This is a genomic window from Pseudoalteromonas sp. 5Ae-yellow, assembly GCF_014077565.1.
GTDB lineage: Bacteria > Pseudomonadota > Gammaproteobacteria > Enterobacterales > Alteromonadaceae > Pseudoalteromonas.
This window is the reverse complement of the sequence record NZ_JACGWD010000037.1, coordinates 1-43,064: the sequence shown is the minus strand read 5'-3', so window position 1 is coordinate 43,064 and position 43,064 is coordinate 1. Positions and strand designations below refer to the sequence as shown.

General features: G+C 40.1%; 45 protein-coding genes. 3 read left to right on the top strand and 42 right to left on the bottom strand.

Annotated elements, in window-relative coordinates; all coding sequences use genetic code 11:
• Positions 1 to 162 precede the first annotated feature (162 nt).
• From H4J63_RS11415 to ccmA, 10 genes are read right to left on the bottom strand one after another with little or no spacing between them, the layout of a single operon-like run.
• Positions 163 to 894: a VacJ family lipoprotein gene (locus H4J63_RS11415; RefSeq protein WP_007585858.1), complete on the bottom strand. Its 732-nt coding sequence runs from the start codon at positions 892 to 894 to the stop codon at positions 163 to 165.
• 9 nt (positions 895 to 903) lie between these two features.
• The gene (ccmI, locus tag H4J63_RS11410) at positions 904 to 2,154 is read right to left on the bottom strand and encodes a c-type cytochrome biogenesis protein CcmI (RefSeq protein ID WP_024606197.1); all 1,251 of its coding nucleotides are present in this window, start codon (positions 2,152 to 2,154) and stop codon (positions 904 to 906) included.
• Complete coding sequence (locus tag H4J63_RS11405; RefSeq protein ID WP_007585854.1) at positions 2,155 to 2,616, bottom strand: cytochrome c-type biogenesis protein; 462 nt, start codon at positions 2,614 to 2,616, stop codon at positions 2,155 to 2,157.
• On the bottom strand, positions 2,616 to 3,185 hold the full coding sequence (locus H4J63_RS11400) for a redoxin family protein (RefSeq protein WP_007585852.1): 570 nt from the start codon (positions 3,183 to 3,185) through the stop codon (positions 2,616 to 2,618). The genes H4J63_RS11405 and H4J63_RS11400 overlap by 1 nt, the downstream gene beginning before the upstream one ends.
• A complete protein-coding gene (locus H4J63_RS11395; protein WP_024589932.1) occupies positions 3,182 to 5,152 on the bottom strand; it encodes a heme lyase CcmF/NrfE family subunit in 1,971 nt (656 codons plus the stop codon). Before H4J63_RS11395 ends, H4J63_RS11400 begins: the two co-directional genes overlap by 4 nt.
• A 2-nt stretch (positions 5,153 to 5,154) precedes the next feature.
• Entirely contained in the window at positions 5,155 to 5,634 is a 480-nt protein-coding gene (gene ccmE / locus H4J63_RS11390; RefSeq protein ID WP_007585848.1) for a cytochrome c maturation protein CcmE, read from the bottom strand.
• Positions 5,631 to 5,834, bottom strand: coding sequence for a heme exporter protein CcmD (gene ccmD, locus H4J63_RS11385; RefSeq protein ID WP_007585846.1), 204 nt, complete (start codon positions 5,832 to 5,834; stop codon positions 5,631 to 5,633). Before ccmD ends, ccmE begins: the two co-directional genes overlap by 4 nt.
• 2 nt (positions 5,835 to 5,836) lie before the next feature.
• Positions 5,837 to 6,574, bottom strand: a complete 738-nt coding sequence (locus H4J63_RS11380) for a heme ABC transporter permease (protein ID WP_024606198.1) — start codon at positions 6,572 to 6,574, stop codon at positions 5,837 to 5,839.
• A complete protein-coding gene (gene ccmB, locus H4J63_RS11375; protein WP_002959286.1) occupies positions 6,574 to 7,260 on the bottom strand; it encodes a heme exporter protein CcmB in 687 nt (228 codons plus the stop codon). Before ccmB ends, H4J63_RS11380 begins: the two co-directional genes overlap by 1 nt.
• Positions 7,260 to 7,880, bottom strand: coding sequence for a cytochrome c biogenesis heme-transporting ATPase CcmA (ccmA, locus tag H4J63_RS11370; protein WP_096058052.1), 621 nt, complete (start codon positions 7,878 to 7,880; stop codon positions 7,260 to 7,262). The genes ccmB and ccmA overlap by 1 nt, the downstream gene beginning before the upstream one ends.
• 113 nt (positions 7,881 to 7,993) lie before the next feature.
• Here ccmA and H4J63_RS11365 point away from each other — a divergent pair, with 113 nt between their 5' ends.
• Both H4J63_RS11365 and H4J63_RS11360 read left to right on the top strand, forming a co-directional pair.
• Positions 7,994 to 10,447, top strand: coding sequence for a flagellar hook-length control protein FliK (locus H4J63_RS11365; protein ID WP_182196632.1), 2,454 nt, complete (start codon positions 7,994 to 7,996; stop codon positions 10,445 to 10,447).
• 2 nt (positions 10,448 to 10,449) lie between these two features.
• Positions 10,450 to 10,758 carry an EscU/YscU/HrcU family type III secretion system export apparatus switch protein gene (locus tag H4J63_RS11360; protein ID WP_024589934.1) on the top strand — a complete coding sequence of 103 codons (309 nt, stop codon included), beginning with the start codon at positions 10,450 to 10,452 and terminating at the stop codon, positions 10,756 to 10,758.
• Between the two features lie 31 nt (positions 10,759 to 10,789).
• Here the strand turns inward: H4J63_RS11360 and H4J63_RS11355 are convergent, their stop codons facing one another.
• The 31 genes from H4J63_RS11355 to H4J63_RS11205 form a co-directional block, all read right to left on the bottom strand.
• Positions 10,790 to 11,191, bottom strand: a complete 402-nt coding sequence (locus H4J63_RS11355; RefSeq protein WP_024589935.1) for a DUF2802 domain-containing protein — start codon at positions 11,189 to 11,191, stop codon at positions 10,790 to 10,792.
• Positions 11,192 to 11,207: 16 nt separating this feature from the next.
• A complete protein-coding gene (locus H4J63_RS11350; protein WP_002959294.1) occupies positions 11,208 to 11,705 on the bottom strand; it encodes a chemotaxis protein CheW in 498 nt (165 codons plus the stop codon).
• A gap of 24 nt (positions 11,706 to 11,729) precedes the next feature.
• Complete coding sequence (locus H4J63_RS11345) at positions 11,730 to 12,524, bottom strand: chemotaxis protein CheW (RefSeq protein ID WP_165725382.1); 795 nt, start codon at positions 12,522 to 12,524, stop codon at positions 11,730 to 11,732.
• 3 nt (positions 12,525 to 12,527) lie between these two features.
• Complete coding sequence (locus H4J63_RS11340) at positions 12,528 to 13,298, bottom strand: ParA family protein (RefSeq protein ID WP_007585827.1); 771 nt, start codon at positions 13,296 to 13,298, stop codon at positions 12,528 to 12,530.
• A gap of 12 nt (positions 13,299 to 13,310) precedes the next feature.
• Complete coding sequence (locus H4J63_RS11335) at positions 13,311 to 14,270, bottom strand: flagellar motor protein MotB (protein WP_169059705.1); 960 nt, start codon at positions 14,268 to 14,270, stop codon at positions 13,311 to 13,313.
• Position 14,271: 1 nt separating this feature from the next.
• Complete coding sequence (locus H4J63_RS11330; protein ID WP_007585825.1) at positions 14,272 to 15,036, bottom strand: flagellar motor protein; 765 nt, start codon at positions 15,034 to 15,036, stop codon at positions 14,272 to 14,274.
• Entirely contained in the window at positions 15,029 to 16,195 is a 1,167-nt protein-coding gene (locus tag H4J63_RS11325; RefSeq protein WP_182196629.1) for a chemotaxis response regulator protein-glutamate methylesterase, read from the bottom strand. The genes H4J63_RS11330 and H4J63_RS11325 overlap by 8 nt, the downstream gene beginning before the upstream one ends.
• Before the next feature lie 58 nt (positions 16,196 to 16,253).
• Positions 16,254 to 18,461 (bottom strand): chemotaxis protein CheA, encoded by a 2,208-nt coding sequence (locus H4J63_RS11320; protein ID WP_182196626.1) that lies wholly within the window; start codon positions 18,459 to 18,461, stop codon positions 16,254 to 16,256.
• Positions 18,462 to 18,476: 15 nt separating this feature from the next.
• Positions 18,477 to 19,250, bottom strand: coding sequence for a protein phosphatase CheZ (locus tag H4J63_RS11315; RefSeq protein ID WP_010553897.1), 774 nt, complete (start codon positions 19,248 to 19,250; stop codon positions 18,477 to 18,479).
• A gap of 17 nt (positions 19,251 to 19,267) precedes the next feature.
• Positions 19,268 to 19,651, bottom strand: coding sequence for a chemotaxis response regulator CheY (gene cheY, locus H4J63_RS11310; RefSeq protein WP_008132609.1), 384 nt, complete (start codon positions 19,649 to 19,651; stop codon positions 19,268 to 19,270).
• Positions 19,652 to 19,691: 40 nt separating this feature from the next.
• Positions 19,692 to 20,402: an RNA polymerase sigma factor FliA gene (locus H4J63_RS11305; RefSeq protein ID WP_033012732.1), complete on the bottom strand. Its 711-nt coding sequence runs from the start codon at positions 20,400 to 20,402 to the stop codon at positions 19,692 to 19,694.
• Between the two features lie 26 nt (positions 20,403 to 20,428).
• Positions 20,429 to 21,289: a MinD/ParA family protein gene (locus H4J63_RS11300; RefSeq protein ID WP_010553899.1), complete on the bottom strand. Its 861-nt coding sequence runs from the start codon at positions 21,287 to 21,289 to the stop codon at positions 20,429 to 20,431.
• Entirely contained in the window at positions 21,282 to 22,763 is a 1,482-nt protein-coding gene (gene flhF / locus H4J63_RS11295) for a flagellar biosynthesis protein FlhF (protein WP_010553900.1), read from the bottom strand. Before flhF ends, H4J63_RS11300 begins: the two co-directional genes overlap by 8 nt.
• 21 nt (positions 22,764 to 22,784) lie before the next feature.
• Positions 22,785 to 24,896, bottom strand: a complete 2,112-nt coding sequence (gene flhA, locus H4J63_RS11290; RefSeq protein ID WP_024606208.1) for a flagellar biosynthesis protein FlhA — start codon at positions 24,894 to 24,896, stop codon at positions 22,785 to 22,787.
• Positions 24,897 to 24,968: 72 nt separating this feature from the next.
• Positions 24,969 to 26,099 (bottom strand): flagellar biosynthesis protein FlhB, encoded by a 1,131-nt coding sequence (gene flhB, locus H4J63_RS11285; RefSeq protein WP_007585806.1) that lies wholly within the window; start codon positions 26,097 to 26,099, stop codon positions 24,969 to 24,971.
• 9 nt (positions 26,100 to 26,108) lie between these two features.
• Positions 26,109 to 26,888: a flagellar biosynthetic protein FliR gene (fliR, locus tag H4J63_RS11280; RefSeq protein WP_182196624.1), complete on the bottom strand. Its 780-nt coding sequence runs from the start codon at positions 26,886 to 26,888 to the stop codon at positions 26,109 to 26,111.
• Positions 26,889 to 26,890: 2 nt separating this feature from the next.
• Positions 26,891 to 27,160, bottom strand: a complete 270-nt coding sequence (gene fliQ / locus H4J63_RS11275; protein WP_002959325.1) for a flagellar biosynthesis protein FliQ — start codon at positions 27,158 to 27,160, stop codon at positions 26,891 to 26,893.
• A gap of 40 nt (positions 27,161 to 27,200) precedes the next feature.
• Complete coding sequence (fliP, locus tag H4J63_RS11270) at positions 27,201 to 27,941, bottom strand: flagellar type III secretion system pore protein FliP (protein ID WP_007585804.1); 741 nt, start codon at positions 27,939 to 27,941, stop codon at positions 27,201 to 27,203.
• A gap of 4 nt (positions 27,942 to 27,945) precedes the next feature.
• Positions 27,946 to 28,329 (bottom strand): flagellar biosynthetic protein FliO, encoded by a 384-nt coding sequence (gene fliO, locus H4J63_RS11265; RefSeq protein ID WP_007377952.1) that lies wholly within the window; start codon positions 28,327 to 28,329, stop codon positions 27,946 to 27,948.
• Positions 28,326 to 28,724, bottom strand: a complete 399-nt coding sequence (fliN, locus tag H4J63_RS11260) for a flagellar motor switch protein FliN (RefSeq protein ID WP_024599211.1) — start codon at positions 28,722 to 28,724, stop codon at positions 28,326 to 28,328. Before fliN ends, fliO begins: the two co-directional genes overlap by 4 nt.
• A gap of 20 nt (positions 28,725 to 28,744) precedes the next feature.
• Positions 28,745 to 29,836, bottom strand: coding sequence for a flagellar motor switch protein FliM (gene fliM / locus H4J63_RS11255; RefSeq protein ID WP_024606211.1), 1,092 nt, complete (start codon positions 29,834 to 29,836; stop codon positions 28,745 to 28,747).
• Positions 29,837 to 29,845: 9 nt separating this feature from the next.
• Positions 29,846 to 30,373, bottom strand: a complete 528-nt coding sequence (gene fliL, locus H4J63_RS11250; RefSeq protein ID WP_024606212.1) for a flagellar basal body-associated protein FliL — start codon at positions 30,371 to 30,373, stop codon at positions 29,846 to 29,848.
• Positions 30,374 to 30,430: 57 nt separating this feature from the next.
• A complete protein-coding gene (locus tag H4J63_RS11245; RefSeq protein ID WP_165742708.1) occupies positions 30,431 to 32,509 on the bottom strand; it encodes a flagellar hook-length control protein FliK in 2,079 nt (692 codons plus the stop codon).
• A gap of 89 nt (positions 32,510 to 32,598) precedes the next feature.
• Positions 32,599 to 33,045, bottom strand: coding sequence for a flagellar export protein FliJ (fliJ, locus tag H4J63_RS11240; RefSeq protein ID WP_182196621.1), 447 nt, complete (start codon positions 33,043 to 33,045; stop codon positions 32,599 to 32,601).
• Complete coding sequence (gene fliI / locus H4J63_RS11235; protein WP_182196618.1) at positions 33,045 to 34,379, bottom strand: flagellar protein export ATPase FliI; 1,335 nt, start codon at positions 34,377 to 34,379, stop codon at positions 33,045 to 33,047. The genes fliJ and fliI overlap by 1 nt, the downstream gene beginning before the upstream one ends.
• Before the next feature lie 18 nt (positions 34,380 to 34,397).
• Positions 34,398 to 35,204 carry a flagellar assembly protein FliH gene (fliH, locus tag H4J63_RS11230; RefSeq protein ID WP_165742710.1) on the bottom strand — a complete coding sequence of 269 codons (807 nt, stop codon included), beginning with the start codon at positions 35,202 to 35,204 and terminating at the stop codon, positions 34,398 to 34,400.
• Between the two features lie 3 nt (positions 35,205 to 35,207).
• A complete protein-coding gene (gene fliG / locus H4J63_RS11225) occupies positions 35,208 to 36,248 on the bottom strand; it encodes a flagellar motor switch protein FliG (protein ID WP_165742711.1) in 1,041 nt (346 codons plus the stop codon).
• Positions 36,241 to 37,956 carry a flagellar basal-body MS-ring/collar protein FliF gene (gene fliF, locus H4J63_RS11220; protein ID WP_024594884.1) on the bottom strand — a complete coding sequence of 572 codons (1,716 nt, stop codon included), beginning with the start codon at positions 37,954 to 37,956 and terminating at the stop codon, positions 36,241 to 36,243. The genes fliG and fliF overlap by 8 nt, the downstream gene beginning before the upstream one ends.
• Before the next feature lie 20 nt (positions 37,957 to 37,976).
• Positions 37,977 to 38,309, bottom strand: a complete 333-nt coding sequence (gene fliE / locus H4J63_RS11215; RefSeq protein WP_165742712.1) for a flagellar hook-basal body complex protein FliE — start codon at positions 38,307 to 38,309, stop codon at positions 37,977 to 37,979.
• A 156-nt stretch (positions 38,310 to 38,465) separates the two neighbouring features.
• On the bottom strand, positions 38,466 to 39,932 hold the full coding sequence (locus H4J63_RS11210) for a sigma-54 dependent transcriptional regulator (RefSeq protein ID WP_182196615.1): 1,467 nt from the start codon (positions 39,930 to 39,932) through the stop codon (positions 38,466 to 38,468).
• Entirely contained in the window at positions 39,929 to 41,041 is a 1,113-nt protein-coding gene (locus H4J63_RS11205) for a PAS domain-containing sensor histidine kinase (protein WP_008168789.1), read from the bottom strand. Before H4J63_RS11205 ends, H4J63_RS11210 begins: the two co-directional genes overlap by 4 nt.
• Positions 41,042 to 41,173: 132 nt before the next feature.
• Here H4J63_RS11205 and H4J63_RS11200 point away from each other — a divergent pair, with 132 nt between their 5' ends.
• Positions 41,174 to 41,767, top strand: coding sequence for a DNA-3-methyladenine glycosylase I (locus H4J63_RS11200; RefSeq protein ID WP_182196612.1), 594 nt, complete (start codon positions 41,174 to 41,176; stop codon positions 41,765 to 41,767).
• A gap of 247 nt (positions 41,768 to 42,014) precedes the next feature.
• Here the strand turns inward: H4J63_RS11200 and H4J63_RS11195 are convergent, their stop codons facing one another.
• Complete coding sequence (locus tag H4J63_RS11195; protein ID WP_182196609.1) at positions 42,015 to 42,998, bottom strand: IS110 family transposase; 984 nt, start codon at positions 42,996 to 42,998, stop codon at positions 42,015 to 42,017.
• Positions 42,999 to 43,064 lie beyond the last annotated feature (66 nt).

Genomic DNA, 43,064 nt, shown 5'->3' with positions numbered 1-43,064 from the left:
GGCAAAACTCAGTCGTAAGGTGTAATTCTTTAATAAATTCAGACATAAAAATAGGCCACAACTTCTGTTGTAGCCTATTATGAGCCCTTTGAAAGATCGTTCAATTAGCTTAAACGATCTGCATTAAGCATCTAGCTGGCGTTTTTATGAGTGGCTTTTCAATTATAAACTTTCTAAAAAGTCTTCATCAAAATCAGCTGGCTCTTCTTTTATAGGTGGGTTGCCATCGTACAGCTCGTATATTTGACGCTGAAAGTAAATATCTTTTACAAATAAGTACGGATCAAGTGAATCATTTAGTAACCCTTCTTGTGGGATTAATGATGCACGCGCCTCAACGGCTTTTAAAACAAACACTAGAATAGTTTGTGGAGTCGTTAGCGCAACTTCAGGCAATACAAAGTTGTCGACTACATCACCGGTCAGGTTACGTGCTGTTGTAGGACCCATGCCAGGTAGCATTAAATAAGCGCCATCACCCACGCCCCATACACCTAACGTTTGTCCAAAGTCTTCATCTACAATTTCAAGACCAAGTGAACTGGCAACATCAAAAATACCAAAAATACCAACCGTAGAGTTAACTAAAAAACGCGCTAAGCTCACACTTGCATTACCCGGCTTACCTTGCAAACCCGCATTAATCATATCGACAGGTGCTGTAATATTACCTGTAAAATTAACAATACCGTTTCTTACCGGTACAGGCGTTACTTCAACATAACCTACAGCAACTGGGCGCAATAAATAAGCATCCAGTACATCCATATTAAAGTCATATAATGGACGATTAATACTTTGCAGCGGATCTCTATCATCTACTTTGCTTTGTGGTACTTGAGCACACCCGGCTAGTATCAATAAACATAAAAAAGTAAAACTGTGTTTTAACATCTAACGTCCTTAAGGTATTAATGTATCAATTTGAAGTTGGTAGTCACTTACACTTTCACGCTTTAACGACTCTGAATGACCTTCTAGCTCACCAGAACTTGGCATAACCGAGTCATCTATAGAAATACGCGCCGAAATAATAATATTTTCTGCACTAGATAAGTTAAGCCCTGCAACCATTGCACTACTATCACTCAACTCAACTGTAATTGGAAATGAATATTTAGCGAGTTTAACAGCAGCTAATGGCATTGGCGAACCACTTGCTGCTTTTGCAAATATAAACAAGATACCGTCTTTTGGCTGTTTATCTATAAGCTCTTTTGCAATGTCGACTGTAACTGCAATAGCACCCGTTGTAGTAACTGGCATAACAGAGCCATCCGTTTGCATTTGCTTCTCTATATCAGCGATACGCTCAGAGATCATGCTATAACGAGAATCATTTTTTTCCATACTCGCAAGTAAAACTTCAAATGCAGCTTTGGCTTGAGGCCAATCTTTACGCTCATAAGCAATGAGTGCTAATAACGAAATTGCATCTAAATTGGTAGGCTCTACTTTTAGTACTTTTGAGAGCATACCTGCCGCACGGGTCATATTAGCTTCGCTGCCTTCTAGTAATAAAACTTGGCTGTAACTAATAAGTACCTGCATATTATCAGGATTCATACGAAGTGCTTTATCAAATGACTGCTGCGCCATGTCAAATTCATTAAGCGACATAGCAACTCGTCCAAGTAGCATCCAAGCGACTTCGTCATCACCTGAGCGGCTAAGCTTTGTACGAAGTGCTAATGCAAAAGCCTGCAGCTCATTTTGGCTAAGCGGCTCACCTTTTTGCATTACAGCACGCTCGCCGTAATCAGCTAAATTATCCATTGCATCATGCCAAGCCGAAATTTGCTGCTGGCTACCCGTTAAACCATAAAAAACACCTGTTAGAGCAAGAACAAATGCGCCACCAGTTAAAGCAAAAATACGATTATTACCTTTGCTGTTTAGTGATTTTTCTGGTGATAACTCATTCAATAAACGGCGTTTTAATTCAATAATTGATTCTGCATGATTTACGGTATCAATACGCTGATTATCTAAATCGGTTTGTAAATCAACTAAACGCTGCTCATAAATGCTAATTAGCTCAGCATTGGCGTTATGAGTAATTGTTTGAACGCGCTCTTTTTTTAAAAAAGGCAACATCACAAACCCAAGAGCAACCAGTGTGAGTAAAGCAAAACACGCCCACATTAAAATCATTTAACTTTGCTCCTGACGTTTATTTTGTTCAATTAGTTTAGCTAACAGCATTTCGTCGTCACTGCTCCACGTTTGTTTTACTGATGCTTTTCGCTGGCGAATAACAATAAAACCAAAGCCGACTATGACAATTAATACAGGTAATACCCAAAGTACTAAAGTCGCTGGTGTAACTGGTGGGTCGTAATGAACAAAATAGCCAAAGCGGTCAATCATGTAATCAATCACTTCGTCTTTGCTCTTACCTTCTTTAACCAATACGAGCACTTTATCGCGCAAGTCTTTAGCAACAACAGCGTCAGAGTCCGCAATGTTTTGATTTTGACACTTAGGACAGCGCAGCTCTTTAGTTAGCTCTTCAAACAATATCGCTTGTTTGTTGTTATCAAATTGATAGCGATCTTGCTCTGCAAACGCACTGATGCTTACAAAAAGGCTAAGCGTAAGTAGTAACCATTTCATTATTTAAGCTCCTGCATAATTGGCGCAAATTTAGCTCGCCATACTCGCGGGTTTATATCGCCCGTGTGATGCAACAAAATAGTGCCGTTTTTATCGACTAAAAATGTTTCAGGCGCACCCGAAACACCTAAATCCAACGACAAAGTACGATGTAAATCCAAGATATTAAATTGATATGGGTCACCCGCACGTTGCAGCATATCGCTCACTTCTGTTCGAAGTGATTGCATATCAAACGGGCCATCAAAGTCGGCGTCGTAACCTTGTACGTAATAAAGCCCAATAATTTTAACGCCTTGCTCACGTAACTTAGTTAAATAACCAAGTTCAACTAAACATGTTGGGCACCAAGTACCCCATACATTTAGTAAGTAAACTTCGCCTTTTAAAGACTCGTTAGTCCACGGCTTATTGTCTTGCATTAAATCAGGTAAATTAAATGCTGGCATTTCTTGACCTAACCGACCCGTTTGAATTTCACGAGGATTAGCAAAAAGGCCTTGGTATAAAAATACACATACAAAAGCAAATACTAAAAGCGGCGCAATAGCTAAAATTTTACGGTTCATAAAACATTCTCCGATGCAGCTCTACGCGCTGTTTTAGCTGATGTGCGGTAGCGTTTATCAAATAAAATCATAAATCCAGCTAGGGAAATAAGCACACCACCAATCCACATCCAACGAACAAACGGTTTATGATAAATGCGAAGTGACCATGCACCTTGGCTCAACTGCTCACCTAACGCTAAGTATAAATCACGTGTAAAGCCTGCATCTATGGCCGCCTCGGTCATAAACTGCATACCAATATCATACTTACGTTTTTCGGCATGTAAGCGTGTTACTAGCTCATTATTTTTAAGCACCGATACAACACCAGCATGACCACTGTAGTTCGGCCCGCGAATAGTTTTAACACCATCAAAGCGGTATTCATACTCGTTAAGCTGAACTGTGTCGCCTTGTTTCATCGATACGTCACGCTCAACCGAATACGCCGATGTAAGCGTTACACCTGCAATAACAAACGAAATACCAATATGCCCAAGCACCATAGCCCAGTAACTTACACCTAAGCGTTTTAAACCTTCTTTTAAGGTGCCATGCACAGCAGATTTAGTGTAAATGTCGATCCCAGTTGATATGGCAATCCAAACCGCAAGCGTAGTGGCTAGTAGCGTAAGTGGTTTTACTAAATCGTAACTTGAAAACAACCAAGCACAGGTAATCACTACACTGGCTAATACGCCCATTAATATTTTGTTTTGTAAGAAAGCCCATTTATTTTGCTTCCAGCGTAAAAATGGTCCTATACCCATCAAAATAGCAAATGGTACTAAAATTATTGCAAACATCTTATTAAAAAATGGTTCGCCAATAGAAATACTGCCCAAGCCCATTTCTTTATGAACCATAGGTAATAACGTACCCAGTAATACGATTAATGTAGCAACTACTAAAAATATATTATTGAGCCATAACGCCACTTCGCGTGATACAAACTTGTATCGGCCTTCACTATGTACTTGCGATACACGCAGTGCATATAACGCTAAGCCACCACCTACAACGATGCCTAAAAAGGCGAGTATAAATAAGCCTCTATCAGGGTCTGTTGCAAAAGCATGCACCGATACAATAATACCCGAACGTACAATAAAGGTGCCTAACAAGCTTAATGAAAATGCTGCGATAGCAAGTAGTACGGTCCACGATTTAAATACACCACGTTTTTCGGTTACGCTTAATGAGTGTAGTAATGCTGTTGCAACAAGCCATGGCATTAATGATGCGTTTTCGACTGGATCCCAGAACCACCAGCCGCCCCAGCCAAGCTCTGAATATGCCCACCAGCTACCAATTGTGATTCCTAGCGTTAAAAAGCCCCATGCAGTCATTGTCCACGGACGTGACCACTTAGCCCATGTGTTATCAAGTTTGCCGGTTAACAACGCAGCAATAGCAAAAGAGAAAGCAACTGATAGCCCTACATAACCCATGTACAGTAATGGCGGGTGAATAATCATGCCCGGATCTTGAAGTAACGGATTTAAATCACGCCCTTCAACAGGGAAATAAGGAAGTAGGCGCTCAAACGGGCTTGAAAGTAGTAAGGTGTACATCATAAAACCCACACCTAAAAAGCCAAGTACGCCCAATACGCGAGCACGTAACACCCAAGGCAATGATTTAGAACGCGCAGCGACAACGGCGGTCCAACCTGCTTGCATTACTAACCACAGTAAAATAGCGCCTTCATGGCCGCCCCATGTAGAGGTAATTTTATAATACCAAGGCAGTGTGCTACTTGAATGATATGCCACGTACGATACGGTAAAATCATCCGTTACACTGGCATAGATAAGTGCTGCAAAAGAAATTAATACAAAGGCAAACTGCCCTATTGCTAAAGAGGGAGCCGCACGCATTAAGCGAAGATTACCGGTATGCGCGCCCCAAAGAGGAAAAATACACAGTAAAACGCTTAGCACCATGGCAAGCGTTAAAGAAAAATAACCAATTTCTGGGATCATAGCTAATTACCACTATCTAAGTTGTATTTTGGTTTTTCGTGCTTAATACCTTTAACTGCCTCAGCAACTTCTGCTGGCATATATTCTTCGTCATGCTTTGCGAGCACTTCAAATGCTTCAATAACATTAGGTTCGATTAATACGCCCTGCGCTACAATGCCTTGCCCCTCACGAAACAAGTCTGGCAATATGCCTTGATAACGCACGGTCACTAATGGACCTGTATCAATTAGCTTAAAGCTTACTTGTAAGCTCTGTTCATTACGCTCAACCGTGCCTGGTACAACCATGCCACCAATACGTAGCTTTTGGCCAATGAATGGTTTTTCTTTATTAGGCCCTTTGCCATCAATAAGTTCGCTTGGCGTATAAAAAAGATTAATATTTTCTTGAAGTGCATAAAGCACTAAACCAATTGATCCACCAATACCAAACAGTACGGCAATAATTACCAATAGGCGCTTTTTACGTCTTGGATTCATGAGGCTTGTTCCTGTTTAGCTTTTTTAATTCGCGCTTCACGTATTATTTGTTGCTCAACTGAAGCCATAATACGTTTAGTATCTCTTAAAGAGTTCACTAAAATACCAAGTAAAATAAGAGCGCATGTACCAAAAGAAAGCCAGATATAAAACCCATAGCCTCCCATTGCAATAAAATCAGAAAAAGAGTCAAACTGCATAATTACCCCTTATTTAACAACAAACGCACCCACGGTCGGTGCTTTTCGCGTTGTAAAATTTCATTTTTAAGACGAATTAAAGTCACTGTTCCTACAAAAGCAGCAAAAGCTAAAATATTAACCATAAGTGGCCAAAACATACTTGGGTCTATTGCTTTGGTGTCTAGTTTTGTAATGCTTGCGCCTTGGTGTAGCGTATTCCACCACTCAACAGAGTAATGAATAATAGGTAAATTAATTACGCCCACAATCGCTAAAATAGAAGCCGCACGCCCTGCTGACTTCTTATCTTCAAATGCATGGTAAAGCGAAAGCACGCCAAGATATAAAAATAATAAAATAAGTTCAGACGTTAAACGCGCATCCCATACCCACCAAGCACCCCACATAGGTTTACCCCATGCAGCGCCAGTAATAAGCGCTATAGCAGTAATACAAGCACCAACAGGCGCTATAGCAATAACGGCAAGTTCGGCATTTCGTAGTTGCCATACAAGTGCAACAACAGCTGCAATAGCCATTGATGAGTAAGCCCCCATAGACAAAATGGCAGAAGGAACATGAATAAAGATGATACGGTAGCTGTCTTTTTGTTGGTAATCGGCAGGTGAAAAACCAAGCCCCCATACCCATCCAACAATCATACTAACTACAGTAACTACGGCAAAATAAGGCAGTAACGTATTGCATAACTGGTATGCACGCTCTGCTTTAGCATAGGGATGTAACCACTTCCACATTAACTTACACTCACTTTTAAAGCTGACGATATGGCAATTGGTGCGCTAATAATAGCAATAAGTAACATTGCACCAAGGATGGCAAGCTGCCCACTATAATCCAGCGACATGGTGCTGGTATCGATAGCCGACGTTGCAAAAATCAAAACAGGAATATACAAAGGCAGTACGAGTAAACTCATCAAAATACCCCCTTTTTGTAGCCCCACAGTAAGCCCTGCGCCTATTGCGCCAATAAAGCTCAATAGTGGTGTGCCTAATAATAATGTTAAAACAGTCGCTGTTAACGCCGTACTTTCTAGGTTTAACAACAATGCAAACAGCGGCGTCATTAATACAAGCGGTAAACCTGTTACCACCCAGTGAGCGGCTACTTTAGCAAGTACGGTTAACGATAATGGATAAGAGGACGCAATTAGCTGCTCCAATGAGCCATCGTTAAAATCATCTCTAAACAGTTTATCCAAGCCCAGCATGGTAGAAAGTAATGCGGCAACCCAAATAATTCCCGGTGCCATTCTCGCTAGTAAGCCAGGCTCAGGCCCGATTGCTAACGGAAATAATGAAATTACAATTAAGAAGAACAAAATAGGATTTACAATTTCAGCGCGCTGGCGAAACGCAAGTTTTACATCTTTGGTAAATACCGCACTAAATAGCAACCAATAAGAATGTTGACGAGTCATTAGTGACGATACTCCAGTGTAACCGTTTGCAAGTTACTAAAATGGGTCGTTAAATCTTGGTGGGTCGTTAACAAAATAGCTCCACCGTTTAGTAAGTGCTCGGTAAATCGCTGCTGTAAAAAGGCAACACCGCTTTTATCAAGCGCGGTAAATGGCTCATCAAGTACCCATAATTTAGCATCACTTAACCAAAGCCTAACCAAAGCTACACGTCTTTGTTGTCCAGCAGATAACATTCTAACCGGTACATCTTCAAGTCCAACAAGGCCAAGTTGCGCTAAAATGGGATACAAGTCAGGCTGGTTTATGTAGCCATTAATTTGTAACCAGTGACGAACATTTTCAACTGCACTAAGCTGAGTATTTACACCTGTTTTGTGGCCTATAAAGAGTAGTTCTCTGGCATACTCTTCGTAATACTTAGATATAGGCTGTTCTTGAAATAAAACAGCTCCTTCATCAGGCACAGAAAAGCCTGCGATAATACGCAATAGCGATGTTTTACCAGCCCCATTAGGACCCGCTAATTGCATGATTTGACCGCTATTAAGGCTAAAATTAAGATCCGCAAACAAACAACGATCTTGCTTGATGCAGGTGACGGACTTAATGTGTAACAAGATGACGATTCTCTCTGCCAAAAATTAGGCGTTAGTCTACCATAATGATAGGGTAATACGAATATTGCTTTAAAATCGATTCACTTAAAATAGAGAAAACTTGATTTAAAATAATGAATACGCCAACGCAAATAACATTATCTAATTCATTGGTTATCAATCAATCGACAAACCCTCAAACCAATGAGTTATCGCAATTACCTAATGAGGTGCTTGCGGCTAAAAACATTCAATTTTCGAAAGACTCGATTACGCTTGATGTATTTATTGATAAACATTGGCAAACATTAAGACTTGGCACTACAAGCGCACCTCAAAATTTACAAAAAATAGCCAGTGCTAACATACAACTTAGTCCCGATGGCAAACAGCTCAACATCACGCCAAACACTACAACCCTTACTTTAAATCAACCAGTACAATTACAGCGTTTATTAAATTATGTAAGCACGGGCACTGAGGTACAAAGCAAACCAATGGATTTACAAGTGGTTATGTCCCCTACCCCAAAATTAGTAATTGATAAACTTAACGCCAGTATTGCCATAAATAAAGACGTAGCGCAGTTACTTTTAACTGAGCAGCCTTTAAAAGTAGTTGTTAGTACGACTAACAAAGGCGCACAGCTTAATGTTATTAATCGCTTTGCAGATACAATTCATACGCAACCACTTAGCCAAACTAAACTTACTAAATTACTCGTGGCCTTATTACCTAGTGCGCAACTTCAAGCAACACCTAAACTAGCTATTTTGACTCATCCTCAAAAGTCAGGTTCGTTTACAACGCCTATTACTAATCAACAAGTTAGTGAGCTACCTAGCACGCCCATTAAGGTAAATTTAATAAATCAGGCTGATAAATTACTTATTAAAACCGATACTAATAATATAAAAGTGACGCTTAATAACTCATTTTCTAAACCGTTTAACGAGTTACTTTTAGCTCAAAAAAGCAGTGTCTCTGAAATACATTTTTCTGCGTCCACTATTAAAGCAAGCCCACTGCTTACACCTGATAGCCCAATAAAGTCGTGGCTACAAAATAGCTTTAGTGATTTAAAAACGCGAATTAATGATGCAGTTAAATATTTTGAAAGTAAGCCCTTTGCAGCAGCAAATAAATCTGAGTTAATGCCGCCGTCTGCATCATCTGCGATACAAAGGCCGGGCTTAGTTATGCAATTAACAGTATCACCGTTAAATAGAGTGAACATTACCCAAAATGTAAGTACTGCGTTAAATAGTAATACTAGCAATACTTTACCAGAGCACTTTTCAAGACTCCCACCACTTGTACAATTAACTCAGCAAATAAAAGGAAGTGTTAGTGTTTGGCAATCACCTTCAAACACAGCAACAACCTACACGCCAATAACAAATAGCATTACTCAAAATGAAGTGGCGAGCGCTAAGCCAAGTAATTTAAACGCGAGTCAATTGAGTGCTCTGAATATTAGTACTAACAGTAAAGTTGATACGTTAATTAAGCCTACAAGTGAAATTGTTACTAAAGGGCAAACAACTTCTTCAGTGCAACCAGTAATAAACGGCAACAATCAAAACAGTGTAAACCCAGCCTCGATTAAAAACATGCTCCCATTAGCAGAGCCGTTATCTAATATTGCCTCTCGTAGTCAAATGCTACAACCAATAGAAGCAAAGCTATTAAGCACATTATTAAAGCTTCCTGATACCACAATCCCTACGGATAGATTAGCTGGTAACAAACAGCTTTTAAGTAGTCAAATTACTGACATTACAAATAGAGCAACAAAAGACACGCCCGATTTAACTCGCTTAATTAACCAAGCATTTAATCGCATGGTCTCAAGTAATAATGTTAACTCTGCGACCATACAGCGTGAAGTATTAGCTACCTTACAACCATCTCAATTAACGGGTGATACACTACAAAGTAGCTTCACTAAAGGACTTGAACAAGTTGCAGTGAGTATTTTAGCTGCACCTATTATTAGCCAATCAGTAGCGCCTATCAGTTTTAATAATCAAACTGGCTTAGATGCACTTTTGCAAGTACTCATACCTACTTTTAAAACAGGTAACATCGGAGCGAAAATGCTTGAGCAACTGCAGCAAGCTCAAGTTCAAGCATTGGCTAGCGAAATCATACAAGTTAAAAACACACTTACCCAAGTAAATGTTTCAACACCAAATCAGCAACCTGACACAAATCCGCTTGCACAATTTTTATTACCAATGAAATTGCCGCCTGAGGCCGCCCAAACAGAAATAACATTGGGGCAATATAAAAAGCCAAGCGCAGATAAATTAGAAGATAAAAATGTATGGTTTGTCAGGTTAAACTTTGATTATGCACAGATTGGGCAGTTACAGATTACCGCTGAGTTAATGGATAAAGCCCTCGATTGCCAGCTATTAGCCTCGAGCCAAGAAGTAAGCGCAATTGCTCACCCTCACTTAGATAATTTAAGATCCAAACTAGCTAAGCATGGTTTACAGGTTGGAGAGCTCAACTTAAAGCGAGGCGATGCTAATAATCAGGCATTTTATAAATCTCATGCAATTATTAATATTAAGGTTTAGTAATGAGTGATACACCTATTAATAAGTCAGCCATTGGGCTTTTATACGAAGCTGGCAACACCCCCACTGTAAGCGTAAAAGGGTTTGGTGAGTTAGCTGACGAAATAATTGCAGCGGCAAAATTAAAAGGAATTATGATCCACGAAGATGCAGCGCTTGCTAAAACGTTGTCGCATTTAAGCTTAGGGGAAGAAATCCCTAAAGAGCTTTATTATGTAATTGCAGAGCTTATTGCGTTTTCGTATGTATTAAGAGGTCAATTTCCGCCAGGCTGGCAAGACTTTCAAGGTAAGTTAAATATTAAAGCGTGAGATTATTTACACGCTTATAACTAAAAAGGCGCTAAGCGCCTTTTTGTTTATGTAGTGAAAATAGTAATTCGGCTTCTGCTCGCGGTAATTCGCATTCGCGTATCACCTCATCGAGGTCCGCACCTAACTCAACCATTTTTACTGCACGAGAGTAAATTTTAGCATCAGGGTCATCGTATTTTTGCGCAGCTTGTTGCTGTATCAAATCTTGATTTTGTTGCTCAACCTCAAGCACTCGCTTACCAATACTTAAAAGCCCTGTTCTAAGCTCTGAAATTTCACTTCGCAAAATATGAGTTTGCTCTGAGCTATCTTTAAGCTGCTGTAATACAGCATTAACTTCATTCACTTGTTTGTTTTTTAATGCAATTATTAGCGCAAGCGATATAAGTCCTACCGCTAACGCTGATATAGCTATACTAAGTAACAGCATAATTTATTTGGTAAAGCTATATATCGCTTAACTCATCCCATTCATCATCGCTGAGTAACTTGTTTAAATCGACTAAAATCAGTAGCTCATTATCACGATTACAAACGCCTTGAATAAACTTAGCACTTTCTTCAGTACCAACATTTGGTGCACTATCGATCTCAGAGCTACGTAAATAAACGACTTCAGATACGCTGTCGGCTAAAATGCCGATAACTTGCTCTTCAGCTTCAATAATTAATATACGAGAATTATCGGTTGCATCAGCAGCTAACAAACCAAAACGTGCACGAGTATCAATAACAGTTACAACGTTACCGCGTAAGTTAATAATACCAATAACGTAAGAAGGTGCACCTGGTACAGGGGCTATCTCTGTATAACGAAGTATTTCTTGTACTTGCATTACATTTACGCCGTAGGTTTCTTCCTCTAGCTTAAACGTAACCCACTGTAAAATTTCATCATTATTATCTGCGTTTTTATTTGCTGACAGTAATTTATCTTGATTCATGCTATTACCCCGTAATGGTCATTACTACTGACGGCTATCTAAGCCTTTCTCTAATAATATATTTAAATTATCTACATCTATTAAAGCACACATTTTTTCTTTTATAACACCAGCAAGCCATGGGCGCTTACTTTTATTTGTACGCCATTTTACATCTTCTTTACTCAATGTAATGTTATTTATCAACTTTTCAGCTAATAAGCCCCACTGGCTATCACCTAAGGTAATTAAATACTGATAATCTAAAGACGCCTCTAATTTATCATCATACTTTTCTGGCATTACCCAACGAGCAGTATCAACAACATTAAGCTTTTCTTCTCTGTTGAGCATAACGCCTTTAAACCACTTTGGCTTACCAAATAAATGATTTACTTCACCTAATTGATGTATACCGCCTAATGCTTTTAATGGTACAGCCAATGTTAAACCAGCAACTTCAAAAAATAATGCCTGAAATTCACCATCAAAATAGTCAGATTGGCTAGTGGTTATAATCTGTGGTTCTGGTTCTTCTGTAGTCGTACTTATCGGCTCTATTACTTCATCGTCAATGGCTTTATTAACTTTTGCGGCTTCAAAAATCGGTTCAACTATTGGCTTAATTTCAGAATTAAGTAAATCTTGATCAAATATTTTTTCTGCCGCTTTTATCTGTTCTTTTGGTTTTAAATGAATATGTTCTTGCTGCGAGTCGTGTGGCATTTGCTCAAGTAATTTTGCGACTGGCTCAAGGTTATCTACAGGCTCGTCTTCACATAACAAAGCCCCTAGGTATTGTTTCATTACTTTTTCATTAGCAAATAATTGCTTACTCATTCATTAACCTTGTTCAATTAAATATTCTAGCAGTGCTTTATATGCGTATACACCACGCGAACGAGGACAATACTCTACAGGCACTTTTTGCGCAAAGCTTGCATCTCTAAATTTGGTATCTACCGGTATCACACCTGGCCAGACTTTATCACCATACGTACTTTGCAGTGTTTTATATGCTTCTAACGATGCTTTAGTACGTTTATCATACATAGTAGGGATTATAGTATATTGATAATCTTTCGCTTGAGAGGTTTGCATTAATTCCATAGTGCGCATCATTCTATCAAGCCCTTTCAGTGCTAAAAACTCCGTTTGCACTGGCACTAAAATTCGCTCACTTGCTGCAAGCGCATTAACCATCAACACCCCTAAAACTGGGGGGCAATCTAAAATGGCATAATCGTAATGTTCACTGATTTTTGCAAGCGCTTTTTTTAGTATTAATCCCATACCTGTTTTATTACCCATGCTTCTATCAAGCGTGGCTATCGCCATTGTTGCGGGTAAAATATCTAGGTTTTCAAGTGTTGATGGGCATAACGCTTGAAGTATCTCTTCACTTTGCATGCTCGTGCCACGCGCAAAAATATCATATACGCTGACTTCCAAATCTTCTGAGTCAATGCCAAAGTAATAAGTGAGTGATGCATGAGGGTCTGTATCAATAAGCAACACACGCTTACCCTGCAAAGCTAAAATACCAGCAAGGCTCACTGCTGTTGTTGTTTTACCAACACCACCTTTTTGATTTGCGACAGTCCAAATCTTCACATTACATCCTAATTACTGTTCATTGCGCGTTGTTATGCGAATACCACCATGAGGCAAACGAATTATTTTTATTGTATCGTCATCTGAAGGAAGCTCAATTTCAGGCTCTTCCGCTACTGGCTTAACGGCTTGTTCATCACCTTTAACGTCTTGTATTGGTGGTAAACCATACTTAGAAAGTGCAATAACAACTTTACGATTTTCTGCTCGCCCTTGTTCTGTATCGTTACTTAAAAAAGGTGAGTATTGACCATAACCTTCTATCGCCATTCTGGCAGAATTAATACCTAATGCTTCCAGCTCTACTAAAATAGATGTTGCTCTAGCAACCGAGAGCTCCCAATTTGAGCGAAATATTTCATTGCGAATACTTTCATCATCAGTATAGCCACGCACCCTAATATAGTTATCTACTGGAGCAATAATATCTTTAACAATTTTGACGACTTGTTTTGCCCTAGAATGTGCAACTGAGCTACCACTTGAAAATAACATACCTGAGCTTAGCTCTATAATCAGCCAATCTTGATTAAGCTCTAAACTGGCTTCTCCATCACGAATTTCATCAATAAGCGCTGACTGCAGCTTAGTAAGTAAGCTATCGAGTGGTTTTCCTAAATATTTTTGTTGTATGTTACTTGTATCACTTTGACCGTCGAGTAACTCTGGACCTTGTTCTTCTTTTAAAATACTTTCACCATAAAGAACTTCTTGTTCAGGTGTCACTCTATCAGTCAATATTCCATTACCATTGACGCCCTCACCTTGCTGGGAGTGCTGGCGGGCAGATTTATCAAAAACGTGTTCAAGGGAGTCTGACAATATTTGAAATTGTTCTTCTTTGTTGATCGCTATCGCATACAGCACCACAAAAAAAGCAAACATAATGGTCATGTAATCGGCATACGATACAAGCCAACGCTCTGTATGTTGACTTTTAGGAGCAGAGTGACGAAGTCGTCGGCGTAGCATGTTATTCGTCCACTAAATTAGGACGCTCTACACGATAGGCTTCAAGCTTTAATTCTATATTTACTGGGCTTTCACCAACGCTTATTGCAATCACACCTTCGGCAAGCATTTCATGGTAAAGCATTTTTTGCTCTACACGCTGTTTTAACTTATTTGCCATAGGTAAAAACAATAAATTAGCTAAACCAACACCATAAATGGTCGCGATAAATGCCGTTGCAACGCCTGCACCAAGCATTTGTGGATCGGTAATAAACGACATTGCCTGTATTAAACCAAGCACAGCACCTAAAATACCAATGGTAGGACTGTAGCCCCCCATCGCTTCATAAACACGTGCGGCTTCAAGCAAGCGATCGCGTTCTAGCAGTAAATCAATTTCAAGCGTGTCACGTAGTTTTTGCTCTGAGCAGCCATCTACAAGCAAGCTTAAACCTTTTGCTGCATATGCATCTGGGTGAGCTAGCGCTTCGTTTTCAAGCGCTAAGTAACCTTCTTGACGTGCCTTATGAGACCACCGCTTAACTTGCTCTATTGCATCTTCAATATCATATTGTGGCGCAACAAAAACCCAAGAGCTCATATTTAGCATTTTTTTAAAGGTACTTGCTGATGTTTGTAACATAACAGCGCCAAGCGTGCCGCCTAATACAATAATAAGGGCAGGACCATTAAATAAAGCAGAAACAACGCCGCCTTCTAAAGAGTAACCTAGACCTATTGCACCCAGTGCTACAAATAGTCCAAATATTGAGAGTTTATCCACAACCTACCTCTCTCTTTATACGTGCTGCAACATCGCTTAATGCTAAGCTTTCACTCGAAAGCCCCGCATTAGCAATGGCTTGAGGCATTCCATAAACAACACAGCTTTTCTCATCTTGTGCCCAAATAGTTGCACCCGTTTGTTTTAACATTCTTGCACCGTCACGTCCATCAGCGCCCATGCCTGTTAAAACGATAGCAAGCACATCGCCTTGATACGTTTTTGCTGCACTGGCAAAAGTTACATCTACACTCGGTTTATAACTTATTCTCTCGCTGTGATCTTCAAATACGCGCAGTGTTCTATTTGCACCACGCCCTTCTACCATCATCTGCTGTCCGCCAGGCGCTAAATAAGCCGTTCCAGGTTGTAAGCGGTCACCTTGTTGCGCTTCTTTCACTTTTATTTGGCACAGACCATTTAAGCGTGCTGCGAAAGCAGGTGTAAAAGCCGCAGGCATATGCTGAATAAGTAAAATAGGGTGAGGGAAATTAGCTGGCAATTGAGTCAGTATAGTTTGTAGTGCAACAGGGCCACCTGTAGAAGTGCCAATAGCCACAAGCTGGTATTGCTTTCCACTTGCTCGCATTGAGGCAATATTTGAACCTGACGATGTTGTAGGGGCTACTATTTGAAAGCTTCTATCGGGTTGTTTTATCGAGGGAGTTAGTGTGTTTGTTCTTTGCGAAAGTGAGCTTGTTATCGGTTTAGTTGATATTACTGGCTTAGGTGGTGTTGCAGCTTTAAACGTTCGCGGTAAACGTCTTCGCCCTATATCTTTCACTTTATTTTGTAAAAGCTTTATAGCGTCTTCATTATTGCGAGCGATGTCTTCAAATTTTTTCGGTAAAAAATCCATTGCTCCAGCATCTAGCGCATCAAACGTTGCTGTTGCGCCATCACGTGTTAGTGATGAAAACATTAAGATCGGGGTTGGATTACTCGCCATTATCTCTTTAACTGCGCTAATACCATCAAGCACAGGCATTTCGACATCCATAGTGATCATATCTGGACGTAGCTGAGCTGCTTTTTCAACAGCTTCTCTGCCATTCACAGCAAAGCCTATAACTTGTATGTCGCTATCTTGTTCAAGGATTTCGCTTACTCTGCGGCGAAAAAAGCTTGAATCATCAACAACTAAAACTTTAACGGCCATTTAGCTCTCTTATTAAATTTATGCGTAGGTATATATTAAATATATACCTACTTTATTATTAGCCTGCGTAATGTTTTAACATGTTTGGAACGTCTAAAATCAGTGCAATACCACCATCTGAAGTAATTGTTGCGCCTGCCATACCTGGAGTACCTTGTAGTAACGCATCAAGTGGTTTAATTACAACTTCTTCTTGGCCAATTAATGAGTCAACAACAAAACCAATTTGCTGCGTACCAATTTGCACAATAACTACATGGCCTTTTGCTTTACGCTGTGAACGATCCGAGCCTTTAACTAACCAGTGCTCAAGGTAGAATAACGGTATTGCCTTTTTACGCACAATAATTGTTAATTGCCCATCAACCACATTTGTTTTCGTTAAATCTAAGTTGAATATTTCACTAACACCAGCAAGTGGTAACGCAAATGTTTGTGCGCCAACAATTACCATTAAGGTCGGTAATATGGCTAAGGTAAGTGGTACTTTTATCTCTAAAATAGTACCTACGCCTAACTCAGATTGAATACTTACAGAGCCGTTTAATTGGGTGATTTTAGTTTTCACCACATCCATTCCAACACCACGACCTGAAATATCAGATATCTCTTCTTTTGTAGAAAAGCCAGGTGCAAAAATTAGGTTGTATGCTTCAGTGTCAGAAAGTCGACTCGCTTGATCGTGATCGAGCACGCCTTTACTAATTGCTATTTTTTTCAGTTTCTCAGCATCCATACCAGCGCCATCATCTTTAATGGTCAACAAAATATGGTCGCCTTCCTGAGACGCTGATAAAGTAACATTACCTGTTCTAGGCTTACCTGCAGCCTCACGAACAGCTGGCATTTCAATACCGTGGTCAACTGAGTTTCGAACTAAATGCACAAGCGGATCGGCAAGTGCTTCCACTAAATTTTTATCTAAGTCGGTTTCTTCACCTACAAGTTGTAAGTCAATATCTTTGTTTAAGCTGCGTGCTAAATCGCGTACTACGCGAGGGAAACGACCAAATACCTTTTTAATTGGTTGCATTCGCGTTTGCATAACCGCGCCTTGAATATCAGCAGTTACTACATCTAAGTTAGAGATTGCTTTCCCCATCGCTTCACTGTCTGAGTTAGTCGCTAAACTAACCAAACGATTTCGCACAAGTACTAACTCACCAACCATATTCATAATTTGGTCTAGTCGTTTTGTATCTACGCGAACGGTAGTTTCAGCTGCTGGCTGCGCTGATTTTTTAGAAGCTGCGGATGCTGCTTTAGCAACCGGTTTTTCTACCGGTTTAGAAACGGGTACTTTTGCAGGTTCTGGTTTTTTTACAGGCACACTCGCTTTTGCAGCTGGTTTAGCTGGAATATTGGGCTGTTTCACAGCAGGAGTGCTTTCTATTAATTTAGGTGCAGTACCTTTGCCATGAAGTTCATCAAGAAGTGTTTCAAACTCGTCATCACTAATTTCATCATCTGATGAATTAGCAATATTTGACGCCGCCTTAGCTGGTTCTACAGACGCTTTAACTGCATTACTTTGTTCAGGTGCTTTACTCGCAACCTCACCAAAACTGCCAACTCCATGTAACTCATCTAATAAGCTATCAAATTCATCATCAGTAATGTCACCATTAAAGTCATTGCTACTTATTACCGGCTTTTCAATTGCAGGACCTTGTCCTTTACCGTGTAGTTCATCCAGTAAGTTTTCAAATTCATCTTCAGTTATTTCATCAATTTCAGCATCGCTAACCGAAGGCGTTCCGCTAAATAGTTCATCAAACGCAAACGGATCTTCGTCATCAACTATTGGCGTATCAACTACTTCGCTTTGAGGTTGTTCAACTTCATTGTTCGAAGATACACCGTTAAGCTCATCTTCTGTTGGTGGTAGACCTAAAATATGAAGAGTATGAAGTAATTCAGGATCTGCAGGTTCTGGCTTATCCCTATTTTGAATAGTCGCGAACATTTCATTAATGGTGTCGAGCGCTTGTAAAATAACATCCATTAACTCTGAATTGACCGTTCGCACACCTTGACGTAGTAAATCAAATACGTTTTCAGCGCCATGACAAGCATCAACAAGTTCTGTCATAGCTAAAAAGCCTGCACCACCTTTTACAGTGTGAAAGCCTCTAAATATGGCATTTAGTAACTCGGTATCTTCTGGATTATTTTCCAGTTCAACTAACTGTTCAGATAAAAGCTCTAGGATTTCTCCTGCCTCTACAAGAAAGTCTTGTAAAATATCTTCATCGACTTCAAACATGCAGTTACTCTCCTCTTAGAAGCCCAAACTTGATAAAAGATCATCGACTTCATCTTGATCAGATACAACATCATTACGCGATTCTTTATCAATAATAGGGCCTTCAGGACCTGCTAAAGTTTGTGTGGCAACTGGTTCTTTTATTTTTTGTTGTTCTACTTTATTCGCTGTGTTGTCACTGTCATCTTGTTCAGCAAATGCTGTTAAAAGATGAAGTAAGCTTTCTTCTACTTCTCTAACAAGTTCTATAACACGGCGAATAACTTGACCTGTTAAGTCTTGATAGTCTTGAGCCATTAGTACATTTGTCATTAAGCTTTGAAGCTCATCGGTTTTATGATGAGAGTTATTCATAAACTTATCGATGCTGTGGCAAAGTTGTTTAAACTCACCTAACTCAATCTCGCGACTCATTAAACGATCCCATGTCGGTTTGATATGAGATATTTCATCTGCTAATTGCTGGGCTATAGGTAAACTAGCCTCAACAGCATCCATTGTTTTATTAGCCGCATTTTCTGTCATTTCTATAACATAATTAAGCCGCTTTTTAGCATCTGGAATAGCATCTGTTGTTAAATCTGTTAAACGAGTATCAAGATCAAAGCTTTTAAGTGCTTCGTGCAATTGACGGGTCAACTTTCCAACTTCAGCAAATAATTCAGACTGCTCTTGCGAGGCAGTCTCTAAAATTAACTGATTTGCTTTATCTTGCTCATCATTTTCTAAAAAAATAACGAGCTGTCGAGCTTGTTCTAACGTTATTTGAGGCGCAGCTGGTGCTGGCATAAGCCTCTCCCCCATCATTAGCCTAAGCGTTCAAATACTTTTTCTAACTTAGTTTTTAATGTTCCAGCCGTAAAAGGCTTAACAATATAACCATTAACGCCAGCTTGCGCTGCAGCTATTATTTGTTCTTTTTTAGCTTCTGCCGTTACCATTAATACAGGGATATGTTTTAACTTATCATCTGCACGAATTGCTCTTAAAAGGTCAATACCTTGCATTCCCGGCATATTCCAATCAGTAACTACAAAATCAAACACTTGATTTTGCAACATAGGCAAAGCTGTTGACCCGTCATCAGCTTCTTGAACGTTAGTGAAACCTAAATCACGTAACAGGTTTTTTATAATGCGTCTCATCGTTGAAAAATCATCGACTACAAGAATTTTCATGTTTTTATCCAAAACATCCCCCAGTGAGGTATTAACCTTTGTTTGCTTACTACTAATTTATCCAGTCATTGATTTTAGCTTTAAGCTTAATCATCGCCTGACCATGTATCTGACTTACACGCGATTCACTTACATCGAGTATATGTCCTATTTCTTTTAAATTCATTTCATCGTTATAGTATAAAGAAAGTACCATTGCATCACGCTCTGGTAATGACTTAATTGCACTTAGCAAAGACTCATTAAACCGATCATTTTTAACATTATTAAAAGGTTTATCTTGCGCTAAATCTTGGCCTACGGGAGTTATAACATCCTCATCAACACCAAGGTCTTCAATACCTAGTATTTTACTCGCATTCACATCATTTAAAATATGATGGTACTCATTGAGTGAAATTTCAAGTTTTTCAGCAACTTCTGTATCTGTTGGTTCGCGATTAAGACTACTTTCGAGTCCTGTAATTGCTTCTGCAACTTGCCGGCTTTTGCGATGTACTGAACGAGGAGCCCAATCACCACGGCGCATTTCATCAAGCATGGCACCGCGAATACGAATACCTGCAAAGGTTTCAAAGCTTGCGCCCTTAGTTGCATCGAAGTTTTTTGAAGCTTCTATTAAACCTATCATTCCTGATTGAATTAAATCATCAAGCTGAACGCTAGGTGGTAATCGAGCAATTAGATGACATGCCACTTTTTTGACAAGTGATGCATGTTTCTCAACAATCACATTTAAGTTTTGTGTTGATTGATATCCCATAGCTCTATTCACCAATATTGTCATAATTAACCGTTTACTAGTTTCTCAATGAAAAACTCTAAATGCCCAGATGGTTGGTTTGGTATTGGCCATTTAACTGCTTTGGTTGCCAGCGCTTTAAACGCGAGAGCGGCTGGCGAATTAGGAAAGAGCTCTACTATTACTTTTTGACGACGCGTTGCTTTGCGCATATTTTCATCATAGGGAACCGTTGCTACTAGCTCCATTGACACATCTAAAAAGCGATCGGTAACTTTAGATAGTTTTGCAAACAATTCAGTACCTTCACGCATACTGCGGACCATATTTGCAACAATTTTGAACTTATAAACACCATGCTCGCGGCTTAATACTTTAATAAGTGCGTAAGCATCGGTTATTGATGTTGGTTCATCGCACACTACAACCATTACATCTTGTGCTGCTCGTGAGAAGCTTAGCACCATGTCTGAAATACCAGCGGCTGTATCTACAATTAAAATATCGAATTCGGTATTCAATTCGCTAAACGCACGAATTAGTCCAGCATGCTCCGATGGTGATAACTCAACCATACTTTGCGAACCCGATGTAGCGGGTACAATTTTAATACCAGCAGGACCTTCAACTAAAATTTCGTCAAGCTCACATTCACCAGACAAAACGTGTGACAAATTACGCTCTACACGTAAACCAAGCATCACATCACAATTTGCCAAACCTAAGTCAGCATCCAGTACTAGTACTCTATTACCTTGCTGCCCTAGTGCTATAGCAGTATTTAGAGAAACATTTGTTTTCCCCACCCCACCTTTACCACCGGTTACAGCGATAACTTTAACGCCGTTGTTATTGTTTTGACTCATTTTGCGCAGGCCGCTTGCTTGATCTAATACTGTGTTAATCATACATCCCTACTGTACTTGGCGCCACTGCTTGATGCCTTGAATGTTGTGCTTTTGTTCTTTTTAAATATAATTGCTCAGCCTTTTTCACTAGTTTTTCAGCATTTGCAACACGAATATCTTCTGGTACTCGTTGTCCATTAGTAAGATACCCTATTGGAAGGCGATTTTGAATCGCAATACTAATAATCTCACCCAAACTTAATGATTCATCCAACTTGGTAAAAATACAACCACTTAACTGTACTTTTTTAAAGTGGCGTACAGTTTCTTGTAGTACATTAATTTGCGCTGTGGCACTGAGTACTAAGTAGCTGCGAATATCCACACGCTGGTTGCGCATTAACGTATTTAACTGCTCAGTTAAGCGTAAATCTCGCTGGCTCATACCTGCCGTATCAATTAACACTAGACGTTTATTTCGTAAATGATATAAAACTTCAGCTAACTCATTAGCATCTTTAACTTGTTTTACACCACAACCAATAATACGACCGTAAGTTGCAAGCTGCTCATAAGCACCAATTCTGTACGTATCAGTGGTTATTAAGGCAACTTTATCGGCGCCATACTTTTGTGCACCTAGAGCTGCAAGCTTAGCAACTGTCGTGGTTTTGCCCACACCTGTTGGACCCACTAACGCATATACACCACCTTGGCGAAGTATTTCGTTATTGGTTGTTTGCATTTGATCTTCAACCATTGTTAGCAATGCTTTCCAGCCTTGCTGACGAGACACGTCGTCAGGTACGAAACATGCCATTTGTTGCGCGACTTCTTTATCAATACCCATACCGACTAAACGGTCAACCATGCACGCACGCGTTGGATCGCGACGCGCCATATCTTGTTGCATTAAACCTGATACTTGATGTTCAAGTAACTGACGAATCGCGTTCATTTCTTCACGCATTGTTGTCATTTCTTCGCTTTCATTATTTTTATTTTGTGGGCGAGCAGTTACCGGGCTATCTAAATCATCAAAATCGCGGTCTAAATCATCAAAACCTAAACTATCGGCTTGAGTTTGTGGGCGAACTGGCGCTGCACTTTCAGGAATAAACATATTTTTAGTACGCGGCTGCGCAGCCGGCTCTTGATAGTTATCGGTAGTATCAATACCCGATTGTGAAAACATAGAAGCAAGTTCAGGGGAGCGAGGACGCGGTGATTGTCGCTCTAGTAATGCTTGTAAGCTGTCAGCAACCTTTGCTTGTGGCTCAGGCTTAGCACGCTGTGGCTCTGGTCTTACAAAGTTATGCATGCTTTGCTGTGGCGCTTGAGCACGAGGCTCAGCATTACGTTGTGGTTGCGCTGCTACTTTAGGGGCTGCTTTGTCATAATCAACTGCCGCTACAATTTCTACACCGTTAGCCAGCTTCTTATTTGACATAATAACCGCATCAACACCTAATTCATCTTTAACTTCTTTAAGTGCTGTGCGCATATCTTTAGCAAAAAAACGTTTAATTTTCATGATTCAACCCCTGTTAAAATCTTATTGTTGCCCTACAGAGCTAACAATCTTTATCTGTCTTTCATCTGGTACCTCTTGATAAGACATCACTCTCAATCCTGGAATGGTGTACTTAACAAAACGAGATAACACAGTGCGTAACATTCCTGACGTTAGCAATATAGAAGGTTCACCGGCCATTTCTTGATTTTGATGCGCTTGTGTTAATGACACTTGAAGTCGCTCTGCAAGTCCTGGCTCAATACCGGCACCTTCATCACCTGCATTTTGTAATGACTGATGCAACATCTGTTCCAACTCAGGCGCCAAGGTTATGACAGGAATTTCTGATGACATTCCCACCGCATCTTGAACAATTAATCTACGCAGGGAAATACGCACTGCAGCCGTTAATACATCAGGGTCTTGGCTACGCGGACCATATTCAACAAGGGTTTGAACAATTGAGCGCATATCGCGAATAGCTACACCTTCATTCAATAAATTTTGCAGTACTTTTACAATTGCAGTTAATGGCAACACATCAGGTACTAGTCCTTCTACTAAGCGAGGATGGCTTTTAGCAAGCATATCAAGCAGGTTTTGAACTTCTTCGTGCCCTAGTAGCAACGCCGCACTGTTAGTTAATAACTGGCTAATATGAGTGGCAACTACCGTGGCTGAATCTACAACGGTATAACCTAGTGATTGCGCTTCATCTTTTTGATCAGGCTTGATCCATACTGCATCAAGGCCAAACGCAGGATCTTTAGTTTCAACCCCTTTAATAGGACCAAATACTTGCCCTGGGTTAATCGCTAGCTCGTCGCCATGTTTAAGTTCGCTTTCACCGGTTGAAACACCCATTAGCGTTATTCTGTAAGCATTTGGATCAAGCTCTAAATTATCGCGAATATGAACAGGTGGTACTAAAAAACCAAGTTCTTGAGAAAGCTTTTTACGTACACCTTTAATACGATTAAGTAGCTCACCACCTTGAGATTGATCTACCAACGGAATTAATCTGTAACCTACTTCTAGGCCAATTACGTCAACCTGCTGAACATCATCCCAACCAAGTTCTTTTTGCTCTTGTTTATTGGCAATACCTGTTGCAGCGCTTCCGCCACTGGCGGCTTCTTCGGCTTCTGCTGCAGCGGCTTTTAACTTAGTTTGCTGTGTGTAGTAAGCTAAATAACCCAGTAACGCACCTAAACTTAAAAAAGCAATATGCGGCATACCAGGTACTAAGCCCATGATGATCAAAATACCTGAAGCAATAAAGAGTGATTTTTCGTTACCTAGTTGTTTCTTAAATTGGTCACCCATATTGAGCGACTCATTTTGACGTGTTACAACAATCGCGGTACCAATTGAAAGCAGTAAAGAAGGGAGTTGAGCAACTAAGCCATCACCAATGGTAAGTAATGTATATACTTCCATTGCGTTGCCAAAACTCAAATTATGTTGAATCATACCGACAAATAAACCACCAACAATATTGATGATTAATATAACAATACCTGCAATGGCATCGCCTTTTACAAATTTACTCGCACCATCCATTGAGCCGTAAAAATCAGCTTCGCGAGTTACTTCCTCGCGGCGGTCACGCGCTTGCTCAGCACTGATAAAACCAGCGTTTAAATCGGCGTCAATTGCCATTTGTTTACCCGGCATTGCATCAAGGGTGAAACGTGCAGATACCTCAGAAATACGCCCAGCACCTTTAGTAATTACCACAAAGTTAATAATGATCAGAATTAAAAATACGACCAAACCAACTGCGTAGTTACCACCAATAACAACTGAGCCAAACGCTTCAATTACTTTACCGGCAGAATCACCACCATTATGACCTTCAAGTAATACAACTCGAGTGCTGGCAACGTTAAGCGCTAAGCGCATAATCGTAGCGATTAGTAATACAGAGGGAAATATACCAAACTCAACCGGCTTCATCGTGTAAACAGTCACGAGTAAAACCACTAATGCGAGGGCAATATTAAACGAGAAAAGGATATCGAGTAAAAATGGCGGTAACGGTAAGATCACCATTCCCAAGGCTGCAAGCACAAGCAAAGGAGTACCTACCCCTTTGGCATAGTCTTTTTTGTCTCTGTTAAGTTGTTGTAATACCGCTTTAAAACTCATAATTCTACAATTTCAAAAAATTGACACTACGTAGAATTTGCAATAACTATTCCAAGTTACTAAGTTAACGGTTTAATACTTGTAGGCATCGGGGATTGGGAGCTTGTTATTGAGCTTAGTTGGACGTTTACCGCGCCCTTTATTAAAGCGCTTAAGCTGAAATACATACGCTAAAACTTGCGCTACTGCAGTAAATAGCTGATCGGGTATTTGCTCTCCTACTTCAGCCGTATGATAAAGCGCTCGGGTCAACATGGGGGATTCTAAAATAGGTACTTCATTCCCTATTGCTACTTTTCTAATTTGCATCGCCATTTCATCGATACCCTTAGCAAGCACTATTGGCGCTCCTGCGCGCTCTGTATCGTATTTTAATGCTACTGAGTAGTGAGTTGGGTTGGTAACAATAACATCAGCGTCAGGGACATCTTGCATCATACGGTTTTGCGACATTTGCCTTTGAGTTTGCCTAATACGCGCTTTTATTTGTGGGTCACCTTCAGAGTTTTTATACTCATCTTTAATCTCTTGCATTGTCATTTTAAGTTGTTTGTTATGGTTATAACTTTGAAATGGTGCATCAATAGCCGCAATAATAATTAAAGTGCACGAAAGACCTAAAAACATCCAGCCTAAAATCTCTAAGGCATGGATAATATTACCTGGCGCACTTTCTAAACTTAAATGCAGTATTTCATCAAAATAGGTATTAATTAAAAATATAGCAAAACTTGCAACCAAGCCAAATTTTAAAAGTGACTTTACAAGCTCAATAGCCGCTTGCGGGCCAAACATACGTTTAAAACCTTTCATTGGCGACATTTTACTTGCTTTCGGTGCAGCGGCTTCCCAGCTAAAATTAAAACCACCTAGTAACGTATTACCAATAAATGCAGCCAAAACTATAATTAATACAAACATAGCCATAGGAAACATTAAAGCGTCTGCAACCTCTCCCCATACGGCAAACATTTTAGTAGTATCAAAGGCTTCGTTGCGATTTAAGCTAAGGGTTCGGCCCATTACATTGTATAAACCTTTGCCAATTTCTGGCCCATACATCAAAAGCGATATAGCCGAAAAAATAAGTACAAACATGGTACCTAGCTCTTTTGAGCGCGCTATTTGGCCTTTCTTTTTAGATTCTTCAAGTTTTTTGGATGTGGGTTCTTCTGTTTTTTCTTGTCCTGAGTCTTCAGACATGACTTTCTCCTAAGGTGAGCAACCAACTAAAGTACACATTAGCTCAACCATTTTTAACCATTGAAACTCAAACTGAGTAACAAAGTTACCTAGTGTCGCCCAAATAATAATAAGTCCCGCGACCAAGGTAAACGGAAAACCAATAGAGAAAATATTTAATTGCGGTGCTGCACGCGTCATAATACCAAACGACATATTAATAACGAGCATCGCGGTAAGCGGTGCAAGTGAGAGTACCAGTGCTGTAGTAAACATCCAGCCACCCCAGGTCACTATGTCCCAGTAATGATCTACAGACCACCATGTGCCATCAATGGGTAGCACTTGAAAACTATGCACCACCATTTGAATCATCATTAAATGACCGTTAAAAGCAAAAAATAATAGCGTCGCCAAAATAAGAAAAAACTGGCCCACAGCAGGCACACTCGCACCATTAGAAGGGTCAATAACCGAAGCAAAACCTAAACCGGTTTGCATCGCGAGTATTTGCCCTGCTAACACAAAAGTATTTAGTAAAAGTATAGATGAAAAACCAATAGCAACACCAATCAGCATTTGTTGAATAACGACTAAAATCATCTCAAACGAAAATAAATTAGTGAATGTAGCTGGGGGCAAAACAGGAACTACAACAAAAGTTACAACAACCGATAAACCCATTTTTATACGTGTAGGAACATTTTTAGCCCCCAAACCAGCCATAATCATAATCATTGAGCTAATGCGTACCAGCGGCAACAAAAAATCGCTCAACCATTGAATAACGACAGCAAAGGGGTATTCCACGCTTAACCTGCAATTTCAGGAATAAGTAATACTAGGCGAGTAAAAAAGTCCATTAGCTCTTGAGTAAGCCAATGCCCACCCACAATAAGCGCACTAATGGTAATTAATAAACGAGGTAAAAAGCTCAATGTTTGTTCATTGATAGACGTCGCGGCCTGAAACACAGCTACAACTAAACCAATAATTAAGCCTGGGACTACAATTGCAGACACCAGCTTAATAACTAAAAAAAGAGCGTCACTTAGGATATCAACAAAAATTTCCGGTTCCATGTTGTACTCCTATTGTTGGGTCATGTTAATGCTTTGCATACTAAGTCCCTAAACCAAAGCTTTTGGCTAGAGTCCCCATCACTAAGCTCCAGCCGTCTACAAGTACAAATAACATAATTTTAAACGGTAAAGACACAATCATGGGTGAAAGCATCATCATACCCATCGCCATTAATACCGAGGCGACCACTAAATCAACAATTAAAAATGGGATAAAAAACATAAACCCTATTATAAATGCGGTTTGCAATTCGCTGGTTACAAAGGCGGGTATAAGCACTATTAACGGTGTATCTTGTGGCGAATCTAGCTGATCGTAACCGGCAATTTTAGCAAACGTTTCTAAATCTTTTAAACGCACTTGCGAAAGCATAAATGCTTTCATTGGCTCTTTAGCCAGCTCTAAAGCTTGTACTGAAGTAACCTGCTCATTTAAGTAAGGTTCTATAGCTCGCTCGTTTACCTGCTGATAAATAGGCGACATTATAAAAATACTTAGAAAAAGCGACATCCCTAATAACACTTGGTTCGACGGTGTTTGCTGCAAACCAATTGCTTGGCGCAAAATGGCGAGTACAACAATTATTCGTGTAAAGGAGGTCATCATAATTATGGCAGCCGGTATAAAACTCAGCGCCGTCATAATTGCTAAAACTTGTAACGTTACTGAGTAATCCTGTGTGCCATCAGCGTTTGTTGTAATAGTAAGCGCATCAATTCCTTCTGCGCTTACACTTGGTACAAACACCATGGCAAAAATAATAAGCAGCCACTTTGTCATAGGTTTAATTCTTTTTATTTTGGTTTGATTGCGGGTTTAAAAGTTTACCAAATCGTTTAGCTAATTCAGGTAGTTCTTTTTCACTTAATGGGGTTTCTAACTTGTGTAAGTAATTAATACTATGGGGGGTTACACCAAGTAAATGCTGAGCATTATCTATCTCAACAACCATTAAACGCTCACGAGAACCCAAAGGTAGACTTCTGACTACTTTAAATTCATCGCTGTTTGCTAAATTTGGATTAAGCTTTTTAACAAAAAATGCCAGCACAATAATTAGTACTAGCACCATTACAAGCGACAGCACCATAGAGAGTATATCTCCAGTTGGTGTTGCCACATCTGCTTTTGAAAAAACGGAACTAGTTAAAGCAACTAATAAGCTCATCGTAGTTTTTTGATCCGCTCTACTTGGCTGATCACGTCAGTTAAGCGAATACCAAACTTGTCGTTTACTACAACTACTTCGCCATGAGCTATCAAAGTACCATTAACTAGTACGTCTAGCGGCTCGCCCGCAACACGGTCAAGCTCAACAACAGAGCCTTGGTTGAGTTGCAGTAAGTTACGAATATTAATTTTAGAGCGCCCTACTTCCATTGAAATAGTAACGGGGATATCTAAAATAGTGTCGAGTTTTCGTTTTTCATCGCCACTCATTTCGTGTTTTGAATCACTTAACTCATCAAGCTCTGCAACATGTGCTTCGCTACTATCATCTGGACCTTCGGCTTCTGCTAATGCTGCTGCCCATTCGTCCATTGTATCTTGATCATCGCTCATACTTTTAACCTTTTAATCAATTACCAGTCTAAGTCTACACCGTCAGAGAGGTGTAAATCATCTTCTAGTTCTGCTAATTCTGCATCTGAGTCAATTTTCTTGCCGCCTTTGGTAAATACATGCAGCTCAGATTTAACTGAATCAGGTCGTTTAATTTTTTCACTAATTTGAAGCGCAACATTATCGCGAGAGCGGCCCATCTTGGCTCTAAATGTAGGTAGTTCTTCAACAAACACGGTTATATGCTCAGGCATTTCAACCGGAATAATATCACCTGCTTTTAATTCCATAATTTGCTTTAAGGTCAAATCAACTTCAAGTAACTGAGTCGACATATCAACCTCAACATCCATTATTTCATCGCGAAGTGCTTTGCTCCAACGTAAATCAGTATCTTCAGTATCAGACTGAACACCCGCATCTAAAAGCTCTCGGATTGGCTCAAGCATCGAATACGGAAGTGCAATATGAAAATCGCCACCACCGCCATCAAGCTCAATATGAAAAGAGCTAATAACCACAACCTCTGTTGGACTTACAATATTCGCCATAGCGGGGTTTACTTCTGAATCGAGATATTCAAACGATACATCCATAACCGGAGCCCATGCTTCTTTATAATCTTCAAAGATTATTTTAAGGAGCATTTGCACAATACGACGTTCTGTAGGCGTAAATTCTCGACCTTCAATTTTTGCATGATAACGCCCGTCACCACCAAAAAAGTTATCTACCAAAATAAACACAAGTCGTGCTTCCATGGTAATAAGGCCGGTACCTTTAAGCGGTCTAAAACGCACCATATTTAAGCTGGTTGGAACAAATAGAGTATGGATATACTCACCAAATTTAATCATTTGCACGCCGTTAATAGACACCTCTGCGGTGCGGCGCATCATGTTAAATAGGCTAATTCGCATATGACGAGCAAAGCGTTCATTAACAATTTCCAGTGTCGGCATACGACCACGCACGATCCGATCTTGCGAAGAAAAATCGTACTGAAGCGTACTTCCTCCGCCATCTTCACCGTCGTGTATATCTTCCTCTTCAACGTCATCAACGCCATGTAATAGCGCATCAATTTCGTCTTGGGATAATAAATCGCTCACGCTAACCCCTTATTGCATCACAAAGCCGGTAAACAATACCCGCTCAATAACTTTGCTGCCTTCAACATCAATTAAAGCTTCCTGGACTTTTTCAAGTGCAGAAAAACGAAGTGTTTCTTTACCCGTACTCGTACTTAACTCATCGGCTGTTGTAGTAGAAAACACACTTAATAGAGTACCTTCTATTAATGGAATGTGTTTTTTAGCTGTTTCTTCATTTACTTCACCACGTACTAGTAACTGTACTTTAATTTGCACAATTCTGTCGCGACTTGAGCCAGGTACGTTAAATACAAATGGGCGTGGCATAGAAACATATAAAGCACTGCCTATTTCAGCTGAATCACCAAATCCAGTTGACAGATCTACAGAGATTCCCGCTTCTTCACCTAAGGTTTCGACTGACGCATCCGAGCCCAACATAAAAAAGTAACCTGCAGCACCACCTATTATAAGTAGTACAGCCACTATAATTATTATTAGTTTCTTTTTACTTTTACCGGTTTCTTCAATTTCTAAACTTGCTTCTTCAGCCATCATGATTCCTTTAATTGCAAAGGTACTTGCTTGTTTTAACTATTATAATAGCAGTACTTAGGCATAGTAATCTATTGATGATGAAGTTTGTTGTCGAGAACTTTGTGCAGTGTTATTTGCTTGCTCGTCGTTTTCATCATTAACTGACTTATTATTAGCCAAATTACCTTGAGTTCCAGCTTCACTGTGCTCAGCAGTTTCACCATCAGATTGCCCATAAGAAATAGTGCTTTCACCAAGCTCTAATCCCTGTTGCGCTAACATTTCACGTAAGCGCGGCATTGATTGTTCAAGTGCTTCTTTGGCTTGCTGGTTTTGTACTACAAAGTTTATATGTGCTTGTTCTGCATCGCTACGAATACGTATTTGCATACTGCCCATTTCGGGAGGATCGAGTCGAATTTCTGCTTCTTTATTATTAATGCTCAGCATTGAGCTGACGCGCTCTTGCAATAATTTAGCTGCATCACTTTTAACAATATTAATTGCCTGCATTACGCCAGGATCAATACTTACTTGCTTAACCTGTGACGTGCTTTGTAATTGTTGAGTTTGTATTTGGGTATCAAGTAAGCTCTGCTCGTAACTTAGTGAGTCGTATTGGCTTAATGTGCTCATTTGCTGAGTATTTAAAGCAGCTGTAATTTGCGTAAATACTTGTGCTACGCGTGCAGGTGTTTGTTCTGCAGTTATTTTTTTAAGGCCATCTTTTTGCATCAACTCAGATGACTTTGTGGCGTTTTCATCCTTTATAGAAGCTGTGGCAGCCTTACTTGGTTCAACATTTTCACTTGTCGATATTTTTGAGCTGACTTTTTGCGAGTCATTTACAGCGCTCTGAGTAACTGGCGCTACAAACATTTTTGAATCTGATTTTGCTGTATCGGCCAAACCTATTTCAATTGAAGCCTTTAACTCATTAACTGTTTGCTTAAGCACTGACAGCTGCTCGCCTTTTGGCTGTTCAGCTTTAATATAAGCGTTTAATTGTGTTAACAAGCTTTGTTTTTCAGTGATATTAAGCGTATCAATCTCAGAACTAAAAGACTGTTTAGCTACGCTACCCTGTGCTTCTTCATTATCAGTAATAAATTGCGCAAGCATTTGTTTAAGGTTGGCAGTGCGATTAGTAGTCGAGCTATTAGTCGAGTCGGTATTGTCTAATGTCTTAATTTGCGCATTAAGTTGCGAGCGCTGCTCAGGCGTTAAACTAGCAATGACGTTATTAGCTTTAATTAAGCTCGTATCCTTAGTCATTAAAGTATCTATTGCAGCACTTTTTTCACTTTCAGATGTTTGTGGAGTTGCTGGCGTAGGCACTGGTATTGGCAACACTATATTTTTTGAGCTTTTATCAACGGGTTTGCCTTGAGCTAATTGCTCCTTTAAATCCATTGAAACTAATTTAGCATCATTAACTATAGGGCCAATACTGTCATCAGGCTTTTTATTTATAGGATTTAATGGCTGTTCAATACCTTCGGCAACACCACTTTTATGATTTTTGCCTTCATTTAATGGTAACGAATTTAAAGGTAGTGAGCTTAAGTTATCGCTTTTTGAATCAGTTAATTTAGCCGCTTTAGAGTCTACACTAGTGGCAATCGGATTTTGCACTACACTCGCTTCTTCAGTCGATACTTCAGTCGATACTTCACTGCTTGTATTAGCAGATGCAATTCCTGGTGTGCTTTTTAATTCTGTATTTTCTATTTCTGTGTTTTCTATTTCGGTATTCTCTACCTGTGTAGCTTCTAGCTCTGCATTTTCTGATTCTAAACTGTTAGTTGTATCGAACGGCTTATTGACCGAGGTGCTCATTGCTTGTGCTGAATTAATTTGATCAAGCATCTCAACAGACACAAAAGTAACTTCGCCCGTTGCTATTTCATCTAGCTTTACGCTCAGATTTTCATTTTTTTCTGGCTGTTTATGCTTTGGAATAGCAATCGAATTTTCGGCATCGGGATTTATATTGCCTTTAAGCAAAGGCCCCATAGAGTTATGCGCTTCGTTTAGCTGGCTTAAAAATTCCTCGCCTAAATTTCCTTCGCCATTAGCTAAGCTATTGTCTTTAAAAGCTAACAGTGAATCTTTTTCAGAAGAAACTAAAAACGAAATGTTATTCATCGCCATAAATCACCTAATACCATTACGGCAATATGCCACCGCATACCGCCAAAAGTTGAATTCCACTAAGTAACAAAGCAATTAACGTGCCTGAATTACAAAGCTTTACGACGTTGAAAAAACTGATTAGCCGAAAATTCATCTAACATTTTTTGCTCATTTTTTGCCATTAACGCATTTGCTTTGAGTTTTTGATTTTCGATTAATTTGGCAACTGCTTTAGCTTTAATTTGCTGCTTAAGCCATAGAATTTTACGTTGAGTAACAACTTGCTTAGCGGTATTTACGGTACTTGCTTGTTGGCGAATTGCCTCTTCAATTTTAGCTATAAAAGCATGGTACTGACCAAACCCTGCACTAGATAAACCCGACTTACCTTTTAGGTGTAACTGCTGAGAGTATTCCAGTCTAAAATTGTTTAAACCTTGTAGCTTTTGTTGATTCGATTGCAAGTTTTGATTAGCTTGTAAGTAACTCATGCGCAAATTTTCTTCTTTATCATTTTCAATTTTGAGCAATAAATCGAGTTTGTTTTTAGCCATTATGCTTGTCCTAGTAACTGAGCAAGACCTTGCAGACCATCATCGTAACTAATGACATCTCGCATACCTTGTTGTAAAAATGCATTCACTCTTGGCATCATATTTATAGCTTGGTCGAGCATTTGATCGGTCCCTTTTTGATAAGCGCCTAACGTAATCATGTCTTTGTTTTGTTGGTACATTGAATACACTTGTTTAAGCACTCGGGCTTGTTGCATATGCGGCTCAGAAACAACTTGAGGCATAACACGCGAAATCGACTTTTCAATATCTATAGCGGGATAGTGCCCGCTGTCGGCTAAATCACGCGATAGTACAATGTGGCCATCTAATATAGCTCGCGCTGCATCAGCAATAGGGTCTTGCATATCATCGCCTTCACTCAACACCGTAAAAAAGGCGGTAATTGAACCTTGCCCTTCACCGCCATTACCAGCACGTTCCACCAGCGCAGGTAATTTAGCAAACACCGAAGGCGGATAACCCTTTGTAGCAGGCGGCTCGCCTACAGCAAGTGCAATTTCACGTTGCGCCATTGCATAACGCGTTACCGAATCGAGTAACAATAATACGTTTAAACCCTGATCTCTAAAATACTCTGCAATAGTTACGGCGCTCTCACAGCCTTTTAAACGCATAAGCGGTGATGAATCAGCGGGCGCTGCGACAACAACTGAACGTTTGCGCCCCTCTACACCGAGTATTTCTTCAATAAATTCTTTTACTTCGCGACCACGCTCCCCCACTAAGCCAACAACAATTACATCAGCTTCGCTACCTCGGGTCATCATACCGAGAAGTACTGATTTACCCACACCAGAGCCTGCAAACAAGCCCATACGCTGGCCTTGCCCTACTGTGATAACCGAGTTAATAGCACGCACACCTACATCCATAGGCTTAGTGATTGGTCTTCTTGAAAGCGGGTTTATAGTATTTTGAGCAAACTTTAAATGATGCTCAGCATTAATTTTACCAAGGCCATCTAGCGGTCGCCCTAAACCATCCACCACGCGGCCTAATAAACTCATCCCTACAGGTAAACCTAAATTATTTACTTGAGGAATAACACGCGCACCAGGTAATACACCAGAGATGTGGTCGTTAGGCATTAAGTACAAAATTTGATCGTTAAAACCGACTATTTCGGCGTCTACAAAGCCGTTCATAGTTTCTATTTTACATTGGCTACCAACGGGTGCACGTAAACCTCTAGCCTCAAGGGTAAGGCCAACAACACGCGTTAAAATACCTGCCACAGCAGGCGCTGGAGTTTTAATATGTTGTTGATATTGAGATAAGCGTTCGCTTAAATGAGCACGTTGAGTTGACATAACACGCCAATAAAATAGTTAGATACCACTATTATGCAAAAAACTATCCAACGTTTCTTTGACACGTGTTTTAAGGGTCATGTCGAGTGACGATTGCGCTGTTTTAACTTCACAGCCACCGCGTTCAAGAGTGGGTTCTGCCATTAATTGCCAGTTATTATCAATAATGGTTTGTTCGCCATAGCTCTCTTTTATGAGTTCTAAGTCTTCGGGGTTTAAATGGATTCGTACTTTTTCTTGCTCCGCATTAAGTGAATCAATACTTTGCTTTAACGTATGTAAAATCGCATCTGGCGATGTTTTTACTTCTTGATAAATAACAGCTTCCGCTAACATGCTAGCAAGTTGTACTAATTGCTTCTCAGCTTGTTCGTCCACTTTATCTAGCGGTGCAGTTAGCCCCTCTAAAATGGCTTTTAAACTTGTTAACTGCTCTTCAATTAATGGTTTTACATCTTCAAGGCCTTGTGTTTTACCTTGCTCTAACCCTTCTTTGTAACCTGCTTCTTTACCTTCGCCAACGCCTTTTTCAAAGCCGTCTATGTAGCCTTGCTCATGACCTTGCTTGAGGCCTTCTTCGTAGGCGTCTTGCCTAATGCGTTCAAGCTCAACCATAGTAAGCGCAGGCAATTCTGGTTCTTGTGGCTCATCAATTGGCATTTCTTCAGCTAATTCTTTTTTATACAGATCACTAAGCGGTGTGCCGTAAGCCGTAGAGCGATTGCCAAAGCTGCTCTCATCTGGTGCTACATCTGGAATAGCCCAGTTTTTTAATAATTCATCTGCTTCATCAGCCCGAAGTGTGCGCCCTTTGAGTTTGCTCATGGCTTACAAGAACTCCTCGCCACCGCCGCCGCCCAGCTGAATTTCACCTGAGTCAGATAAACGACGCGCTGTTGATAAAATCTCTTTTTGCGCCGCTTCTACTTCACTTATACGGACAGGTGCCATAGCTTCTAAATCATCAGCAAGCATTTCGGCTGCACGCTTAGACATATTGCCCAGTATTTTATCTTTAAGGGCATCGTCGGTGCCTTTAATTGCTTTCATTAATACGTCTTGTTGTACTTCTCGCAGGATTGCTTGAATACCACGGTCTTCAACATCCATTAAGTTTTCAAACACAAACATTAAGTCTTGAATTTGCTGCGACATCTCTTCGTCATGCTCACGAATAGAGTCCATTAACTGCCCTTCTACATTGGTATCTAGGTAATTTAAAATATCTGCTGCAGCCTTCAAACCACCCATTTTAGCAGCTTGTGCACCTGCTTGGCCGGCAAATTGTTTTTCCATTATTTCGTTTAGTTCTTGTAGTGCTGCTGGCTGAACCTCTTCAAGGTTTGCAATCCGCATGGTTAAATCTAAGCGTACTTTTTCAGGAAACTGAGAAATAATTTCAGCTGACTGTTCTGGCTCTAAATATGATAATACAATGGTTTGAATTTGCGGATGCTCATTGCGAATAATACTAGCGACTTGCTTAGAGTCCATCCATTTTAATGAATCCAAGCCTTTAGCGCCTGAGCCCATAACAATTTGGTCAATAAGGCTAGCGGCTTTGTCTTCACCAAGTGCTGCTGTAAGCGCTTTTTTAATGAAGTCTTCTGACTGAAAACCAATGGTACTAAAGCTTTGAATTTGCTCTATAAATAAGTTGTGTACAGCGCTTATTTTAGCTTGTGATAAGTCCTGTAGCCCAGCCATCGCCATACCCACTTTTTGCACCTGCTTAGGCTCTAAGTGTTTAAGGATTTGCGCGGCATCTTCTTCTGATAAACTCAAAAGTAATATAGCGGCTTTATCTACCCCATCAAGCTTATCTACATCAAAGGCTGGCGGGAGTTGTTTTTGTTCTTGATCAGTCATCTTCTGTTAACCACGCTTTCACTACTTGTGATGATAGTTCTGGTTCGTTAGCTACAAGGGCACGGATTGCTTTAAGTAAATCTTCGTCGCCATGTAAATCTGGTAACTGCAGTGTACCATCACTTGAGAAACCAACCGAAGCAGAATCAAAGTCTTTATTTAGCATATCAAGCGTGTTGTCGCCAATATCTACGCCTGAGCTTAGTGCATCTTCGTCGTATTCTTCTAGTGTATCGTCTGGGTAAATTAAGCGTTTAAGCATTGGTTTTACTACAGCCATTATCAATACAATGATAACTAAGGCGCCTAGTACAAGGCGGGCTATTTTCATAAACCAGTCTTGCTCCCACAGTGGCACTTCTATTGCTAAATTTGTTGCTTCACGTACAAACGGCACGGTAACTACTTCAAGTGCATCACCACGTTGCATATCAAAGCCCACACCGCCTTGTAGTAAGCGACGAATATTTGACAATGCTTCAACCGAGCGTGGAGCCATGGTTGTTTCGCCGTTTTCTCCCACTTTAGGAATATAGTCAACAGCAACTGATACGCTTATTCTGCGTATAACACCACTTTGTTGGCGCTTGTGCGAAATGGTTGTATCGAGTTCATAATTACGTGTAGCTTCTTTGTGGCTGCGTGTTGGAGACGTAGCAGTGCCTGCACCACCTTGCCCAGCAACCTCAGGAATATTTGAATTTAGCGGTGGCTGATTTGTAAGCGCACCTGGAATACCAACAGCTAGGCCGCCAATGTTATTTTCTTCAAATGTGGTTTCGCTTCTAACCGCTGGTAGGTCTGGGTTATAACGCTTTTGAGTTTCCTCAATCGAGCTGAAATCCATACTCAAATCAACTTGAGCTGTATAGTTTGCAAGCCCAACAACCGGTATTAAAATACTGTCTATTTTTTCAAGGTACTCTTGTTCGCGCTTACGCTCTAAATCGTATTCTTTACGAGAGCGTGCTGCTAGTGAGCTTTGCGAACCTGAATTTAATAATCGACCATTTTGATCGGTAACTGTAACACGTGCAGGCTCTAAGCCTTGTACTGCTGAGGCAATCATATCGACAACAGAGTCTACTTCTTCACGGTCAAGTGAGCGCCCACGTTTAAGTGTTAATACAACGGTAGCTGATGGTTTTTTCTCTCTGCGGGCAAATACGTTTTCTTTAGGAATAGCTAATAATACTTTGGCGCGAGTAATGTTGTTAAGCTCTTCAATTGTGCGTGCTAATTGCTGTTCACGACCATGTTTTAGGCGCTCACGCTCCAAGCGTTGGCTTACACCAAAGCCCATATCTTGCATAATAATGTCAGAGCCTGATGCTGGACCTTGCTCTAACCCTTCACGGGTCATTAGTAGCTTAATGTTTTGGTATTCACTTTCATCAACCGATACAACATTGCCATCGAGTTGATATTCAATTTTTTGTGCATCTAAAAAGTCTAATGTTTGAATAAGCTCTTCAGTTTGCATTTTGCCTAACGGCCGCATATCTGGCTGACGAGCCCAAATAATAATGAAAATCGCGATAGCCAAACAAATCGCTAATGCTATTACCAGTGTTACTTGGCGCAATACATCAACACCACTTAAAGCACTTAAGTAGCCTGACTTTTGTTCTTGTTGATCATCACCACCACTTTGGTCGATACCGCCGCCAGCAAGTGCTAGGTCTGTAGATTGGTTAGATTGCGCCACAATAATTCTCCACTACCTAATTAAACAGGCATGTTCATGATTTCTTTATAAGCTTCAACAAGTTTATTACGAACCTGTACTGTAGCCTCAAAAGCAACTGACGATTTTTGAGAAGCAATCATCGCCTCAGCAAGAGATACACTTCGATCACCCATTTCAACCGCTTTTACTTTTTGACCTGCATCTTGCTGTAGACCGTGCACTGTATTTAGTGCATCACTTAGCATGTCGCCAAATTGTGCTGTAGAAGTAGACTGCACCTGAGTTGGCAGTTTATTAGTTTGATTATTACGGCCGGCTTCTAAAGCCATTGATTGCATTTCTTGAAATACAGCACTGTTTTGAATTTTCATAATTTATCTCTGACACGCAGTGAACTCTTATAAGTAATAAAGCACAAAGCATGCCAAATAATTAATCACTAAAATACAATAGGTTAACTTTAATTTGTGTGAGTCAGAGTTTTGACAACCCTAAGTTCGCAGCGCAAACTTAGGGTTTATAGGAGGTTAAGCTGGAAGTGAAATACCTAAATCGCGCATTTGCGCTAGTTTATAACGTAAAGTTCGTGGGCTTATGCCCAACGTTTCGGCAACGTCTTTACGCTTACCTTGGCAACGTGCAAGGGTTTCTAAAATAATGCGATGCTCTTTGTCTTTAAGCTCATCTTTATAGCTACCGGTATCTGCCGCTAGCAAACCTTGTTTAGGCTCATCCTCAGCATGCGACTTTTCATCATAATATGCAGAGCTTAAAGTGCTTTTATCAACACCTTTGTCTGCATGTGCTAATTCTGTTGGCGATACGGTTTGCGCCGGTGCCAATGAAGGCTCCATAACAAAGTTATTAGATACTAAGTTTTCGATAAAAATAGCATGCTCGTTTATTGTATCGCCACTTCGCAATATAAGTGCACGCTGTATAACGTTATCAAGCTCGCGCACATTACCAGGCCACGCATGAGCCAGTAACTTTTGCTCGGCAGCTTTATCTAAATACGCCATAGGCTCTTTGCTTTTACTTATATGGCGCTCAATTAAATGCTTAGCCAATACAATAATATCGCCTGGGCGTTGGCACAATGGTCGCCACATAAGTGGAAAAACATTAAGCCTGTAATATAAATCTTCTCTAAACTGATTATCTACTACAGCTTCTTTTAAATCACGATTACTGGTTGCCAAAATACGTACATCGAGCTGAATAGTTTTACGCCCCCCTAAACGCTCTACTTCACGTTCTTGCAGTACGCGTAAAAGTTTAGCTTGTAGCCCTAAATCCATTTCAGTAATTTCATCAAGTAAAATAGTACCGCCTTGTGCTTGCTCAAACTTACCCGGACATGCTTGAATCGCCCCCGTAAAAGCCCCTTTTTCGTAACCAAATAACGTGGCTTCGAGCATATTTTCAGGAATAGCCGCGCAGTTAATCGCCACAAATGGCTCATTACATCGGCTCGACTTATCATGAATATAACGCGCAAGTACTTCCTTACCTGAACCACTTGGGCCAAGTACCATTACACTTGCATCAGAGCGTGCTACTTTACTTGCAAGCTCCAATAATTGAATACTAGTTGGGTCAGCAACAACGGGGCCGTCGGTTTCTTTTGCTTTTTCAGGCAAATAACGGCTCACCATATTTAACAGCACTTCAGGTGCAAATGGTTTTGCCATGTAGTCAATTGCACCTAGGCGCATGGCCTCTACCGCATCGTCAATTGTGGCATACGCCGTCATCATCAATACAGGTAAATCAGGGTGGTTTAATTTAATACTGCGTAGTAAATCAAGTCCACTCATTGCGCCCATTTGCACGTCGCTTACAACAAGCGAAAATTGATCTTTTTTAAGCAATATCATTGCTTGCTCAGCACTGTTCGCTGCAACACATTCAATACCCGACATTTCAAGGGTATCTATTAAGGCTTCACGAAGCCCAGCGTCATCTTCGACAACTAAAATAGTGTTACTCATAATGAACCCTCTAATTTAGATGTTGCCTTAATAGGCAGTAACAAGCTAAAGCAGGCACCACCATGCGTATTATTAGTCACATCAACACGGCCTTGGTGTGCACTAGCCACCGAACTCACTACAGCAAGCCCTAAACCTGTGCCCTGACTTTTTGTAGTAAAAAATGGTTCAAAGATTTTATCGCTTTGGCTTAAATCAACACCTGGGCCATTGTCGCTCACACTAATACGAACCATATCTAAATCTTTTAAATCTCTTTGTGCGCTAATTTTTACTTTTGCACCGCCGCCAATAACTTGAATACTATTGTGCACAAGATTTTGAATAGCACTGGCCAGTGCCGTTTTATTACCGACTATTTGTATATCGGGTTCTGGTAAGCTTACATCCAGTTCACTTTCATTAAGTGCGACCATAGCATCAGCGCCTGCTTTAACTTCTGTTAAAAGCTGCTGCATTGAAACTTGCTCAACCACTTGCTGATCGCCACTTTTAGCAAATAACAGCATGTCGTTTACTTGAGTTTCTAAATCTTTTAAGCGCGACATTAACTTTGTTTGAAAGTTATCGCGAGATGCTTCGGGTAAGCGCTTAGACCCTAAATTAGCAGCATAAAGCATAGCGGCTGAGAGCGGCGTACGGACTTGATGCGCTAATGACGCAACCATTTTACCCAGCGCGCTTAATCGCTGCATATGTGCAACACGTTTCTGTAAGCGGCGGGTTTCGGTTAAATCCGTCATTAATATAAGTTGCCCAGGCTCTGGGGCTAAAGCGGTAATATCAAGTTTTATTAAGCGCCCATCTTTTAAAGACACTTCGTGACCATCATCTTGATGCGGCCTAAAAGAGCGCTGAATAACATTAAACCAGCGTTCGCCTTCAAGTGGCTCGCCAAGCATATCAATCGCTATTTGATTCGCTTTTGCAATCAAGCCTTTGCCATCTAGTACAACCACGCCTGCTGGCATGGTATCAACCAAATGTGAAAGCCAACTTGCTTGCTTGCGCAGATCGCTTAATTCACCAATGTACTCCTCTTGAAGTAAACATGGGTTATACTGATTTGCAGAAAAAAACTGTGGTTTTAGCACGCTAGCAAGAGCCATAATCAAATCTCGAATTGATGTAGATATATGTCTAAATGCACGATTTATACCAAAATTTATTTACATACTTATCATTAAGTTACATCAATAATTTGAGCGACATAAAAATGACGCACGCAAAAAGGAATAATAATGAGTGAGCAAATAAAGTGCCGTTGCCCGTGGCTCGACACCACTAAACCCGACTACGTTATTTACCATGATGAAGAATGGGGCGTGCCTCTTTATGATGATACAAAGCTGTTTGAATTTATCACGCTAGAATCAGCGCAAGCCGGCTTAAGCTGGTACACAATTTTAAAAAAGCGCAGCGGTTATAAAAAAGCATTTGCTAATTTTGATGTAAAAAAGGTAGCCCAATTCACACAAGATGACGTTGAGAGACTAATGCTTGATGAGGGTATTGTGCGCAATCGCTTAAAAATTTCGGCAACTGTTAACAACGCAAAGCGCTTTATAGAAATCCAAAAAGAATTTGGAAGTTTTAGTAACTACCAATGGCAGTTTGTGGGTAATAAGCCGATTATAAGTAATTTAAATAACGCTGAGGACTACCCAGCAATTACAGAGGGATCAACCGCATTTGCTAAAGACTTAAAAAAACGGGGTTTTAAGTTTTTAGGCCCTACAACGGTTTACGCTCATATGCAGGCCTGCGGTATGGTTAACGATCACAGTAATGATTGTTTTAGAAAAGAAGAAATTATTAAGACTTTTAGTGGGTAAGTGATTTATAACCACAAAAGTAATTTGTTCACAAAGAGGTTAAGAGACGCTGTGCTTTAGAGAAGTAACGCGTAGGTTGACTATGGCTTCTCATTTACCCTCGTTTTTTCTCTTTGTGAAATAACGTTTTAATTAAATGATTAAAAGCTACGCTTTTCACGCGAGCAAGCTCAGCGTCTACCGCCAAGGTTTAAGTTTGTGTTTATCTTGTAGATACCATCTCTCATTTTAAGCTTCAAGGTCGTATTTAACTTTCTTGGAGCTTAAACGCTTCCTGGTTTTTTATTACACCAAAACATATATGAATTAGCTTTCGCATATTTGCACACACAGCTTGCATTGGTGTTTTACCATTATTTATTAACGTTAACTTGTGTCGTTTTATTGTTTTATTCCATTGCCCAGCAACAACGGCTGCCATATAAAGTTTACATCGAATTCTGGCTGGGCCAAGTTTACTGATTGATGTTCGCCCTTTTAATTTACCCGATTCATTATGCCGTGGGATTAATCCACAATAAGCCGCCGCTTCTTTGGCTTTATTGAATTTTTTAGCCGCAAATAAATACGTCAGCTCTCTCGATAGTACGGGCCCAATGCCAGAAATAGACTCAAGTAGTTTCCTGTTTCTTTTTAAATCAGGTTCATTATCTATGTGGTTATCAATGTCAGATTTAAGCTGTTTAATTTCATCGTCTAAAAACGCGATAGTCACTTTTATCGATTGGCAAACACGCGCGGAAACGTTGCTGAATTCACTTGCTTCTAATCGGTTAGCTTCTCGTTGTCGGTTACTCTCAAGCGCATCTAAACGACGAATAAGGGCTTTAAGCTCTCTAATTGCTAATGCTTCAGGTTGCCAATAATTAACGACTGCGTGCTTAGCACAGCCATAATGAGCAAGCATCGTTGCATCAGATTTGTCTGTTTTGTGAATTATGTTTAAAGCGTCTGCATACTTTTTAGCTTTACTGGGATTCGCTAAAATAATATTAAAGCCTTGCTCGTGTAAAAAATACATCAGCGCTTCATGATAAACACCCGTTGGTTCGAGGGTGATAACGAGCTCATTAGCAGCGCTTTTTGTTGTATTTAAAAGCCATTTTTCTATTGTTACAAAATCTTGGCGCTTGTTTTTAAAGACTTTTGTTTTAATTTTATTTGTAAGTTGGTCTCTCAACCACGATAAATCAATCTTCTCTTTACTAATATCAATGCCGATAAACATCATCTCTACTTACTCCCCTTGTACATACAGCATCTACTTAAATAAAAGCGTGCTTGGATACCATTCAGT

Excerpts from the sequence above, each read along its gene's own strand:
- H4J63_RS11415 (WP_007585858.1), bottom strand. The coding sequence starts at position 894 with ATGTTAAAACACAGTTTTACTTTTTTATGTTTATTGATACTAGCCGGG.
- ccmI (WP_024606197.1), bottom strand. The coding sequence starts at position 2,154 with ATGATTTTAATGTGGGCGTGTTTTGCTTTACTCACACTGGTTGCTCTT.
- H4J63_RS11405 (WP_007585854.1), bottom strand. The coding sequence starts at position 2,616 with ATGAAATGGTTACTACTTACGCTTAGCCTTTTTGTAAGCATCAGTGCG.
- H4J63_RS11400 (WP_007585852.1), bottom strand. The coding sequence starts at position 3,185 with ATGAACCGTAAAATTTTAGCTATTGCGCCGCTTTTAGTATTTGCTTTT.
- H4J63_RS11395 (WP_024589932.1), bottom strand. The coding sequence starts at position 5,152 with ATGATCCCAGAAATTGGTTATTTTTCTTTAACGCTTGCCATGGTGCTA.
- ccmE (WP_007585848.1), bottom strand. The coding sequence starts at position 5,634 with ATGAATCCAAGACGTAAAAAGCGCCTATTGGTAATTATTGCCGTACTG.
- ccmD (WP_007585846.1), bottom strand. The coding sequence starts at position 5,834 with ATGCAGTTTGACTCTTTTTCTGATTTTATTGCAATGGGAGGCTATGGG.
- H4J63_RS11380 (WP_024606198.1), bottom strand. The coding sequence starts at position 6,574 with ATGTGGAAGTGGTTACATCCCTATGCTAAAGCAGAGCGTGCATACCAG.
- ccmB (WP_002959286.1), bottom strand. The coding sequence starts at position 7,260 with ATGACTCGTCAACATTCTTATTGGTTGCTATTTAGTGCGGTATTTACC.
- H4J63_RS11365 (WP_182196632.1), top strand. The coding sequence starts at position 7,994 with ATGAATACGCCAACGCAAATAACATTATCTAATTCATTGGTTATCAAT.
- H4J63_RS11360 (WP_024589934.1), top strand. The coding sequence starts at position 10,450 with ATGAGTGATACACCTATTAATAAGTCAGCCATTGGGCTTTTATACGAA.
- H4J63_RS11355 (WP_024589935.1), bottom strand. The coding sequence starts at position 11,191 with ATGCTGTTACTTAGTATAGCTATATCAGCGTTAGCGGTAGGACTTATA.
- H4J63_RS11350 (WP_002959294.1), bottom strand. The coding sequence starts at position 11,705 with ATGAATCAAGATAAATTACTGTCAGCAAATAAAAACGCAGATAATAAT.
- H4J63_RS11345 (WP_165725382.1), bottom strand. The coding sequence starts at position 12,524 with ATGAGTAAGCAATTATTTGCTAATGAAAAAGTAATGAAACAATACCTA.
- H4J63_RS11335 (WP_169059705.1), bottom strand. The coding sequence starts at position 14,270 with ATGCTACGCCGACGACTTCGTCACTCTGCTCCTAAAAGTCAACATACA.
- H4J63_RS11325 (WP_182196629.1), bottom strand. The coding sequence starts at position 16,195 with ATGGCCGTTAAAGTTTTAGTTGTTGATGATTCAAGCTTTTTTCGCCGC.
- H4J63_RS11320 (WP_182196626.1), bottom strand. The coding sequence starts at position 18,461 with ATGTTTGAAGTCGATGAAGATATTTTACAAGACTTTCTTGTAGAGGCA.
- H4J63_RS11315 (WP_010553897.1), bottom strand. The coding sequence starts at position 19,250 with ATGCCAGCACCAGCTGCGCCTCAAATAACGTTAGAACAAGCTCGACAG.
- H4J63_RS11305 (WP_033012732.1), bottom strand. The coding sequence starts at position 20,402 with ATGGGATATCAATCAACACAAAACTTAAATGTGATTGTTGAGAAACAT.
- H4J63_RS11300 (WP_010553899.1), bottom strand. The coding sequence starts at position 21,289 with ATGATTAACACAGTATTAGATCAAGCAAGCGGCCTGCGCAAAATGAGT.
- flhF (WP_010553900.1), bottom strand. The coding sequence starts at position 22,763 with ATGAAAATTAAACGTTTTTTTGCTAAAGATATGCGCACAGCACTTAAA.
- flhA (WP_024606208.1), bottom strand. The coding sequence starts at position 24,896 with ATGAGTTTTAAAGCGGTATTACAACAACTTAACAGAGACAAAAAAGAC.
- flhB (WP_007585806.1), bottom strand. The coding sequence starts at position 26,099 with ATGTCTGAAGACTCAGGACAAGAAAAAACAGAAGAACCCACATCCAAA.
- fliQ (WP_002959325.1), bottom strand. The coding sequence starts at position 27,160 with ATGGAACCGGAAATTTTTGTTGATATCCTAAGTGACGCTCTTTTTTTA.
- fliP (WP_007585804.1), bottom strand. The coding sequence starts at position 27,941 with ATGACAAAGTGGCTGCTTATTATTTTTGCCATGGTGTTTGTACCAAGT.
- fliO (WP_007377952.1), bottom strand. The coding sequence starts at position 28,329 with ATGAGCTTATTAGTTGCTTTAACTAGTTCCGTTTTTTCAAAAGCAGAT.
- fliN (WP_024599211.1), bottom strand. The coding sequence starts at position 28,724 with ATGAGCGATGATCAAGATACAATGGACGAATGGGCAGCAGCATTAGCA.
- fliL (WP_024606212.1), bottom strand. The coding sequence starts at position 30,373 with ATGGCTGAAGAAGCAAGTTTAGAAATTGAAGAAACCGGTAAAAGTAAA.
- H4J63_RS11245 (WP_165742708.1), bottom strand. The coding sequence starts at position 32,509 with ATGGCGATGAATAACATTTCGTTTTTAGTTTCTTCTGAAAAAGATTCA.
- fliJ (WP_182196621.1), bottom strand. The coding sequence starts at position 33,045 with ATGGCTAAAAACAAACTCGATTTATTGCTCAAAATTGAAAATGATAAA.
- fliI (WP_182196618.1), bottom strand. The coding sequence starts at position 34,379 with ATGTCAACTCAACGTGCTCATTTAAGCGAACGCTTATCTCAATATCAA.
- fliH (WP_165742710.1), bottom strand. The coding sequence starts at position 35,204 with ATGAGCAAACTCAAAGGGCGCACACTTCGGGCTGATGAAGCAGATGAA.
- fliG (WP_165742711.1), bottom strand. The coding sequence starts at position 36,248 with ATGACTGATCAAGAACAAAAACAACTCCCGCCAGCCTTTGATGTAGAT.
- fliE (WP_165742712.1), bottom strand. The coding sequence starts at position 38,309 with ATGAAAATTCAAAACAGTGCTGTATTTCAAGAAATGCAATCAATGGCT.
- H4J63_RS11210 (WP_182196615.1), bottom strand. The coding sequence starts at position 39,932 with ATGAGTAACACTATTTTAGTTGTCGAAGATGACGCTGGGCTTCGTGAA.
- H4J63_RS11205 (WP_008168789.1), bottom strand. The coding sequence starts at position 41,041 with ATGGCTCTTGCTAGCGTGCTAAAACCACAGTTTTTTTCTGCAAATCAG.
- H4J63_RS11200 (WP_182196612.1), top strand. The coding sequence starts at position 41,174 with ATGAGTGAGCAAATAAAGTGCCGTTGCCCGTGGCTCGACACCACTAAA.
- H4J63_RS11195 (WP_182196609.1), bottom strand. The coding sequence starts at position 42,998 with ATGATGTTTATCGGCATTGATATTAGTAAAGAGAAGATTGATTTATCG.